Below are 57671 nucleotides of genomic sequence, written 5' to 3'. Positions count from 1 at the left end.
TGTCGGATTCGTCGCTCACCACGACGAGGTGACCGAAGTCGAGCGGGAACGTGCCCGGACGAATGGTCAACCCGTGGTGGGCGGTGACATCACGGTTGTCGTCTGGCTCAGCGGTCCGGAGAACTACACCGGGGGAGCGTTGTTCTTCGAAAGCCCCGCTCTTGAACTCCGCCCACCCCGGGGAGCAGTGGTGGCCTTTCCCGCCACGCCGGACCACATCCACGGGGTGCGGCCCATCGAGTCGGGTGAACGCATCACCGTGATCATGCGGGTCGCCGTCTCTGCGTGACCACGCGCCTCGGATCCCGTCGTCCTCTACTCGGGCCGCGGGATTCGCAGCGCTCGGCCTTCGACAGGGGGTGCGCTCAGCGGCGACGGCGACCCGGATGATGACGATGACGGTCGGGCCGGTGTCCCGGTGGAGGTCTGATCCGACCCGCCGGGCGGTTGCCGTCAACCACTGCCGTCAAGAGCTACGCAGAGGCCCCTTCCCGATCGAGAAGGGGCCTCTGACCTGCTGTGCGCTCGGCAGGATTCGAACCTGCAACCTTCTGATCCGTAGTCAGATGCTCTATCCGTTAAGCTACGAGCGCCGGTCGATCCGGGCGGCGGGGCCGCCGGTCGGCGTTGCGGGAACAACATTACATGACCCGCGCCGTGAGACGAAATCGATTACCCCCACCCGACGCGACCTGCGAAAACGCTGTCGATCAACCACTCGGACGGGTGGATCTGCGGTGGGTCGGCGGCGGAGGGGACGAGCCCCGGGAACGCTCCGGGGCGGCGACGGGAAGTGATGGGGACGGCCGGGAATCCGCCCCCCGGGAACCCATCGACACACCGCCCCCGGTACGACCGTCCCGGGCGCCGGTGGACGTGGCACCCGACGATGCGGCACGCCGCGCCCGGCTGCGTCACGGCGCACCGGCCGGGGCCCGCAACGGGGACCGACCGCGCAAAGCCGGGGACCCCCGGCCGTGTCGGCCGGGGGTCCCCGGGTGCTTCCGCTGCGGAGGCTCCGGGATTTGAACCCGGGATGGGGGGTTACCCCAAACCGCATTAGCAGTGCGGCGCCATAGACCAGACTAGGCGAAGCCTCCACGCACTTCACGCCCGCGTGAGACCGCGAGAGCGGGTGTGTGCGAGCAAATGATGCCACAGCCGTCACTGCCGGAGCCACTCGCGCTCCGCCGGACGAGGGGTATCCGGTCGTGTCACGTTGCGCAACCACTTCGCGTGAGCAGCGTTGAACAGGTGGGGACGATCCGTCGGTTCCGACGACGTACCCCCATGAAACACGCGTACACCGTGTATCGCGCGGTATCCCGCGAAACCCGTGAAGTAGCACGCATCCGACGCTAGGAGCGCAACCCCCATGGACTTCACCTCCCTCACCGCCGCCGCCCTCGCCGCACTGGCCGCCCTCGCCGCCGGACCGCAGGCGGGTGCCCCGGCCGAGCCGGGCGGGGCCGGGACGGCCGCCAGGCCGATCGCCCACGATCTGCGGATCACCGTCTCCGAGGACGGCTCCCGGCACTCCTCCCGCACCCACACCCTGACCTGCGAGCCCACCGGCGGCGACCACCCCGAGGGTGACGCCGCCTGCGACCTGCTGATCGGGGCGCACGCGCGCGGGGCGGACCTGTTCGCACCCGTCCCCGCGAACACGATGTGCACCCAGCAGCACGGTGGTCCGGCCACGGCGAGCATCACCGGGCGGTGGAACGGTGAGCCGGTGCGCGCGACGTTCTCCCGCGCCAACGGCTGCGAGATCGCCCGTTGGGACGCCATGGTGCCGGTTCTGCCGTCTACCGTTCCGCAGCCGTCCTGAGCCGGCGGCCACGGGCGCCCACGTCCCCTCTCCACCTCTCTCCACCCCTTTTCTCTTTCGCTCTTCCCTCCTCTTCCACCCCCGTCGCGCACGCCCCTCACGCACGCCCGCGCGCGCCCGCTCCGGGGGTGGCGTGCGTCACGGACGGGGGCGCCCGCCCGGGGGACAATCCTTGCCCGAAGGCATGACCTCACCGGCGACCGCTGCCCGTAGACTCCCCTGTGAACGACACGCAGGGGCTCCCGGTGGGCCCGTCGTCGGGACCGCCACCGGCTTCGGCCGAGCACATCCGGGTCAAGGGAGGATTCGAGTCGTGAGCAGCAGGCCGGCGAGAGGCGCTGCTCGCCTCGCCGCCATACTCGACGCCCTGCCCGACGCGCTGTTGCTGGTCAACGGCAACGGCACCGTCGTGAAGGCGAACGCCATCGCGGGCGAGACGTTGGAGGCGCCGGGCGCGCCGCTGGTGGGACGTGGGTTGCTGGACATCATTCCGGCGTTCGATCCGCGTCGGATCCCGGGGTCGATGCGTCGCCCCGACGAGGATCCGGGCGTGCGCACCCGTCCCACCCGCATGATCGCCCGTCGCACCGACGGCGCCGAGTTGCCCGTCGAGGTGACCAGCGCCCTCCTCCAGGCCGGACAGACCCCCTACGTCTCGGCCATAGACGCGGCCTTCGGGGACGACCACGCCTCCGAGGAACTGTTGATGCTGGTGGTGCGGGACCTCTCCGGCACCCTGGACACCGAGGCCGAACTGGCCCGGCAGCAGCGGCAGACGGAGATGATCCTGCGGGCGGCGTCCGAGGGCGTCGTGGGTGTGGACACCGCCGGGCGGGTCGTGCTGGTCAACCCGGCCGCCGCCCAACTCCTGGGGCACCGCGCGGGGAAGCTCGGCGGGCAGGAACTGCACCCGCTGGTGCACCACTCGCGTCCCGACGGCTCACCCCTGCCGTTCGAGGAGACCCCGCTGCACGACACCCTGGTCTCCGGACGCAAGCACCGCGTGCGGATGGGACAGGTGCTGTGGACGAAGGACGGCCGCGCCGTCCCGGTGGACATGACCACGGCCCCGGTGCGCGAGGGCGACCAATTGGTGGGCGCGGTGATGACGTTCACCGACCGCCGTCCGCAGGACGCGATGAACTCCCGGTACGAGCAGTTGCTGGCCGTGCTCGGCCACAGCCTGCACGGCCCGTTGGAGGAGCTGCGCGGGGAGTTGACGGCGCTCGCCGCCGACCCGGCGGGACAGCTGTGGCCGGAGGCCAACCAGATCCTGCACCACCTGGCGGCGGGCTACGCGCGGATGGCGACGCTGGTCGACAACGTGTTGGGCTACCAGCGGTTGGACGCCGGCAAGGAGCAGTTGGCCCGCAAGAAGGTGGCGCTGGACGAGGTCATCAACGCCGGGGTGGACGGCGCCACGGAGCTGATCGGCCCGGGTCGGGCGCAATTCGCCGTGCACGCCCCGCCGACCGAGGCGGAGGTGGACCCGGAGCGGTTGGCACAGGCGCTGGCGCACCTGATCGCGGACGTGGCCGGGGTGGACGCCACCGGCCGGTCGGTGAACACCGGGAACGGCGGTCCGTCGGACTCCACGATCGTGGTGGCCGCCGCGCAGCGCGGCGACGTGGTGCGGATCGAGGTGCGCGGCCCGTTCCCCGGCGGGGACCCGGTGCACGGTCCGCTGGTGAGCGGCATCGTGCGGATGCACGGCGGGGTGTTGCAGACCCACGAGGTGCCGGGGGCCTCCGGTGGTACCGCGTACGTGCTCGAGGTGCCGGTGAGCGCGGACGCCGCGCCCGCGCCGGGGCCCGCGCCGGGGCCCGCGCCGCGGCCCCGCGACGCGGCCGGTGAGACGACGGTGATGCCGGTGCCGGTGCAGCCTGCGCGCGGCACGGGCGGGCCGGGCGGCACGGCGCGCGGCATGGCCACGGGCAACGACAGCGGTCACGTGGTGGCCGCTCCCCCGGCCTCGCCGGGGCGGCCGATGCCACGTCCGCGCCGGCCGGAGGGCGGCGACTTCCCGGGCTCCCGGCAGGGGCCCGGGCCCGGACGGGGACAGGGCGGACCCGTGCCCGGTGGGGAGCACCCGGCCGGTGGGCCCGGCGGGCAGCCCGCGCTTCCCGCGCCCCGCCGCGAGCCGGGCGCGCCGGTGCCGCTTCCGGTGGCCGGCCCGCAGCCGGTGCCACAGCACGTCCCGCACCAGCCGCCCCACCGGGCACGGCGTCCGGGGCCGGCGCAGGGGGCTTCGCAGCCGGCGCCGCCGATGGAGATGCCGATCCTGCCGCAACAGCAGGCGCCGCGACAGCAGGTGCCCCGGCCGCCTACGGCCCCCGACGGCCCGGGGGCCGTCGAGGGCGCCGCGACCCCGACGGGTCGGCGCCGCCGCGCGCCCGCCGAGGGGGACACCGGCACGCCGCCGGACGGGGTACCGGTGGGGCCGGAGAACGGTCCGGGTGGTGGCCGCCGCCGTCGGGCCTCCGCGCCCGCCGACGAGGAGGTCGCCGAGAACGGCGAGCAGAGCGAACAGGCCGGGGAGACGCCCACCGGGCGCCGCAGGCGCGCGGCCGAGGTCGCGGCCGCCGCGGCGGCCGGGCAGCAGGGTCCCCGGGAGCCGATCGCGCTGGGCGGTCCGGAGCCGGAACCCGCCGCGGACCCCGCGCCCGACGGCGCGGCGGAGGGGCCCGCAGCCCCGACGGGACCGACCGGCCCCGCCCCCGACGCGGCGCCGGAGCCCGCCGATGACGCCCCCGCCGGAGCCGGGGACGAGCCCGAGGGACCGCCCCCGGTCGAGCACACGGTGGTGGCGGCCAGCCCGATCCTGAGCGGATCGTTGCCGCGCGAGGAGGTGCGCCGGCCTCAGCCGGCGCTGCCGATGCCCGGTGCGGAGCGAGCCGGCCGGCCCGACGGCCGGCCCGGGGTGAACGTGCGCACGCTGGGGCAGGGCATACCGGTCGCCCAGGTGAACCAGCTCGTGGAGCAGCGGGCGGAGGAGCGGTCCGCGCCGGGCGCGCCCGCCGACCCGGCGCACCCGGCGCACCCGGCGCACCCGAACGACCCCAATGGTCCGACCGGCCCGAACGGACAGAGCGGCCCCGACGGACAGGGCGGCCGAAACGGACCGGTCGCGGGACAGTCGATCGCCACGCCGGTGATCGGTCCGGCGCAGAGCAGTGCGCCGGGACGGCGGCGGAAGCTGGCCGCGCCGCCGACCGACAACGGCCGCGCCGAGGGACCCGGCCCGGCCGGCCCCGGCGGACCGACGCGCCCGGGTCCGACCGGCCCCGCTCCGGTGCCGCCCGGTCCGACACCCGGCGGACCGCAGCGGCGTCCGATCACCCCGCCCAACCGGACGGGGGGGCCCGCCGAGTCGGGGGGGCGGCAGTTCGCCATCGGGGCCCCGGCGGCCGGTGCCGAGGAGGGTCCGGAGCCCCTGGACGGCCCCAACGGGGCGATCGAGGTGACCGACAGCCGCGGGATGCCGGCACCGATGCCGATGCCGACCGACGAGGAGTTGCCGCCGGAGCCGCTGGACAATCCGCGCCGGCTGCTGGTGTGGCCGGAGCCGGACGTCTCCACGCAGCAGGCGCTCACCGACCGCGGGTACCGGCCGGTGCTGGTGCAGTCCCGTGAGGAGGTGGACGCGCAGATCGCGGCCTATCCGGCGGCGCTGTTCGTGGATCCGCTGACCGGGCCGATCACCCGCACGGCGTTGCAGTCGCTGCGGCAGGCCGCGGTGGCGGCGGAGGTGCCGGTGCTGGTGACGGCCGGGCTGGGCCAGGCGGGTCGGGAGGCCGCGTACGGGGCGGACCCGGCGGTGCTGCTGAAGGCGTTGGCTCCCCGGGACAGCGAACAGCACCCACCCCGGGTGCTGTTGGTGGAGGAGAGCGCGGAGATCGCGACCGCGCTGACCGCGTCGCTGGAGCGGCGCGGGATGCAGGTCGAGCACGCGGCCACGGACGCGTCGGCGGTGGAGTCGGCGAGCCGGGTGCGGCCGAACCTCGTGGTGATGGACCTGCACCGGATGCGGCGCGGGCGGGCGGGGATCGTGGACTGGCTGCGGGTCAACGGCCTGCTGAACCGCACCCCGTTCGTGGTGTACACCACGGAGGGGCTGGACCCGGCGGGACTGCCGCTGCTGGCCTCGGGCGAGGCGGTGCTGTTCTTGGCGGAGCGCTCCACCAGCGACGAGGTGCAGGAGCGGATCGTCGACCTGTTGGCGCGGATCGGCGCGCAGTGACGCGCGTGCGCCGACGGGCGTGCGCCGACGGGCTCGGTGAGGGACGCGCGCCGACGCCCGCGCCGTGAGTCGACGTGCCGCGACGCCGGTGCCCGGGGTTCGGGCACCGGCGTCGCGGGTGTTCGGGGGCGTGTGATCGGGAACCGTGCGCCCCGGGTGCGTGTGACCGGTGGGTTCGCGCCGGCCGGGAACCGTGCGGCCCGGGTCCGTCGGCGGGCGCGCACCGCCGACGGACCCGGCCCGGGACCCGGCGGTACGCCGGGGAGCCGGTTCGCCTACGCGGGGCTCCCCGCCCCGGTGGTCCCGGTGATGTCGGTGACGGCGAGATCGCCCTGCGCGTAGCGGGCCCGCAGTACCTTCTTGTCGAACTTGCCGACGCTGGTCTTGGGCACCTCGGTGATCACGCTCCAGCGCTCGGGCAACTGCCACTTGGCGACCTGCCCGGCGAGGAACTCCCGCAGTTCGACGAAGTCGGCCGTCGAGCCCTCGCGGAGCACGACGGTGGCCAGGGGCCGTTCGCCCCACCGCTCGTCGGGCACCGCCACCACGGCGGCCTCCAGCACGTCGGGGTGGGCCATGAGCCGGTTCTCCAGCTCCACGGAGGAGATCCACTCGCCACCGGACTTGATGACGTCCTTGGCGCGGTCGGTGAGGTTCAGGTAGCCGTCCGCGGTGATGGTGCCGACGTCGCCGGTGCGCAGCCAGCCGTCGGGGGCGAACTTGTCCTCGGGGCGGACGGGCTCGCTGTCGGGGCCGCCGTAGTAGGCGCCGGCGATCCAGTTGCCGCGCACCTCCAACTCGCCCGCCGAGGTGCCGTCCCACGGCTGCTCGGTGCCGTCGGGGCCGATGAGGCGGGCCTCGACCGAGCAGGGGAAGCGGCCCTGGCTGAGCCGGTAGGGCCAGGCGTCCTCGGGGTCGAGACCGGCCGGCGGGTGGGCGACGGTGCCCAGCGGGGAGGTCTCGGTCATGCCCCAGGCGTGCACGACGCGCACGTCGTGCCTCTCCTCGAAGTCCTTCATCATGGAGGGTGGGCAGGCGGAGCCGCCGATGGTGACGCTCTTGAGGCAGGAGATGTCGCGCGGCTTCTCGGCCAGTTCCAGCAGCAGTCCCTGCCAGATGGTGGGGACGGCGGCGGCGTAGGTGGGGCGCTCGGTCTCGATCATCTCGGCGAGCGGGGCGGGCTGCAGGAAGCGGTCGGGCATCAGGAGGTTGATGCCGGTCATGAACGCCGCGTGCGGCAGGCCCCAGGCGTTGACGTGGAACATGGGGACCACCGGCAGGCAGGTGTCGGCGTCGGTCAGGCCCATCGCCTCGGCGGTGTTGACCTGGAGGCAGTGCAGGTAGACGGAGCGCTGGGAGTAGACCACGCCCTTGGGGTCGCCGGTGGTGCCGGAGGTGTAGCACAGGGCGGCGGGGGCCCGCTCGTCGAGCTCGGGCCAGGCGTAGGCGCCGGGGCGGTCGGCCAGCAGTGCCTCGTACTCGTGCACCTCGGGGCGGCAGCCGTCGAGGAGGGCGGTGTTGCCCGGGCCCACCACGACGACGTGCTCGACGGTGGTGAGGGCGGGCAGCAGGGGCGCGAGCAGCGGCAGCAGGCTGCCGTTGACGAGGATCACGCGGTCCTCGGCGTGATTGATCACCCAGGCCAGCTGTTTCGGGGGCAACCGGAGGTTGAGGGTGTGCAGGACGGCGCCCATCGAGGGGATCGCGAGGTACGCCTCGAGGTGCTCGCCGTTGTTCCACATCAGGGTGCCGACGCGGTCCTCCGCGCGGATACCGAGGGTGTCGCGCAGGGCCCCGGCCAGGCGGGCGGAGCGTTCGCCGATCTCGGCGTAGGTGCGGCGGGTCGGCGGACCGTCACCGGTCCAGGTGGTGACCACGGATTTTCCGTGGATGGTGGAGCCGTGCCGCAGGATGCGACTCACGAGCAGCGGAACGTCCTGCATGGTGCTGTACACCGGGCCTCCCACGGGTGCGCGCCGTTACGCGAGGATGGTTCCCGTGATTGTGCTGGCATACCAAGCGGTATGTCACTACCCCGGGGCGACCTTTTCGGTCGGGCCGGCGTACCGGGGCGGGCCGTGGCCGGCCACCGGTCGGCACACCCCGGCGCCGGGCGGGCCCGGCCACCGGTGGGAGGAGGCGCCGGGCGACGGCTCGGCGGAGACGCCCGGGGTTCGGGGTACCGGGGGCCGTGCTCAGGCCGCCCGGACCACCACCGTGGCGGAGCCCCGGCCGGACGCGCCGGCGAGGGCGTCGCGGCGCGTTCCGCCCGCCCGCGGGCGGCCCACGAGGCCGGTCGGTCCCCCGGTTCCCGGCGTCCCCACCGTTTCCGGCTCCGCGCCCGTCCCGGCGTCCGACGACCCCGCCGCCCTCGCCGACACCCCCTGCGCCTGCGACACCGCTTCCGACACCGCGCTTCCCTCCGGGGCCGCCAGGGCCACCAGGCGGGGATCCATCCGCAACCGGGCCATGGCACGGGAGACGGCGCTCTTGACCGTGCCCACCGACACCCCCAGCACCTCGGCGGTGCGGGCCTCGCTCAGGTCCTCGTAGTAGCGCAGGACCACCATCGCCCGCTGGCGGGGAGGCAACCGCAGCACCGCCCGCCACATCGCCTCGCGCAGCGCCTGCCGCTCGGCCGCGTCGACCTCCGGAACGGGCTCGGGCTCGGGCAGTTCCTCCACCGGGTGCTCGTCGACGCGACGCCTGCGCCACTGCGAGGTCCGGGTGTTGATCAGGGCCCGTCGCACGTAACCGTCCAGGGCCCGGTGGTCCTCGATGCGGTCCCAGGCCACGAACGTCTTGGCCAGGGCCGTCTGCAGGAGGTCCTCCGCGTCGTTCGGATTCGACGTGAGGGAACGAGCCGTACGCAGCAGCACCGGTCCGCGCGCCCTGACGTAGGCCGAGAAGGTGAGCGGCGTCACCGGCGGTGTGCTTCCTGGCGTGGTCATGGTTCCACGCTAGGCGCGACGGGGCGCCCGCGGATCGCCCCGGGGTCGGGATCGATCCTCCGCCCGGGGGAGTAGACCGGGGGTGGGCCCCACCTCCCCCGGGTGGAGACCGTCCCCGACCGTCCCCGATCCGGCTCGGGGAGATCCGGGGGGATGTCCCCCGGGGGACATCCCGGCCCCTGCCCGCCCGACTCCCGGCGGGCCTGTCGTCACCTGCGCGGACCGGCCCCGTCGGCCGGTTCACCGGGCTCCGGGAGGAGGGTGTCGGGGGACGGGTTCCGACGCCCCACCGCCCGACCGCTCCCGACCGCTCCCGACCGGAACAGCCGTACGGCCGCGCCCGGTGCGGACGCGGCCGTACGACGAACCCCTGAGCCATCGCGACCCGCCCTCGCGGGTCCCGCCTCACCAGAGCGGGAACCAGATCGGGAAGAAGTCGGGCAGCAGGTCCCCGGCGAAGTCGATCGAGACGTTGGTGTTGGACTGACCGACGACGACGAAAGCGTCGTCACCGGTGGTGATCGTGGAGGTGTTGCCCTGGTCGGTGATGTTGTCCGCCACGGCCACGCCGGAGAGGGCACCGAGAGCCAGCGGCATCGCCGCGGCGGCCGCGACGAGTCGGGCGGTACGGGTACGGGACATCTTCATTCCTCCGTGCTGTGCGGGCGCGGTACGGTGCTCGCGCTCGAGGAGATGGGACGTGCCGCGGGGTCGGCCGACCCCCGGGGCGACATGATCGACGTCGCGGGAACAGAGTTGCCCGGGCGAAGCCCCCCGGACCCCTCCCCGTCGGCCGGTTCACCGGCACGAATGAAGGGGCGCGGATAAACCCGCCGCGCCACCGCGAACTCCCGCGCACGGTCACCGCGCGGCGGCCGGTCCCACGCCGGGAGCCGCCGCCGGGGCACGCCGGCGCGTACCCCGCCGCCGGGCCCGACGCCCCACCCGACCACCGCGCCGCGCCACCGCGCCACCGCGCCGTCGCCCCGCCGGACCGGTCTCAGCGCCCCGCCGGGGACGGCGCGCGGGTCGCCAACCGCCGGGCGAGCGCCGGATCCGGACGCGGCACGTGACCGAAGTCCCGGTCGTACCGCTCGTACACCCCGGTCAACCCCTCGATGGCCGCCATCACCGCCGGCCGGGTCCCGGCCGGGTCCCCCACCGGCTCCGGTACCGGACCCCGGGTGTACAGGCCGGCGCGGGTGCGCAGCAGCATCGACTCCACCGTCGCGAACCCCCGCTCGTACAACGGGCGGTGGCGCGGCTCCCGGGCGTAGAAGGTACGGCACTGGGGCCTGCCGGTCCCCCGGCGTCCCGCCTCCCCGTATCGCGGAGCCCCCGTGCCCGTCCCCGTGCCCGTCCCCGTGCCCGTGCCCGTGCCCGTGCCCGTGCCCGTCCCGCCCGAGGGGTACCGGTCACCCGGCGCCTCCCGCGCCTCCAGCACCTCCAGTTCGGCGGCCTGGGAGGCCCAGTGTTCGGCGTCGCGCATCTCGCCCCGTTGCAGGTGCAGCAGGTACAGGCACAGGGCCGGTGTGGACTTGCCCGCCCCCGCGCCGAACTGCCACCAGAACTGCGCCCCGTCCACCCGGCCGGCCAGGTGCAGGAGGCAGGCGAAGACCAGCGCGCCGTCCGGCTCTATGCGACGGGAGTTGACCAGGCCCGCGATGTCCCGGGCGGCCCGGGAGTCCCACACCACCAGCTCGCACAGGGCCGACAGGTCACGGGCCGCCTGGCGCAGCAGTGCGGCCGGCAACCGGACCGCCGGGCCCACCGCCGGATCGCCGGGCCCCGGCGCCGGGCAGCCGGGGCGGGCCCGGGGCGACTCGGAGAGCACCCGGTGGGCGTAGGAGTCGCGGTGCAGCGCCTCCCGCCACAGGCTCTCGGCGACCTCGCGTTCCACCCGGCGTCGGGCCGCCGCCACCGCCTCCGGATCGTGGACGCCCGCCGGGACGAGGGCCCCGGCCAGCAGGTCGTCCAGACTCCGGGTGCCCCGGCACCGACGTTCCGCCCCCTGCTCACCGCCGCGCGTCGTCATCGTCGCCGTCCTCTCCCGTGTCCATCTCCAACTCCCGGCCGAGCTTGCGGCGGGCCAGCGTGCAGTGCGTGCGCACCGTCGCGTCGGTCACGCCCATCAGACGCGCCACGTCACCCGTGGGATACCCCAGCACGTAGCGCAGCACGATCACGTCGAACTGCCGCTCGGGGAGCCGGGCTATCGCCGTGTACAGGCCCAGCGCCGACTCCATCGCGGCGAACTCGCCGCGCACACCCTCCAGGACGCGGCGGCTGACGTTGCGGAAGACGGCGGTCTCCGGCATCGCCGGTTCCCGCCCCCGTTCCTCCAGGTGTCGGGCCACGCCCGACTTCAGCAGCGCCCAGGCGCTGGCCATCGGCGCCTCCTCGCGCATCAGCCGCTGCCAGTGCGCGAGGAGGTGCACGAAGACGCGGTGCACGAGTTCGGCGGCCTCCTCGCGGTCGCCCAACTGCAGTTCGGCGTAGGCGAGATAGGCGGAGTAGTACTGCTCGTGGAAGGCGGTCCACGCGGCGGGCAGGTGCACGGCCAGCTCTCGCACGGGACGGTCGATCGGCGATCCGGAACGGTCCTCGTCGGTCACGTCCGACTCCCCGAGGGGGTCGGGGCGCCGACCGGCCCGGAGACCATCCGGTCGCCGGGGGAGACGGGGGCGCCGGATCGACGAGACCCCCGGGGGACGGGGGCGCACGCCCGCTTCCCCCTCCGCCCGCCGGGTTCCCACCGGTCGCGCGACCACCGCGTCCCGACACGCGCCATCCCGTCCGCCGACCACCGGGCCCCCGCCCGGACATCGGGGGTGAACATCCTCGGCGCGACGACCGCCGCCCTCACGCCGTTCACGACTTCGTGACTCAACTCGGAGTCCCTTTCACCTGGCTCGTCATCGGCACGCGAAAGCCCGGGGGCCTCCCGTCCGGAGAGCGAACTCGCTCTCGGCCACCAGCCAAGCGCGCGCGGTGCCCGATCGTTGAGGCCGTGTTCGATTCGTTGCACAACGACACGGGCTCGTCACAGAGGTCACACCCGACCCGGGTCGCGCGGACACGCCCCGGGAGCGCGAGCGGGCGCATCCGCGCCCTCGAAAGGTGCTGGAAAACCCGTCGAACCGCCACCGGGGCCGAAGAACACACTCACCTTCGCAAGGAGTGGCCCCTCGTGGATCGTGACAATCCACGTGTGACCCCGGAGGTCGCACGCCTGCGAAACGATCGTCAACCCGCCCTCTGCCGCAGAGCCGCCCAAGCGTTCACCGAGGTGGGAACCGCCTGCCTCGGGCACTCACATCTCGTGAGGACGCACCCGGCCGGGCTGGACGGGCGGCCCGGTACCGCACCCGACTCCCGAGCGCCGAAGCCACCGGGAAGCGGTCGTTTCACGTACCCATCGCTGCGAAGCGTGGGCACACCGCGCCCACGAACAAAGTGTTCACCGATTCGGCTCACATCTCGCGCCTACCGCCCGACCCGCTCTGGACCGGTCACGCGATCGGGCCCGACACCTCGCCGAACAACTCGATCATTCCTCGGCCGAACGGGTCCGCGCATGGCTCGCCGACGCAGAGGAAGAGGAACGAGCCCTGCCCGGGCGCGTCGTCACACGACGTGGAGTCACCTCTTCATCGACGGGGGCACCCGTTGTCCCCTGCTGATTCCTCCACCGAGGTGACGACCGTCCCCGCGACCGGGCACCTCCGAGGGAAACACATCGAGGCGGGTGAAAACCCGGCGCCGAAAAACTCCCGAAGTTGGCGGGACAAGGTCTCCGCGCTCCCCTTATTCCCCCACTTCCGCCGGGGGTGACGTGTGGCCGAGGACGAGTTCGGCCAGGCGGGGGAGGACCGCGCCGGGGAGGGAGTGGCCCATACCGGGGATCGTCACCAGGCGGGCGTTGCCCAGCGCCCCGGCGAGGGCGTGCGCCCGGGCGCTGCCGGCGAGGGGATCGTTCGGCGAGTCGATCACCAGGGCCGGGGTGGGGACGGCCGCCAGTTCCGGGCCCCGGTCCAAGCCGTCGGTACCGGCGGCGGCGTGGGCCGCGGGGCCGCGATGGTGACCCGCGTGGGCGATGATCCGCTCCTCCAACCGCCGGAACTCCTCCGGGTCGAAGGGGATGCCCGTGCCGTCGGGGTTGTTGTGCAGCAGTTCCCAGTGCCGGACCCGCCAGTCGATCTCGGCCTCGCGGTCGCGGGGCGCGCCCATCTCCTCCCACAGGGCGAGGAGGTCCGGTGGGAACCCCGGTGCCTCGTAGGAGATGCCGCCCAGCGGCGTGGTGCCGATGAACGTGGCGGTGAGCACGCGCTCCGGGTGGTCCAGGAGCAACAGCTGGGCGAGCATCCCGCCCATGGACATCCCGACCACGTGCGCCCGTTCCACGCCCAGCGCGTCGAGGACCGCGACGGCGTCCCCGGCGAGGTCGGTGATGGCGTAGGGCCGCTCCCCGAAGATCTCCGTGGAGCGACCGGTGTCGCGGTGGTCGTAGCGGATCACCCGGTGGTGCCGACCCAGCGCCTCGACGAAGGGCTCGGGCCAGGTGAGGCCGGAGGCGTTGGCACCCATGATCAGGAGGAGCGGGGAAGCGGTCCGATCACCGCTCTCCTCGACCCACAGGCGGATGTCGGGAGCGATGTCGATCAAGCGTTCCATGGTCTCCACCATGACGCACCGCGATCATCCGCGTCCACCGCTTTCCCGGAGAGCTCACGGAGCCTCTCCCTCCCTCAACGGGGCGGCTTACCTGCGGGCTTTCCGAAACGGAGGGGGATTGCGGCCCGGGAGCGACGCCGACGGCCCATCCACCGACGGCGAGCCGGGCGCACACCACCGCCGCGCTCCCCGGGAGCATCGGTTGCAGGATGCCGGGCACACGCCATGTCCGCACGAGAAGAGCGCCGCCCGTGACCAGCGCGCCGCCGCCGAGCCACTTCGCCATCCGCCCGGCCATGTCCGGCGCCTCGGGTGGTTGGCCACCGTTGCGGCTGTCCGGCCCACCCCGTGATCCCATAGCCGTGGAGCAGCCGGACGGTAACCACCGGGTCGATGACGAGTAGGGCCGTGCCCACCCCGACCTGCCCACCGATGGACGACCGAGTGGACCCCCTCGTCCCCGCCCCCGCTCCCTCCCCGCACGGCGTTCCGCCCCGTACACGGTTCGGTGTGCGGGTGGAGCAGCCGTCACGGACAGGGAAGTCGCCTTCTCGGTGGTGTCGTTGACGCTCGTACGGCGGAAAGGGGTCGGCCGCGGGGGACCCGGCGCCGGAATCGCCTCGGGCGAGGGGTTCACGTGCCCCCGCGTGCCCCGCCGGGTGGAGAGCCGGAACGGGGACGGCCCCGGACCGGATGTGCAGGTCAGGGGCCGTGCGGGGCGGAGGCTGTGGGATTTGAACCCACGGTGAGGGGTTACCTCACGACGGTTTTCAAGACCGCTCACCCCAACGGCCTGTCACCCCTGCTGACCTGCCGAAACGCGGAGAACTCGACCGCTCGGTGGCCATCCTGGCCACAGGATGGCCACAGCCACCGCAACGGCCGCTTCTCCTGGAGCCTCGAGCGCTTCGTGGGAAGCTGAGCTGTCGATAGACCTGACCCTCATTTGGTCGAGCACGGCCACCCATCGTTCCGGTCCTCATTTCTGAGGGCCACTCAAGCTTTTTGAGGCAGTATGGGCTGGACGCTGGACACAACGGGCCTCACCGGGCTCCCAGGGCTGTCACTTCCGCAATGCGGGATCTGCCACGAGGCGGCTTGTGAATCCGGCATCGCGCAAGCGCTCATACGCTGCGGTGACGTCCTTGGGTATGGGCTGCTCAATCATGAACCCCTGCTGCGGGTAGATCATGAGTCGCTGCTGTGCACCGGCCAACATGTCGATGACCAAACGCGCGTCTCCGATCGAGTCGACGTAGTCGGTCAGGGTCATGGGTGTGGACACGCTGACCCACTCGACTTCGGGCCACAGCTTGCGGGCGGTTGCATAGGCCCGTCGTTCTTCATACGGCTTGCTGACCAGGAGGACGGATGAGACGGGAGTCCTGTGTTCTTCGAGTAGTTCGCGAGAGAAGCGGATGTTCTCTCCCGTGTTCCGGGCCCGCGCCTCAACAAGGATGACCTCGGCTGGCACCCCCAGTTCCATCGCCCGCTCGCGGTAGTGCTCGGCCTCCCCTCGAGGCATGCGGTCGTGTGTGGTGCGGCTGGTCGCCCCGGTGAAGACAATCAGCGGCATCATGCCCCGGTGGTAGAGATCAGCGGTTGTCTCTGCGACTCCGAGGTCATGACTGCCGAGGCCGATCGCGACAGAGCATGGGCGCGGTTCATGGCCCATCTGCTGGAAGTCCCAGAGTCGCTGGGCATCAGCCCATGTCTGTGCTGAGATCACTTGCTCTCGCCCTCCGCTTTCGCCGAGTCGGGGACCTTGAAGTCGTACGTCCAGGAGAAGCGCGTCGCCGCGTGAACGCCGATCGCGAACTCCACCACGGTCCCGTCGGCCGTGTACGTCGTCCGGTGCAGCTCCACCACCCATTCGCCGGGCGCGAGCTGGAGCAGCTGGACTTCGTCCGCCGTGGGGGTGCGAGCGAACAGGGTCTCCTGCATGTGGTCGATTTCGTATCCCGCGTCGTACAGGACACGGAAGCCACCGCCCCGACCGGCGGGTCCCGGCGTGGGGTCGACGATGCGCGTCCCTTCCACGTGCTCGGGACGGTAGTAGCTGGTCAAGGTGTGTGTTGGCTGTGCGCCTTCCTTGACCACGCGCGCCCGTGCGTAGACCTCCGCGCCTTCCGGTAGGCCGTGTGCCCGGGCGACGGCGGCCGGTGCCGCTACACGGCTGACGGTCTGGGTCTGTTCGTTCCGCTTGTACGTGCGTCCGGACGCCACGCGGTCCGCGATGAAGGCCACCTCATCGCCGTCCCGCCACTTGGCCTTGTCGTACCTCGCGATGCCGAGTCGCTTGAGCGGGGCCCGCTCACGGACGACCGTGCCGTGGCCGCGTGAGGACGTGACCAGCCCTTCGGCTTCCAGCGCCTTGTAGGCCGCGTGGACCGTGGACTTCGAGCCTTCGCCCGCTTCCACCAGGTCCCTGATCTGCGGCAACTGGTCACCGGGCGCGTACTCGCCCTTCCTGATCTGTTCGGCCAGTCGGTCCGCGAGCTCTCGCCACTTGGGCGCCATGCGGCACTCCTTTCGACATCGACCAGTGAAACACAGTCCTAGGACTGTTGACAGTCTCGGGACTGCGGTGCATGGTTATCTCGAGTCGCCCGCAGTCCTAGGACTGCAAGGGAGATTCGCTCGGATGGGCCTTCTTTGAGCTGCCCACCTGACGGTGGGTGGGCTCTCGTCTCGCTAACGAGGGGCCTGCGTTACCGAGCACTCGGTGCCCGGAGGCGTCCCGTGAAACGGCGCTGAAGGAAGCACCCGGACCTTGAGAACTCAACAGAGTGCATCAACGCAGATCAACGAGTGTTTTTGGTCCTCGCCACCGGCCGAACGGGGTCGGTGGCGGGGGTCATGGCCACTCGTGGTCACCCCGGGGATGCGGCGGTCAACCACCACCACAGACGACCCGCCGCCCCCGGATCCCCTTCCGACTACCGAAAGGACCCCACCATGTGGGCGAGCATCATCGCGGTCATCGGCACTCTCGCCGGAGCCACCGTCGCCGGTCTTCTCCAGCACCGGGCGGCCCGTGCCGGTCGCACCGAGGAGCGCGCGGCCGAACTGCGGCGCGACCGCATCACCGCCGTGACCGAGCTGGCGGCGTCCCTCAGCGACCACCGCCGGGCGATGTGGGAGCTGAAGGACGCCGAACTGACCGACGCCTCCCCCGACCGGGTGCGCAAGCTCCTCGACACCTCGCACGAGACCCGCTCGGAGATCACCTCACCGTCCGTTCGCGTCCGGCTGCTGGTCTCCGACGCGACGGTCCGGAACGCGGCCGTTCGTGCCACCCGCGCCACCTACGCCATCCGCGACGCGGCCGACCTTCGGGAGCTGGAGTCGCTGCGCGCCGGTGCCCTGGAAGCTCACGACGCCATGGTCGAGGCCGCCGGAACCTCTCTTCGCTGAGCCCCACCAGTGCTCTTGATCCCCGCCACCGGCCGAACGGGGTCGGTGGCGGGGGTCATGGCCACTCGTGGTCACCCCGGGGATGCGGCGGTCAACCACCACCACAGACGACCCGCCGCCCCCGGTCTTCCTTCAACCGACAGGAGAGACCCGTTGTGAAGAGCTTCATCGGTCGGCACGAGGTACGCGACCAGCACGACTACACCGAACTGTCCCTTGGCACCGACCCGGCCCTGTGGTTGGGAGTCGAGGGAGAGAGCGACACCGAACGGGCGGCCCGGCTGGACGCGGCCCGGGACATCCTGGCCGATGACCCCGGCCTGTACGCCCGTGCGCTGCGGGCCGTCGCCCCGCACCTCCCGGAGACCTCCGAGGTGCCGGTTGCCGTCCTGTTCGTGGCGGGGGTGGCGGCGTGAAGCTGCAAGCGTTGATGGGCAACAGCGGCGGGGTGTGGAAGGTGTTCGTGCCCCTGCTGGGCAGCGTCTCCAACTGGCCCGAGCACCGGTGGCCGCACGGGGTGCCGATCCCGACTCCGGCCGCGCGCCGGGAGGTGCTGGCCGATCTGGGCTATGAGCCGCTGCCGGGTGCCGCGTGGCGGTGGGAGGAGTGTCCGGCCGCTTCGGCGGAACCGGACGACCCGCACGCGCCCGTGGACCTGATCGCCGCCATCGAGCTGCGCGAGCGCGGTGGGGAGGTGGCGGCGTGAACGCGGTGAAGTCGTTCCTGCTGTGGGCGGGGCTGCTGGCCCTGGTGTGGGTCTTCCCCTCGCTGGCCGCCGCCGTCATCGGCGTGGCCGGTGCGCTGGCGGTACTGGCCGCCGGTCACCCGGTCCTGTTGTCCTTCGCTCTCGGGCTGGCCGCCGGTACCCGGTGGAAGCGTCGGATGCGGGGGTGGGCGGCATGAGTGCCACCGAGATGAGCACGGTCATCGGCCGGTCGCTGACCCGGGTGCAGAAGGTCGTGTTGACGGCGGCGTTCGTGCCGATGTTGGCCACCGGTGTCGCGGGTGGGATCGGGACGTACAGCAACATCGAGTCCGCCTACGGCGCGGGTACCGCGATGGGTGCGGTGGCCGCCGGTGAGGGTGCGACGGCGGTGTTGGCGCTGGTGCTGCTGGGGTTGACGCTGTTGGGGCAATCCTCCCCGGCGGTGGTCCGGGCGGGGCTGTGGCTGCTGCCCGCCGCCGCGTCCGCGATGTCGGTGACGGCCGCCGACGATGTGGGGCAGATGGTCGTCTACGCCATCACCCCGATGGGGATGACGGTGGCCGCCGAGGGGATGGCCTTCCTGGCCCGGCGGATCGTGGTGCACCAGAACGGCGGTCGGGATGTGGAGGCCGACGCCCGGGCGGCGGCGGTGGTCCAGGAGTTGGCCTACCACCGGGCCCGCGCCACCTCCCACCCGGATGAGGGCAAGCGCAGGGCCTCCGAGCGGCGGGCCTGGAAGCTCGCCCGCCGGGTCGGTCGGGAGGACCCGGCGTTGGCCGGTCGGCTGCTGACCATCCAACGCGACCGCTTGCAGGCCGGTGCGGACGCCGCCCTGGCCGCCATGTTCGGCGGCACCCCCACCACCCCGACCGATGTCCCGACCGGGGTTCCGGTGCTGCCGGTGGCCACCCCTCTCCCGGCCGTCGTGGCCGCCCCGGTCGACGCGGTGGCGAATGCGGAGGAATCCATACGGACGACTGCAAAGTGGTCGCCCCCTGGCCTGCCCGAACAGCCGTCCGCCCCCGGGGCCGGGTCCGACCCGGTCGCCCCGCCGGTCGGGCCCGAATCCGACTCGGGGAGCGCTTCGGTCGCCCCCGACTCCCCGCCCCGACCGCTGGTGGCCGCCGCCGACCGACCCCGACCGAGTCGGCTCACCACACCGGTGCCACCCTCCGCGACCCGCACAGCCGTGCCGCGCCGATCCTGGGACCAACTCCTGACCGAGGCGCGGTCGGTGACCGACGACTGGGCGGATGAGGCGTTGACCGCCAACGCCATCCGACAGGCGGTGCGCACCTCCGCCGACAACGCCCGCCAACTGCGCGAAGCCCTGCGCGCCGAACGTGCCGAGAGGGTGAGCGCGGCGTGATCCGGCGGCGTGTGCTGGACCTGTGCTGCGGCGCGGGTGGTGCGGGGCGGGGCTACGCCGAGGCCGGGTACGAGGTCACCGGCGTGGACATCCGCCCCCAGCCGAACTATCCCTACCGCTTCGTTCTCGCGGACGCGATCGACCACCTGGCCGACCTGATCGACACCGGCGAGATCGAGCGCTACGACCTGGTGCACACCTCCTGGCCGTGCCAGACCTTCGCCCGGGTCACCGCCTGGCGCGGGAACCGCGACTCCCACCCGGACCTGCTGACCCCCGGCCGGGAGCTGTTGGAGCGGTGCGGGCGGCCGTGGGTGATGGAGAACGTACCCGAGGCCCCGATCCGCCCCGACTACCTGTTGTGCGGCTCGATGTTCGGCCTGAACATCCGCCGCCACCGGGCGTTCGAAACCTCCTGGGGCGGGGGCGGGCAACTCCTCCCGCCGTGCTGGCACCACCCCCGCCTCCTGCCCTTCGCCCACAAGGGCGAACGGGCCTACGCGGACGCCATGGGCTGCACCTGGATGACCAACCGGGAGGCACGTCAGGCCATCCCACCGGCCTACACCCGGTGGATCGGCGAAACCGTGCACTCCCACCTCCCCGAAACGACCCTCCGGTGAGCCGCGCGTACGCGGATGTCTTGGACCCCGAGGGGGTCCGGTACGGCATCCCGACCTATCCGTGGCGGGCCGCTCCGGAGGGGTTGGCGACCCGTCGCCAGTTGCGGGCGGTCGGGTTGCGGCCCGGTGGTCAGGAACCGGTGGCGCAGGTGATGCGCCTGCGTCGCCGGGGCCGGGCCCCGCTGGTCGGCCACCTCTACCGCATCGAGCGCGCCAAGCCGGTCCGGCCGATGACACCGGGCCGGGCCGAAGCGTTGGCCAAGGCGATGCAAGCGCGCCGGACCTGTCCGGCCTGCGGGCGGGTCGCGGACTACTGCATCCCCACCTCGCTCGGCATGTGTGTGCCGTGCGCCTATCCCACCGAGCTGGCCGCGTGAACCGCCGCTGCTGACAGCTGCCCGATCCGCCCGGCCCGGTGCCGGGCGGTGAGGGGAGCCGGGACAGACCCGGCCCGCGCCAGACAAGGGGAATCACCGTGTCCGACTTCACCCACCTGTGCGTTTTGACGATGGAAGCGGCCGGCGGCCGGCGGATGACGTTCTCCACCGAGGTCCACCTTCCGCCCGGCATGACCCGGGGCGAGGTGTTCGTGCAGGCCCGTGACCACCTCGCCGACCAGGAGCCCGCCATGGCCCGGGGCGTCGTGTTGTTCTTCGACGTCCAGCCCCTCGCGCTCTGAGGCATCACCCCCACCGAATCGCCCTGTGGGGCGGCTGGAGGCTTCCCGGCATCGGCCGCCCCACAGGGTCCCACTTCGTTCGAGTCGAGCCCGAAGGAAGGGTTTGTTCATCATGACCGACACGACCACGGCCGTGAACGGGACCGCGCCGCCGGTCCCCCCGGCGGCCATCACCCTGGCCAAACCCACCGATGCCACCGCACCCACCATCCCGATCCCGGTGCCCGCGCCGGTGCCGGGTGTGGTCCCGGAGACGTTCCGCCCCACCGAGGAGACCGCTTCGGTCATCCCGGCCGCCGGAGAGGAGAGCGAGGGGAGCGGTCCGCGTCCGGTGGATCCGCCCGGTCTGGCCGGGTCGGGGGTGCGGGGGGAGGTGCGGCGGCCGATTCTGGCGCCGTGGCTGACCCACCGCGCGGACCTGTTTGCCACCGTGGGGCGGGCGGGGGCGCGGGCGGGGTATGTGTGCGCCTACCACGGCCTGCGCACCGTGGGCGGGATCTATCCGGCCCGGTTGGCCTTCCGCGCGCCGGTGGGGGCGGCCCGGCTGGTGCGCGGGGTCTGGCGCTGGGCCTCCGATGCGGAGAGCGCTCCGTTGCGGGCCCACGCGGTCAGCACGCAGGACAGCGAGGAGTATCTGCGGCTGGATCGCACCCGGATCTCCCGGGTGCGATGGCGCTCCCTGGTGCTGGCCGCCTCGCTGCTGTTCGGCACCACCGGAGCGCTGGCCCTGTATGTGGTGGCGCCCGGTTGGCTGGCCGCCGTCGCGGCCCTGTCGGTGGCGGCGTTGGGGATGGCCGGGCAGGAGCGGGATCGGCCGGTGATCGGCCCGGCGGTGCAGGTCACCGAGGTGCCCAAGCTGACGTCCTCACTCGTGCTGCGGGGGCTGGATGCCATCGGCCATCCCCGGATCGGCGCCGCCATCAAGAAGGGCGGGGAGATGAACGGGATGCGCTTCACCTCCGAGATCACCCGGGATGGGCCCGGCTACCGGGCCGAACTCGATCTGCCCTACGGCGTGACCCCGGACGATGTGATGGACAAGCGCACCGAACTGGCCTCCGGCCTGCGCCGCAAGCTCGGCTGCGTGTGGCCCTCCGGCGACCCTGCCGAGCACGAGGGCCGCTTGGTGCTCTGGGTGGGGGACAAGCCGATGAACGAGACCCGCCGCCCGGCCTGGCCACTGGCCAAGAAGGGCACCGTCGACCTCTTCGCGCCCGTGGCGTTCGGCAACGACCAGCGGATGCGGGAGGTCGAGGTGACGTTGATGTTCGCCTCGGTGGTCGTCGGCTCCATCCCCCGGATGGGCAAGACCTTCCTGATGCGGCTACTGCTCCTCATCGCCGCCCTTGACCCGCGGGCCGAGTTGCACGCCTTCGACTTCAAGGGCACCGGCGACTTCCGGGCCCTTGAGCCGGTCTGTCACCGCTACCGCGCCGGGGAGGAGGACGAGGACATCGAATACGTGCTGGCCTCCCTGCGGGAGCTGCGCGAGGAGCTGCGGCGCCGCGCCAAGGTCATCAAGTCCCTGCCGCTGACCCGCTGCCCCGAATCCAAGGTCACCCCCGAACTCGCGAATGACCGGGAACTCGGGCTGCATCCGGTGGTGGTCGGGTTGGACGAGTGCCAGGTGGCCTTCGAGCACCCCGACCACGGGGCGGAGTTGGAGGCGATCTGCACCGACCTGGTCAAGCGCGGCCCCGCGCTGGGCATGGTCGCGATGTTCGGCACCCAACGCCCGGACGCCAAGTCGCTGCCCAAGGGCATCTCCGACAACGCCGTGCTGCGGTTCTGCCTGAAGGTCATGTCACAGGTGGCCAACGACATGGTGCTCGGGCAGAGCATGTACAAATCCGGCTACCGCGCCACCATGTTCGCCCGCTCCGACAAGGGCATCTGCTGGATGGCCGGTGAAGGCGACGACCCCCGCATCGTCGCCTCCACCTTCATCGACGCCCCCGCCGCCAAGACCATCGCCGCCCGCGCCCGCGCCGCCCGGGAGGCGTACGGCAACATCACCGGCCACGCCGCCGGACACGCCCCCGAGACCCCGGATGAGGGCCCGGACGTGCTGGCCGACGTGCTGACGGTCCTGGAGGCCGGGGAGGACAAGGCGTGGTCGGAGACCATCGCCGCCCGCCTGGCCGCCCTGCGCCCGCAGGTCTACGCCGGATGGGAGGCCGAACAGCTCACCGCCGCGCTCAAGCCGCACGGGGTGCGCACCCGCCAGGTGTGGGGCACCACCAAGGCCGGAAAGGGCGCCAACCGGCGCGGCATCACCCGCTCCGCCATCACCACCGCCATGACCGAACGTGACCAAAACCGCGATCGGGACTGAACCGGAAGCCCGCTAGGACTAGCGGCCCCTCCTGCTAGACCTAGCGTCCCCGCTAGCGCCCCACCACTGCGGTGGCCTGCGACCTAGCTTCTAGCAGGCCACCGCCCCCACACCCGCGTTCTCGCCTAAAACCCGCCCGGGAGGCACCCGTGCCCACCACCCTCGCCTGCCTGTTAGCCATCACTCTCGGTTACATCCTGCTGTGTGCGGTCGCCCCGTTCCGCACCTGCCGCCTGTGCAACGGACTGGGCTTCGCCCTGCGCACCGACCGACACGGACGCCCCACACGCGGCCGGGCCTGCCGCCGCTGCCACGGCAACGGCCGACACCTGCGCACCGGCCGCCGCGCCCACGAACTCGCCGCCCGCATCCACCACCACGCCACCCCCCACCTCAGGAAGGGCCCGCGATGACCGAACCCCGCATCACCCTCATGGCCGCAGGCGAACTGCGCGACGCCCTCACCGCCCACCGCGCCGGGGACACCCCCGCCGCCATCGCCGCACTCATGAGCATCGACCCCGACTCCTGGGCCGCCATCGAACACCGCCTCGCGACCCTCGGCGGCACCCTCACCGAACTGCTCCCCGACACCCACTGAACCCTCGAAACCGCCGGGGCGGCGGTCAACCACCACAGACGACCCACCGCCCCGGCTTCCCCAACCGGCCATACGACCGACAGGAGATACCAGGATGACATCCGACCCCCGTTCCGCGCTGCTGCGCGCCGCTTTGGATGCGGCCGAACGCGGTTGGCCGGTCTTCCCGCTGCGGCCGGGCACCAAGCGCCCGGCCCTGCACCGAGAGGACCGCTGCCCCGGCACCGGCCCGTGTGCGGCCGGGCACCTGAAGTGGGAGCAGCGCGCGACCACCGACCCGGCCCGTATCCGCGCCGCGTGGTCGATCCGCCCGTTCAACGTCGGCATCGCCACCGGCCCGGCCGCCCTGGTCGTCATCGACCTCGACCGGCCGAAGGACGGATCGGACACGCCTTGCGGCGTGACGACCTTTCGGGCGCTCTGCGAGCGCGCCGGGCACGCCGTCCCGGATACCTACCGGGTGCGGACCGCCAGTGGTGGGGAGCACCTGTACTTCACCGCCCCCGAGGGGGCCCGGTTGGGCAACACGGCCGGGACCATCGGCGAGCTGGTGGACTCCCGGGCGTGGGGCGGCTACGTGGTCGCGGCGGGCAGCACCACCGACACCGGCGCGTACGAAGCCGTGAGCGGCGGTGCGGTGGCCCCTCTGCCCGAATGGCTGCACACCATCTTGAAACCCGCCCCCGCACGCCCCGGGGGGCCGCTGGTGCTTCCCGTGGTCGACGGCAGCCGCGCGGCCCTGGCCGCACTCCGAGCCGAGTGCGCCGTGGTGGCCGCCGCGCCGGACAAGCAGCGCAACACCACGCTCAACCGCTGCGCCTTCAAGGTGGGGCGGTTCGTCGCCTGGGGCGACATCTCCCGGCACGTGGTCGAGGAGGCCTTCCAAGGGGTGGGAGAGGGGCGGGGGCTGACCGCTGTTGAGTGCCGCGCCACGATCCGCAGCGCTCTGGACGGCTCCATCCGCAAGGCCCGGCCCCGGGAGGCGGCGTGAACGCCCCCCGATCCTCCCCCTTGGAAGGCCAACCGCCAGCGAGGGGCGGGAAGGTCGCCGAACCCGCCCCGCCCCTACCCACCGTGGGCGGCCGACAGGTCGTCGCCCGAAGGGCGCCCGAAGAAGGCTCGAACCCGCACCGGCCCACCGGGCGGTTCCCGGTGGCGTGGCTGCACATCGTCGCCCCCGGACGCGGCACCACCCCCACCGCGAGCAGCTGGTGCGAGTGCGGGCACCGGGCCCGCGCCGTCGGCCGCCTTCGGGTGCTCGCCCTGATCGACACCCACCGGGCGCACCGGGCTCTCTGCCCCCTGCGCACCACCACGACGAACGAGAGGAGGGGAGCGGCGTGACGGGGAAGGAGGAGTTGCCCGCGCCGTCCAATCCCCTGGCCGTCGCGCGGCGGTTGCTGCCGGACTGGCGGGATGAGGCCGGGCGGCTGGTCTTCCGGCGCTGGCGTTCGTCGTGGATGCGCTGGCACGGCTCGTGCTGGCGGGAGCTGGACGAGCAGCAGGTACGCGCCGGGCTGTACCGGCGCCTGGAGCACGCCGTCTACGACGGCGGGGAGCGGGACGGTCAGCAGGTGATGCGGGAGTGGGCGCCGACCAAGCAGAAGATCGGGAACCTGCTGGACGCGCTGGGCGCCATCACCCTGCTGCCCACCGAGATCGACGCCCCCGCCTGGATTGACCCAGACGCCGAACGGGACCAGGGCCCGATCGTGGCATGCCGAAACGGGCTTCTGCGCATCCGTGATCGGGAGCTGCTGCCTCACACTCCGGGGTTCTTCAACCACGTCTCGGTGCCCTTTCCCTACGACCCCGGCGCCACGGCGCCCACCTGGCTGGAGTTCCTGGGCAAGGTGTGGCCGGACGCCCCCGATGCGGTGGCCGCCTTGCAGGAGTGGTTCGGCTACGTGTTGTCGGGGCGCACCGACCAACAGAAGATCCTGCTGATGGTCGGCCCCTCGCGTTCGGGCAAGGGCACCATCGCCCGGGTGCTCAAGGAGTTGGTCGGCCGGGACAATCTCGCCGGTCCCACCCTCGCCGGGCTGGGGACCAACTTCGGGCTGGCGACTTTGATCGGCAAGCCGCTGGCGGTCATCTCCGACGCTCGGCTCTCGGGCCGGGACAACAGTCAGGTGGTGGAACGGCTGCTGACCATCAGCGGTGAGGACACCATCGACATCGACCGCAAGTACCGCGAACAGTGGACCGGCAAGCTGCCCACCCGAATGATGCTGCTCTCCAACGAGCTGCCGCACTTCGGGGACGCCTCCGGGGTCATCGCCCGCCGCTTCATCGTGCTGAACATGACCGTGAGTTGGCTGGGCAAGGAGGACCCCACGCTGTTCGACCGCCTGGTCGCGGAGATGCCCGGCATCCTCAACTGGGCCCTGGAAGGGCTGGCCCGTCTCCAGCGCACCGGGCGGATCACCGAACCGGTCTCCAGCCGCGAGGCGGTCACCACCATGCAGGACACCGCCTCCCCCACCTCCGCGTTCATCCGCGAACGCTGCACCACCGGCCCGGCCTGCACCATCCCGGTGGACACCCTGTGGGCCGTCTGGCGCGAGTGGGCCGAGGACAACGGGGTGCGCCCGGGCAACAAACAGCTCTTCGGCCGCAACCTGCTCTCCGTCGTCCCCCAGCTCAACCGCACCCGGCCCCGGGCGCCGTCCGGCGAGCGGATCGCCACCTACCACGGGATCACCCTCACCGGTTGACCCCACATTCCCCCGGGTCGCGGCCCATCGCGACCCATCACCCCTGACCTGCCGCTTTCCCAGATCCCCGGCACGGCCCGTCGCGGCCCGGGCACCCATGCCCCGGGCCGCGCCCGGCCGTCCGGGACCGAAACGAAAGCGCAGGTCACAGCCTTGGGCCGCGATGGGCCGCGACCCACAGCAATGTAGGTCCAACTTCACCGAGGAGAAGTGACCATGGCCCCCGAACGCATCATGCTCACCCTTCCCGAAGTCCTCGCCGAGATCCGCATGAGCCGCGCCGCCTTCTACCGCATGAGGGCCCGGAGTCAGGCTCCCGCGCTCATCAAGCTCCCCAACGGACAGCTCCGGTGCCGACGCAGCGACCTGGACGCGTGGTGGAACGCGCAGGGGAGCACCGCCGCCTGACAAATACCGTCCGAGAAATCAGCCCCACCGGGGCGCGCCGTTCGTCGGCGCGCCCCGTTCCTTTGCCGCAAGGAGTGCGTTGCTTACCTACGACGTTCGCATCTGGGGAATCAGGGCCCGGAACAGCAAGTCCGCCCCCTTCCAACTTCGCTGGAGGGTGGGCCCCGAGGTTCACCAGGAGCGCTTCCAGACCAAAACTCAGGCGGACGGCCGCCGATCGGAGTTGATGTCGGCCCTTCGAAAGGGGCAGCAATTCGACACGGATACCGGACTTCCCGCCGATGAGCTTCGGGAAAAGAACTCCCCCACCTGGTACGCCCATACCTGCGAGTACGTGGTGATGAAGTGGCCCGGGGCGGCCGGGAAGCAGCGCGCCAGCATCGCCGAATCGCTGGCGGTCGTCACGGCCGCGCTGACCGATCAGCGCAAGCGTGGGGCTCCCCCGGCGGACGTGCTGCGACGCGCCTTGCAGCAGTGGGCCTACCAGTGCCGACGTGACGGTAATGGGGAGCTGGTGAACCGGCTGGCGCTGGAGGACCCCCCGGAGGAAGAGGCCGGGGCCCTGGACTGGCTGGCCAAGCACTCGATGAAGGTCTCCGAGCTGGCCGATGCGACGAAGACGCGACAGGCCCTCACGGCTCTTTCCCTGCGTCTCGACAGGAAGCCTGCGGCGGAGAACACTTTTCGTCGCAAGCGAGCGGTATTCAGCAACGCCCTTCGCTATGCCGTCGAGCGGGGTGCACTTCCCGGAAATCCTCTGGCTCGCATCGACTGGGACCCTCCACAGACCGATGACGAGGTGGATTTCCAATACGTTCCGAGTCCTCGACAAGCCATGACTCTGGTACGTGGCGTCGCCGAGGACGGCCTGAGAGGCGAGCACCTGGAAGCGTTCTTCGGGTGCCTCTATTTCGCCGCCATGAGGCCATCCGAGGTGGCCGATCTGAAGAAGAGCAACTGTCGTCTCCCGGACTCCGGATGGGGCGAGCTGCTGTTGCGGGGAAGCCGCCCCGAGGTGGGCTCCGGTTGGACCGATGACGGCGAGTCCTACGAGGCACGAGCGCTCAAGCGTCGGGCTCGCAAAACCACCCGGCCCGTCCCCATCCCGCCCGTTCTCGTCGGCCTACTGCGGGAGCACCTGGAACGGCACCGGACAGCACCGGACGGCCGTCTCTTCCGGGCCGTCAACGGCGGTCGGGTGCGCTCGACGGAGTACACCGAGGTGTGGAAACGGGCCCGTGAGCGTGCGCTGACCCCGGAGGAGGTGGCTTCGCCTCTGGCCGAGGTGCCCTACTCCCTGCGGCACGCGGGCGTCTCGCTCTGGATCAGGGCCGGGGTCGACCCCACGGAAGTGGCCCGCCGTGCGGGCCACAGTCCAGCGGTGCTGTGGCGGTTCTACGCGAAGATTCTTCGCGGGCAGGAGCACCAGGCGAACGCCTTGATCGAGGCGCACCTGGGTGACGAGGTGGGCTGACATCCTGGCCACAGGTTGGCCACACGCGCTGGTCAAGAGTGGGACAAGCCGAGACAGGCCCGCACGCTCTGTGAGCGGAAAGAGCGGCCTCCCATTGTGGGGGCCGCTCTGACCTGCTGTTTCGTTGTCCCTGCGGAGGCTGTGGGATTTGAACCCACGGTGAGGGGTTACCCCACGACGGTTTTCAAGACCGTTCCCTTAGGCCGCTCGGGCAAGCCTCCCGTGCCCGTCCCACCAGGGGGCGGAGCGGCTACAGCCTACCGGCCGGAATCACCGGGAGGGATCCGTGGTCCGGACGGGGTCCTCCGGCTCCGGTTGGAGCCGCCCACCGGTCACCACTCTCTCCCGGGCGGAGGGCACCTGTACCAGGGTAGAAGCCTTCTCCTCGGGGCCCAAGACGCTGCGAGCCCGGACCTCGGCACCGGGGCACCGGGCTCGCTCGGTCACTACCGGAGGGACCGGAACGCCCCTTCGAGAGCCAGCGGCCGGTAGAGCTCCCTCGCGTGGCGCCCCGAGGTGGCCACTTCGTCGCAGAGCTTCCGCAGCCGCCGGGGATCGATGATCCCGAAGTCGACCAGGACGGACTCCGGGAGCCACTTCCGGAGCAGAGGCAGGCCATGTCGGAACATCGCCTTCTCGCAAATTCCTGAAAAGTTCTCACGCAAGCGTGGATGAATCACATCTCGCGAGAACCCTTCCACTTCCAGCAATGCTCGCATCAGACGCTTATTCCGACGCCATTCCAAAGGTAGCGACTCGGCGAAACGCAGTACGAGGGGACTGGCCAAAGGACTGATCGGCCACAGCCCGTTGGACATGGCAGTTCTGCTGTGAACCGCCAACGCCGCCAAAGTAGAGGCGTGCAGAACCGAAGCAGGAGCCAAGTCCGCCTTAAGAGAGGGCAAAAGTTTCTTGGCACACGGACCGAGGTGATCGGGGATCGGGTGCACGTTCCATGCGTCACCCGTAATCTCTCGCTCCTCGGGTCGCTGGAAGCACAACTCATCTCCTCCAATTCCGGTGAAGAGCCATCGAACCCCCTCTGCGGACAAGCGTCTGTAAAGCTCGCCCATAGCCTCAACATAGGTTCCATCCGTTGGGCTGGACCGTCGCCCCAAGAACCGGAATCCTGCCGGGTGAAACGGGCCATGGTTCCCAGCACGTAAGGTCACGTCGGAGCCCAATTGCCCGTGCTCGATGATCTGATTCCGTCGCCGGGCCTGCTGAACTCCCACTTCTCCATCAAGAATGAGAGCAGCGGTCCGCATCGGGCCGATGGTTCGGGAAAGAGAGACAGCCGTCACAGTGCTGTCCATTCCGCCGGAAAGCTCGACAGCACTTCGGGAGAGATCCACGGGCCTTGCAGAAACCTCTTTTTGCAGAAGGTCGGCGAACACGGAAACAGGTTCTGCGTCGAGGCGCAGGATCCGGGGACGAGAGTGCAGAGCTGCTTCCGGGTAGTGAATTCTCAGACCTTTTATGGCATCCCATACAGCCGTTGCACGCTCGGTAAGAAGTCGGCTCGCACGAAATGGCGTGGCCGTGCTGTACCTCGTCCTGTACGACAGGGTTGCGGTTACCTCCCTGAACTCCATTTCCTCAACCTCAGGATCCAGATCAAGAAGATCCCAGGAACCGGCCAGAAAATTCCCGAAGGAACGTAGGTAAACCGGAGCGACACCGCGTTCACCTGTTGAGACACGCACCTCCCCATTCGGACTTGTGTGAACCGTTACGGCCTGCAAAGGCCAGCACTCGGGCAACCTGATGCCATCCTGGAAGACGGGATCGGACAAGCGACGCCGAGTCGAAAAAAGCCGCGCTTCCCCAGTGGCAACCTCCCGTACCACGAGACATGAAGCCCTAGATGAGTTCTCCGTCATTTCATGCTCGATGGCGGGATGGTCATACGGCTCAATCCATGAAGACCCGGAAGCCCACCGCCTCCCGTCCCACTCCCACCTCTTGCTTCCATTCGACACGGTCAGCCTCATCCTGAGCATCGCTTTCTCCTCCCCCTCACCTACAAACCGGGGCCGACCCCGCAAGAGGCCGACCCCGGTAAGATGACTCAGATGTCGTCGGTCTCCGTATTGGTGTCGTCGTTACCCTGCTTCTTGGTGTAGAGCAGTTCCAGCGCGGGAACCTCCCTGACCTCCTGGTCAGCGAAGACCCCGTCGAACGGCGAATCCTGCTGCATTCTCACTTTCCTTTCTACTCGTTGACCTTTTTGGTGGTGCAACCGTCGCTCATGGGAACGACGGAGTCTGTGATGACCCCAGCCAACTCGGGCTGAGGCTCGGAAGGACGAGCCATCAGGTATGCCCTATGCCCTTTGCGTTCTGGAGTGTGGACGAGCTGCCAACCCTGCTCGTCTCGGTAATAGACCATGAGTCGATGAGAAAAAGTTCCTCGTCGAACCCAATCAATGCCGTTGTGGGCCGCGCGATCCAGCGCCCATAGCGCCATGATCTGCCCGGGCCGCTCTCTCCGATAAGCAGGGTGGGTGAAAGAAGTTGCGAGAAAGTAGGCGCTTTGCTTCAGTTCTTCATCACTCCATCCCCATGCCGGCGTCTTGTCGTACAAGCTGGTGCAGCCAATGACACGCCCCTCCGGGGAAACCAAAACCCAAACCGGTTTACCTGATCCCGCCTGTGACGCAATCACTTCCACATCCTCATTACTGCGAGGCCAGTCCGGAATTCCCTGCTCACGCATCCATGCCATACGTTCCCGGACCATCTCTGAAATCTGGCCCCGATCCTCATCCAAAGCGAGGCGCATTTCGTACACTGAGCACCCTTCTAGCACTATTCATTCATTCCTTGGGCCGCAGCCGACAACTAGCCCGGATGATTGTCCTGGTGCTTGATCGCCACCGTCACGAAAGAATCAGAAGACTAGACAGCTACATGATTGAGTTCGTTCAATCTCCAGTCGACGACAAAGTCGACCTTGATGGGTCGGGCCGAAACCGAGTAGAAAACTTCCCCATCGTGGCGCCCACATATTCTGTCGATCCCACCGGCGTTGACACTGATTTGCCGACCCTGCACCAAGGCGGAAAGCTGAATTTCTTGATACCGAATGTCACTCCTCCACTCCCGAAAGACATGGCCGGGATCCGGGCTGTGAGGGGTGGAGCGCGTGGAACGGGAAAGCGGAAGATTCTGGCTTCGGGTCCAACGCCTCGGACAGACGGCGTGCTTGTTCCCGCATCCATCTCAATGCCAGACGTGGAGAGGCCGCTCGATATCCCCCGAGTATCCATTCCCCTTCGGCTTCGGGGCTGTGGGCGATCACCTCACACCAGTAACCGTCATGGAACTCCGTCATCGCCAACCCCCGGACACCAGGCGGTATGAGTGTGTCTCCACCAGACGGAACGTGAAGTGCTCACCATGGCCGACCCGGTGCTCCCGCACCCAATCGACCGCGATGCGCCGAGCCGTGTCCCGACCGAGAGGGGATTCATCCCCGGGTAGCTCCACCGCCGGGCCTGCTCGCTCACACACGGCGCACTGCATGGTCACGGTGAAGGGCTCCGCATCCGGTTCCGTGTACACCTCGACGGTGAAGACGCGCATTCGATGAATCTCAGGACCCTCGCCGCCGAGTGACCTGAGGTGTGCCGCAATGCGTGCGCTCAGCTCCGCCTGACGCTCCCGCAGGTCACCCAGAGGGAGTGGCTCGGCCGATCCAACGTGACGTACTTCTTCGATCTCATCGACGGAACGCCGGACCTGGTCGCTCATCCCTCCTCCTTCCCCTGCTCCACTCCGAGGCGTACTGCGGCAGTCAACCTCCGAGCGGTCTCCACGTTGCAACGGCCCAGACCGATCAACGCCAAGGGGACGGGGCTCGTACACGAGGGGATGTCGAGGCCGAGTGACGGCAACCGAACACCGGCCTTCTCCAACGCGGTGGCCAACTCGTCACGGACCAGTTCGGCTTCCTGGATCTTCTCGGCTGCCGCACCATGTCTGCCTACCATCGCCACGTGTCTCGCTCCATGCGTTCGCCTGCCGCTTCGGCGGGGGATCACTAACCTTGCTCACTCCAGCGTGGCCCCGTCCGACCACAATCAGTAGGCATTCATGTCCCCAGTGCCCTTTGGGGAGATGGGAGATGCACCGTGCCCGCACGTCCGCGCGAACTCACCCCCGACCGGAGTAGCAGGCATCTCTTCGGTGCGAAGATGCGTGCTCACAGGGAACGGGCAGGCCTGAGCCTGGAAGCCCTGTCAGAGGTGGTGAACATCAGTCGGAGTCACCTGTCCCGTATCGAGACCGCGGACTCCATGCCTCCTCCCGACCTGGCGGCCCGCCTGGACGCCGCCTTCGGCACGGATGGCATCTTCGAGGAGCTGTACCGACTTGCGAGCAAGGAGATCCACCCCGATCAGTTCCAGCGCCGTATGGACCTTGAGTCGCGAGCCCAGGTCATCGGGGAGTACAGCGGTCAGATTGTGCCGGGTCTCATGCAGACACCGGAGTACGCGCGGGCACAGTTCAGAGAGGCCAACCCATGGGCATCGGAAGATCGGATCGAGGAGCTGGTCACCGCTCGTCTGAGTCACCAAGCTCTACTGGAGTCCACAGCCGCTGCTCTCAAGGACTACTCGGCTGTGCTCGATGAGGCGGTGCTCCGGCGGGGCTTCGGATCGCCGGTCGAGATGCGGGCCCAACTGTCCCGGCTCCTGAAGCTGACGCTCACGCAGAGAACCATGGTGCAAGTTCTCCCATTCTCCTACGGGGGACATGCACTGGTGGGTGGCTCCCTCACCCTGATGACCTTGGGCGATGGCAGGCGAGTGGCCTATGAGGAGAGCATCACGACAGGGACGTTGATGGAGGACCTGGAGAGCGTCACCGATCGCGAGCGGGCATACGATCTGTTGAGGGTATCGGCCCTGTCGCCCCGGGACTCGGCGGCGTTCATCAAGTCCGCGATGGAGGCACTTCCGACATGATCACCCAGCCTGACCTCTCCCTCGCGGAGTGGGTCAAGTCGAGCTACAGCGGCAACGGGGGCGGCAACTGTGTTGAATGGGCACCGGATCACACCAACACGGGTCCCGTCCGGGTTCGCGACAGCAAGAGCCCACACAGCCGTCCGCTCGCCTTCGAGTCGTCGGCGTGGGCGGCGTTCGTCACCGTCATCCGTGGTGATGACCTCGCCGTGTAGCTTCCACATACCCACGTGAAGCCCCGCTCTCCGCGAAGGAGGAGCGGGGCTTCGTCATTCCTGGTCACCCGGTTCAAAGTCTCTCAAACAGTTGCCCGCTACCACACCGACTGTAGCTAATTTTTCCAACTCCATGCCACCAGAGCAGCGAGCCCATTAAACTCCTTAGCACAGTAATCAGTACTACTCCTCGACGGTCAGAGAGAACCGATGGGGACCATCGACTTCAATTGGATAAAACCACGAAGGATGCATTATGGCAAAGTACGGCGCAGACTACCTGAAGCGACTGTTTGCCGCAGTGGAGAGATTCGAGCAAGCCTTCAACCACTGGATGGAAACCCAGGTGGAGAGCGACCATCTCAGCTCCCGCGGCCTGCACCCCACCGTCCGGGTAAAAACTGGACAGGATCAGGCGGTGGAACGAAAGCTTGAGCTTGATGTGGCGGAGACTGCGGGTGCTGCCGCGAGGGCTGTTGCCATTACCGGGGCGAGTATTGGTGTCGCCGGGATCGGCACCGTCGATCCCATTGCCAATTGGTCTCTCATGTCGTCGCCCAAAGCGCTTTTCACTCCCCAAGAAGTTCGCACCACGGCAGCCACGGTTCGGGGGCGGCTGAGCACAATGATCGACGAAGCGGAGGCAGAAACCGAGTTCGCCCTACCGGGATTCGCACCGTCCCAACTGCATCCGATCATCTGGACCGCAGCAGCCGCACACTGGACAACTCATCAGTACAGGGTTGCCGTGCGGGAGGCTTCTGAAGCACTCACATTGCACTGGAAGACAGTTTTGGGTCGCCACGACAGCAATGACACGCCGTTTTGGCAAGAGACGCTCTCACCCGGCGATCCCAAACCTGGCAAGCCCAAGCTCGTATGGCCCGGTGACCCTACTACCAAGACATGCAAGAGCATGCGGGGTGGTTTGGAGCCACTGGGCAAGGCGCTGACCAATCTGGCGACCGGATTGAATCTCACCGTCAGGAATGTTACGACGCACACTCGCGACGAATTGACCGAACAGGAAGGCATGGAAAGGCTCGCAGCATACAGCTATTTTGCCCGCTTGCTCGAAAAATGCGAAATCCATCGCGTCGGCGATGGGCCAAGTAGCGCCTGATTCATTTTTCAAGACCGTTCCCTTAGGCCGCTCGGGCAAGCCTCCCGTGCCCGTCCCACCAGGGGCGGGGCGGCTACAACCTACCGGCCGGGGTCACTTGACGGGATCCGTGGTCCGGACGGGGTCCTCCGGCTCCGGTCGACTCCGCCTCGGCCCGCCCTCCTCCCTCGACGGGGCGCGCTCTCGGAACTCCCGGGTTCGGAGGGTGAATCTCTCCTCTACGGCAAACGTGCCGACTTGCCGCCCCGGGGCCGACTGATCCCTCGCGGTGAAGGCCGGGCGTTCCCACCGGGAGTTGGGCGAGCCGGTCGGAGCGTGACCCGAGGCCGGGGGTTGCCGCCCACCCGGTGAGAGCGGGCGGGCGGCAACCCCGGTCGGGGTGAGGGGGATCAGTCGGGGAGTCGGTCCATGATCCAGGTGCACAGCTCCGCGGTGACGGCCGTGTGCGCGGTGGTGGTGGACGAACAGAGGAAGTCGTCCAACTCGCTGTTCTCGGGGCCGGCTTCATTGATGCTCGCGTACAGGTCGTCCTGCTTCTCAATGTCGCGGATCGCGACGGCGCTGACCGAGGGGACGAAGCACACGTCCTCGTACCGCAGGTCCGCCCTGCCACCGAGCTTCTCCATCGCCCGGGCGAGGATCCCGTAGGTGTGCAGCGTTCCGCCCGGCGCGCCGTCCAGCTCCGGGAAGTCGTCGGTCGTGATGGTCCTCTCGGCCTTCGGAAGCCTCCGGTTCAGGTAGGCGGCCGTCGCGTCGTCGCCCCGGGCCTGGGCGTGGAAGGTGGTGCCCGGGTAGATCCGGTCGATCCGCAGCGCGACCTCGCCGGGCGTCACGTCCGGCAGGCCGACCCCGTCGCCTCGACCGTTCGCCACGCCGATCTTCAGCGGGATCATCGGCCAGTTCCCGACCCGTTCCAGGGCGGTCAGGAACTCCGCGCGTTCGGGGGCCACGCCGATCTTGCCGGTGTCCTTGTCGTGGTGCCGCCACAGCATCTGGCGCGCGGCCGGGCTGTTCATCTGCCTCGCGAAGTCGTTGGGGAAGGGGATGAAGTGCGAGAACGCCTGGACGCCGACCGGGATGGAAGCCCCGCGGTGGGGGCTGTCGTAGGAGAAGTACAGCGCGGTCCGGTGGTCCATCCGTCGCGTCTCCATCCGGGCGAGCGCGTAGCGGGTGACCATACCGCCCATGCTGAAGCCGCCGACGACCAGGCGGGCGTCGCCCCGCTGCTCGGCGACGGTCCGCATGATGGCGGCCTCGACCGCCTGCGCGTTGTCCTGGATCGACGCGCTGCGTTCCTCGAAGCCGAGCAGGATCACGTCCCTGCCGCAGCGGCGCAGCTCGCCGATGAACGGGAAGCCGCTTTCCAGACCCCGGTAGAGCTCGTCGAGCCTGCTCCGGCCGAGGTTGAAGCCGTCCGCCATGATCACGGGCCGCACGAGACCACCGCGGTTGCCCTCGCCGGGGAAGACCCACGCGAAGCCGTTCGGCAGGGTCCACTCCTCGTGCTCCGGCACCTCGATCGCCCCGGCGGACTCGGGGGTCGGCACCCCACCGAGGGTGAACGTACCGACGTTGGGCTCGGCCGTCTCGGCCATGGTCGTACTCCTTCGTGGGAGGGGGAAACGACGTCATCATGCGGGGCGATGCGGACGCGCCACTCCTCTGAGCTGCGGAGTTCACCACATGTGATGGATTGTTGACAGGGAATGTTTGACGTGTCCGGCACGTCTCGTCGCCCTGCACCCACGCGTCCTTTCCCCGCCCCGTCGGGGCCGCGGGGACCGTCGGGCTCCGCCCGCCCCCGAAGCGGGAGGGCGGGGCGGGCGGGAAGGCCATCCGAACTCGATGCCGGAATCATGGCGGTGCGCTATTTTGCTGTCATGACGGATGCGGTGCGGGTGCGGCGGTTGGCGGTGGGCTGGTCGCAGGCGGAGCTGGCGGCGGCGGCCGGGGTGTCGCGGCAGTCGGTGGCGGCGGTGGAGGCCGGGCGCAACGTGCCGTCGGTGTCGGCGGCGCTGCGGCTCGCGGGCGTGCTGGGTTGCTCGGTGGAGGAACTGTTCGCCGATTCCGTCGGCGAGGGGTTCGCGCCGGCCCTGCCCGGTACCCCTGAGCCCGCCGAGGGGACACCGCTGGCGGTGACCCGGGTCGGCGGAACCACGGTGTGGTCGGTGTTGGAGGAACCGGGCGAGGGCGGATTCCGGCTGGCCGACGCGGTCTGGGAGGACGGTGGACCCCGGCTGCTGGAGGGTGCGACGCCCGAGGGATGTGTGGTGGCCGGGTGCGAGCCCGCGCTGGGCACGGCCGCCTCGGCGGGCCCCCCGCGCGGCGCGGGGCGGGTGCTGGTGGTGCACGCCTCCTCCGGCCCGGCGCTGGAGGCGCTGGCGGCCGGGCGGGTGCACGCCGCCGTGGTGCACGGACCGGCCGGCGGTCTGCCGGAGGTGCCCGACGGGGTCGTGCGATGGGAGTTGACGCGGTGGCCGGTGGGTCTGGCGCACCGGGGCGGCGGCCCTGCACCGGCGGATGTGGCGGCGGGGCGGGTGCCGGTGGCCCAGCGCGAGGCCCGGGCCGCCGCGCAGCAGGCGCTGCTGCGCGCACTCGGCGCCGTGGACGGTGCGCCGGGTGGCATGTCGGGCGCACCGGACCGGGACGGGCGGGGCCCCGGCCCGCGTGGACCGCTGGCCGCCGGGCACCTGGCCGCCGCCCGGATGACGGCCGAGGGTCGGGTCGCGGCCGGCGTGACGACGGCGGCGGCGGCCGGGGCGATGGGACTGGGCTTCACCGCCCTGGAGGAGCACGTGGTGCAGCTGTGGACGGACCGACGCTTCGTGGATCACCCGGGGTTGGCGGTGTTGTTGCAACTGTGGTGTTCCCCCCGGGTGGGCGCGCAGTTGCGCAGGCTCGGCGGCTACGACCTGGCCGCCGCCGGAAAGGAGATCCGGTGATGAGCGGACGGGTGGTCGGGCGTGGGACGGCCCCTTGGAGCGGGGCCGGGAACCGGTGCGGAACCGGGGCCGGGAGCGGGAGCGGGAGCGAGGCCGGGGCCGGGGCCGGGAGCGAGGCCGGGGCCGGGGCCGGGGCCGGGAGCGGGAGCGAGGCCGGGGCCGGGGCCGGGTCGGCGAACCGGGCCGGGGCCGGGAGCGGGCACAGGCGTGGCACCGGCACCGGGCGGATGGCCCGGTGGGGGGCGGCCCTGGTCGCGCCGGCACTGGCGGCGCTGCTGGCCGGCTGCGGGACGTTCACCGCCGGCGGCGACGCCGCGAATTCGACGACCGGGACCGGTGCCGGGTCGGTGCGGGTGGCCGCGGCCTCGGACCTGCGGTTCGCGCTGGACGAGCTGCTGGAGGAGTTCGCCGTCGACCATCCCGACATCGACGTCGAGGTCGCCTACGGCTCCTCGGGGAACTTCGCCTCCCAGCTGGCCAACGGCGCGCCGTTCGACGTGTTCCTGTCCGCCGACACCCTTTACACCGGGTACCTGGAGGAGGAGGGGGTCACGCTCCCCGACTCGGCCTTCGAGTACGCGGTGGGACGACTGGTGGTGTGGGCTCCGACGGAGGGGAACCTCCGGATCGCCGAGGACGGGATGGCCGCGCTGACCGATCCGGGCGTGCGGAAGGTCGCGGTGGCCAACCCCGAGCACGCCCCCTACGGCCGGGCGGCGATGGCGGCCCTGGAACACGCGGGGGTCCTCGAGGAGGTCGAGCCCAAGCTGGTCTACGGGGAGAACATCGCGCAGACCGCCGAGTTCGTCGTCTCCGGCGGCGCGGACGCCGGGATCATCGCCCTCTCGCTGGCCGTCGCCCCGGCGATGGAGGGCCGGGGTGAGATGTACGAGATCCCGTTGGACACCTTCCCCCGCCTGAACCAGGGCGGGGTGATCATGGAACGGGCCGAGGACCCGGAGGCGGCCCGCGTCCTCACCGGCTACCTCACCGGCGAGGAAGGCCGTGACCTGCTGGAACGGTACGGCTTTCACCTGCCGGGCCACTGATCGGCGACGGGAACGGACGGGGACGGCGGACTCTTCATGGACTGGCAGGCGATCTGGCTCAGCGCCCGACTGGCGGCCCTGACCACCGCGATCCTGCTGGTGATCGCGGTGCCGTTGGGCGCCTGGTTGGCCTTCCGGCCCCGCCGCTGGTGGCGGAGTTGCGTCGAGGCCGTGGTGGCGCTGCCCCTGGTCCTGCCGCCCTCGGTGCTGGGTTTCTACCTGCTGGTCGCCATGGGGCCCCGGTCGCCGTTCGGCCGGGCCTGGGAGGGGGTGACCGGTCACCGGTTGCCGTTCTCGTTCACCGGTCTGCTGATCGCCTCGGTGCTGTTCAGCCTGCCGTTCGCCGTCCAGCCGGTGACGGCCGCGTTCCGCGCGATCGATCCGCGGCTGCTGGAGGCGTCCCGGACGCTGGGCGAGTCCGGGGCCCGCACCCTGACGCGGGTGGCGGTGCCGCTGGCCGTGCCGGGCATCGTCGCCGCCGCCGTGCTGTCCTTCGCGCACACCGTCGGCGAGTTCGGTGTGGTGCTGATGATCGGCGGCAACCTGCCCGGCGTGACCCGGACGGTGTCCATCTCCGTCTACGACTCGGTGCAGGCCCTGGACCACGCCGCCGCCCACCGCACCAGCGCCGTGCTGCTGGTCTTCTCCTTCGTGGTCCTGGCCGCCACGTACACCCTGCAACGCCGCTTCGTCCCCATCGGAGTCGCCCCGTGACCACCCCTCTCCGCGAACCGCTGCCCGGGCCCCGCGACGAGCCGTGCGACACGCGCCCGGACACGCGCTCCGGGCGCGAGCCGGAGCCGGGGCTGTCCGCCCGGTTCACCACCCGGCACCGCGGCGGCCCCGCCGTCACCGCCCGACTGGAGGTCGCGCCCGGCCGGACCACGGTCCTCTTCGGCCCCTCCGGCGGCGGCAAGACCACCATCCTGCGCACCCTCGCCGGCCTCCTCACCCCCGACCACGGGCGGATCACCTGCGCCGGTACCACCTGGTACGACTCCGTCGGGCGCGTCCTGGTCCCCACCCGGCACCGCCGGGTGGGCCACCTCTTCCAGGACTACGCGCTCTTCCCCCACCTCACCGTCACCGGGAACATCCTCTACGGCCTGCGGCGCGCCTCCCGCTCGCACCGCGCGGCCCGACTGGCCGAACTCACCGGCCTGCTGGGTCTGACCGACCTCCTCGACCGCAGACCCGCCCAGCTCTCCGGGGGGCAGGCCCAGCGCGTCGCCCTCGCCCGGGCCCTGGCCCCCGAACCCCGGCTCCTGCTGCTGGACGAACCGCTCTCCGCGTTGGACACGCCCACCCGCACGGCCATCCGCGCCGATCTGCGGGCCCTGCTGCGCACTCTGGCGATCCCCACCGTGGTGGTCACCCACGAGCGCGCCGAGGCGTACGCGCTGGGTGACGACCTGACCCTCGTCGTGGACGGGGCCACGCCGCAGTCGGGCACGGTGGAGCACGTGATGGACCATCCGGTCTCCCCCGCCGTCGCCCGGGCGCTGGGTTACGAGAACCTGCTGCCGGCCACCACGATCCGGCCGGGCGTCCACCGCCCGGTCGGCGGCGGGTGCCTGCGGGTCCCCTCCCCCACCGCCCCCGGTACCGGGGTACTGCTCGCCGTCCGCGCCGAACACGTCGCCCTGGGGGAACCCGGCACCGGCGACGGCCCGTTCAGCGCTCCCGCCCCCGACGACACCGCCCCCGACGACCGGGTGCCGGGTGCCGTCCTCGGCACGGTCCTGGACACCACCCCCGAGGGCCCGCTGCACCGCACCCGGCTCCGGTTGCCCGACGGTACCGTCCTCACCGCCCTGACGCCGGTCCGCGACCGGCCCCCGCCGCCCCCCGGCCGGTTCGTGACGGCCGTCCCCGACCCCGACCGCGTCGCCGTCCTCACGGCGCCGTCCCGCTGACGGCCGCCCCCACGCCCCGGGCACCTCCGACCCCCCGAACCCCGCCCGGTTTTGACCGGCCGAGGTCTTCGACCTATGCTTCGGGTCGAAAGCGAACCATCAGGTGTCCCGTTAGGTGAGGCTCCTGCGTGCGTACGCGTCTGCTGCCCGGGAAGGTCGAGAGACCCCTACGGGTTGAACAGGCTCTGCCGAATCAAGGCTTGGCTTAACGCAGACCGGGGAGACACGTTCTTCCCTAGGCCCGCAGTGCTGAAGCTCTACGAAGGGAAGCCCGGGCCGTCCGATGCCCGGTGCCCTGCCGTGAGTGACGCAGACCTCCCCTGTGCGGGAGGTCTTTTTTCATGCCCCGGGAGGGGCCGGAGGGCGGGGGAGGTGAGGGCATTGCCACCGAGTGGTCGGGTCTCCGCGGAGACCGCCTCGGGGCCCGGTGACAGTCGCCGGGTCATCGCCACCCATCGGCCCGCCCCGCCCCACCCCGTCCCCCGGTCGTGAGGGCTGTGCGGCGTGCCCCGACCCCGCCGAGGGGAAGAACGCCATGCGCACCACGCACACCGAACTGCTGCACGCCCTGCGGAACCGCGACCTGTCCGGTTCCAAGGATCTCCTGACCGGTCTCACCGCCGACGAGGCCGTGGCGGTCCTGCGGGAGTTGCCCGCCACCGAGCGGGCCCTGACCTACCGTCTGCTGGACAAGCAGACGGCGGTCGAGGTCTTCGACCTGTTCACCGCCCGGGAGGAACTGGACCTCCTGGCGGCCATGACCACCTCCGAGGCCACCGAGGTGCTGGGTTCCCTGGCCCCGGACGACCAGGCCCGTCTGTTGGACGAGGCCCCGGCCACGGTCGCCAAGCGGCTGTTGGCCGCCCTGTCCGAGAGCGACCGCCGGCGCGTCGGCGTGCTGCTGTCCTACCCGGCCGACAGCGCGGGACGACTCGCCAACCCCCGCTACCTGGCCCTGCGCCCCGACACCGAGGCGGCACGGGCGCTGGAGGCGGTGCGCGATTCCCGGCTGGGGCCCGAGGACCTGACCACCGTTTTCGTCATCGACGAGGGGCGTCACCACCTGGGTCTGGTGACCGTCGCCGAGTTGGTCCGGGCCGAGCCCACCGCGTCGATCGGCACCCTGGCCCGGCTGCCGGACATCTCCGTGACCACCACCGCCGACGCGGCCGCCGCCTCCCGACTGCTGCAACTGCGCGACCTCGGCGCCCTGCCCGTGGTCGACTCCGAGCGGCGTCTGGTCGGCGCGCTGACCTACGACGACGCGATGGACGCCCTGGAGGACGACGCCTCGGAGACGATGTACCGCAAGGCGGGGCTCGGAGATCCCGCCCATGCCAAGGAACTGCTGCGCAGCGAGAAACTGACCCGGGGCGGCATCCTCTACCCGGTACGGGTGCGGATCGCCTTCCTCATGGTGACCCTGGTCGGCGGGCTCATGGTCGGCGGTCTGATCGAGCGGTTCGAGGATGTCCTCGCGGCCGTGGTGGCGGTGGCGATCTTCGTTCCGCTGATCATGGACATGGGCGGCAACGTGGGCACCCAGTCCACGACGATCTTCGCCCGCGGGCTGGCCCTGGGGCACATCGATCCCAAGGCGTTCGGCCACCAGCTGTTCCGGGAGGTGCGGGTGGGCGCCACCATGGCCCTGATCCTGGCCTGCCTCGGCGGCGCCATCGCCTACTTCTGGCAGGGCGTGCCCAACGACATCCCCCTGCTGGGCCTGGCCGTCGGGCTGTCCCTGTTCACCTCCGTGACACTCGCCACCTTCCTCGGCTTCGCGTTGCCCTGACTGCTGTTCAAGATGGGGCTGGATCATGCACCGGGAGCGGACCCCTTCATCACCACCATCAAGGATTTCACCGGTCTGGCCGTCTACTTCAGCCTCACCGGCTGGCTGCTGGGAGTGGGATGACATGATCGACACCCTGGATTTCACCCTCCGACTGGCCGCCGCGTTCGGCCTCGGTGCCCTGGTCGGTGTCGAACGCCAGTGGCGTGCCCGGATGGCCGGTCTGCGCACCAACGCCCTGGTCGCCACCGGCTCCGCCCTCTTCGTGCTGCTGGCCGTCAACACCCCCGGCGAGGTCAGCCCCACCCGGATCGCGGCCCAGGTCGTCTCCGGCATCGGTTTCCTCGGCGCCGGGGTGATCATGCGCGACGGCATCAACATCCGGGGCATCAACACCGCCGCCACCATCTGGTGCGCCGCCGCCATCGGCGTGCTGGCCGGCAGCGGCCTGTACCTCGGTGCCCTGCTGGGGGCCATCGCCGTGGTGACCGCCAACCTCCTGCTGCGTCCCATCGCCCGGAAGATCGAATCCGCGCCCGTCGGCGACGGCAGCGAGACCCGGACCTTCTACCGGCTGCGCATCACCTGCCGCGAGGACCAGGAGGCCCACGTCAGGGCCCTGCTCCTGCAATCCCTCTCGGCAGGGGGCTTCGCACTGCGTTCCCTGGAGAGCCAGGACGTGGACCACACCGGCAGGGTCCACGTGCAGGCCGGGATGACCGGCCGGGGGCGGTCCGAGGATCGGCTCGAGGAGGCCGTCAACCGCCTGAGTCTCGAACCCGGCGTCAGCGCCGTCCGCTGGCAGGCGCTCGACGAGGCCGACATCTGACCCCGCGCTCCGGACCCCGCGTCCCTCCGTCGGGAGGGGCGCGGGGTCCGGAGCGCGGGCCGGTGTCAGCCCTGGTCGCCCACCCGGGAGTCGAGGGTGATCTCGACGGTCTCCTCGGTGCCGCCGCGCACGTATGCCAGCTCGACCGTGTCGCCGGGTTCGTAGGTCCAGATCTCGCTGATCAGCGTGGGCCCGCTGTCGATGACCCGGTCGCCGAAGCGGACGATGGTGTCGCCCGGCTCCAGCCCGGCCTCGGCGGCCGGCCCGCCCGGCACGACGGCCGAGTCGGCGGGGGCGTCGGTGACGATCCGGGCACCGGCGGTGCCGCTCTCGGTCATGTCGACGGAGATGCCGATGACCGCGTACACCGGCTCACCGGTCTCGATCAGATCCTGCGCCACCCGCCGGGCCTGGTTGACCGGGATGGCGAAGCCCAGGCCGATGCTCCCGGCGGCCTGGCCCAGGCCGCCGGAGGTGGACTGGATGGCGGAGTTGACGCCGATCACGGCGCCGTTGGAGTCCAGCAGCGGCCCGCCGGAGTTGCCGGGGTTGATGGAGGCGTCGGTCTGCAGCGCGCTCAGGTAGGAGGAGCGGCCACCCATGCCGTCGCTGGAGGCGACGGGCCGGTTCTTGGCGCTGATGATGCCGGTGGTGACGGTGCCGGAGAGCCCGTACGGGGCGCCGATGGCGACGGTGGTGTCCCCGACGATCACCTCGTCGGAGTCGCCCAGCGGCAGCGGGGTCAGGTCGCGGTCCTCGGCTCCGACCAGCCGCAGCAGGGCGATGTCGTAGCCCTGCGCGCCGCCGACCAACTCGGCCTCGTAGGTCTCGCCGTCGGAGAAGGTGGCGGTCAGGGTGCCGTTGCCGCCGGCGGTGGCGACGACGTGGTTGTTGGTCATGATGTGGCCCTCTTCGTCGTAGACGAAGCCGGTGCCGGTGCCGCCCTCGCGGTCGCCCTCGGCCTGGATGGTGACGACGCCGGGCAGCGCGGTCTCGGCGATGGCCGCGACGGAGTCGGGGGCGCGTTCCACCCGCTGGCTGGACTCGGTGACGGCGGGCGCGGTGCCGCGCCCGCCGGTGTCCCCGGTGTTGCGGTCGGCGACCAGGTAGCCCACTCCGCCGCCGATGCCGCCAGCGACGAGCGCGATGGCGAGGACGGCCGCGAGCAGCCCACCGCGTCCCCGGCGGCGCCTCGGGGGCGGGGTCGGGACGGCGAAGGTGTTCCACGGGTCGGTGCCGGCCGGTGGCGGACCGGCGGGTCCGCCGAAGGCCGGGGCCGGGCCGGTGGGGGTGCCGGTGGGGGTGCCGGTGGGGGTGCCGGTGGGGGTGCCGGTGGGGGTGCCGTGGGCGGAGGTCGCGGAGGCGTCCTGTCGACCGACGCCCTCGGCGTCCCATCCGGCGTGGTCATCGGTCCCGGCGGTGCCGGGGTCGCGGGAGGGGTCGCGGCCGGGGTCGCGGGAGGGGTCCGGGCCGCCGTCGGAGCCGGCCGGGCCGGGGGGACCGAAGCCGGACGGGGCGGAGGGCGGGGGGCCGGCGGGCGGAGCCGGGGGCGGACCGGGCGGAACCGCCGGTGGGGGCGGCGGGGTGGACGGGCGCGCCGGTGTCCCGTCCCCGCGCTCGGGACGGTCGGCGCCCTCGTACTCGGTGCTCACGGCTGTCTCCTCAGGGGCACGATGGCGTCCGGGGCCTCCCGTGGGACACGGCACCCCTCGGGCGCCCCGGGTGTGGGGTGTACCGACCAGTGTTGCCCGGGTTGTGTCAGTCACACGTAAGCATCGGTGCCCGGAGGCGTCGCGGGGGCCGGCACGATGGCCGGATGACCGCTTACGGCAACGGTGGGGGCGCCGCTCGGGGCGCCGGGGAACGGGATGGCGGCGACGCCGGCGAGAAGCCGGACGGAGGGGGCTCCCCGGGGAACCCGGAGGTCCCGGGCGGGCGGCGCGGTCCGATCGCGGTGATCGCACACCGGGGTGCGTCCAGGGATGCCCCGGAGCACACCCCGGAGGCGTATCGCCGGGCCATCGAGGAGGGCGCGGACGCGCTGGAGTGCGACGTGCGGATGACGGCCGACGGGCACCTGGTGTGTGTGCACGACCGCCGCGTGAACCGGGTCTCCGACGGGCGCGGGGCGGTCTCCGCGATGGAGTTGTCGGAGCTGTCGGAGCTGGATTTCGTCTCCTGGAAGGCGCCCGGCGACGGTCTGCAGGAGGAGCCGGACCGGGAGGACGACGGGGGCCGGGGGGTGTTGACGCTGGACCGGCTGCTGCGGCTGGTGGCGGAGGCGGACCGGCCGGTGGGGTTGTCGATCGAGACGAAGCAGCCCTCGCGGTGGCGGGGTGAGGTGGAGCGGCGTCTGGTGGAGGCGTTGGGGCGGCGCCCGGTGCCCGGCCCGGTGCGGGTGATGAGCTTCTCGGCACGTTCGTTGCAGCGGATCCGGGCGCTGGCCCCGGGGCTGCCCACGGTCTACCTGATGCGTTTCCTGCTGCCCCGGCACCGGGGCGGACGGCTGCCGACGGGGGCGTCGATCGCGGGGCCGTCGATCCGGGTGCTGCGCCGGGACCCGGGGTACGTGGCGCGGGCGCGGGCGGCCGGTCACCGGGTGCACGTGTGGACGGTGGACGAGCCAGCGGACGTGGAGCTGTGCGCGCGGCTGGGGGTGGACGCGATCATCACCAACCGGCCCGGGGAGGTCCGCGCGCGGTTGGGGTCGCCGGCGGGCCCGGGCGACGACGGGCGGCGTCCGTGAGGGACGCCGACGACGGTCGGGGCCGGGCCGGGCCCGCCGGCGAACCGGAAGGACCCCGGAAGGGCAATGGTGTCCGGACCGAAATGAACAATAGGTGGACGATGGTGTTTTTGTTCGCCTACGCTCCCTCGGGTGACCGATTCGAAGCGATTCTGCTCGATTCAGTCCGTATCGGAACGTAACGATGTCGTCAACAGACCCGGCCCGGCCGGTTTCCCCCGACCGGTGAAAGGGCACGACTCAGGTGGCGTGGGGTAAGGAGGTATCGGGGGTGGCGTTGGTGGTGACACAACACATGCCGGCGTCCGCGTCCGTGTCGGTACCCCATGGTCCCTCGGGCCCGGGGTTGGCACGGCGGAGGATGCGGCGGGAACTGCGCGACAGCGGGGTCCCGGAGACGGTCGTCGACGACGCCGTCCTGGTGCTCACCGAGTTGCTGAGCAACTCCTACCGGCATGCGCGGCCGCTGGAGGGCGAGCGGGTCCGCGCGAGCTGGCACCGCGATCGCGACGGCGAGGTGACGGTCTCCGTCACCGACGGCGGCGGGCCGACCCGACCGCGCGCGGCGTCCCCCTCGGTCTCGGCCCGGGGTGGTCGCGGTCTGACGATCATCGGTTCGCTGACCCGGGACTGGGGCGTCCTGGAGGGCGATCCGTCCGGAGCCGTCACCGTCTGGGCGGTACTTCCCGCGCGCGCCCGTTAGGCTCGGCCGGACTCCGTCCGCACCGAGATCCGGGAGAGCCGCTCCGCATGGCCAAGAAGCGCCGCCCCCAGAAGTCCACCGGCACCGCGCAGCGCACCGGCGGGGAGATCCCCGTCGTCGGCGCGCGGGAGCCCTGCCCCTGCGGCTCCCGCCGCCGCTACAAGGCGTGTCACGGCCGGGAGGACGCCAGGGCCGCGGCCGAACTCGTGCGTCGCCCCTTCGAGGGTCTGCGCGGGGAGTGCGACTGGGTGGCCCTGCGCGAGCTGGTCCCCGCCGCGACCGTGGAACTGCGCCCGCGCGACGGGCTGCCCGGGGACGTGCCCTCGCTGACCCTGGCGACCGTGCTGCCGATGGCCTGGCCGGCCCTGCGCCGCGACGACGGCTCCGTGCTGATCGCCCTGCAGAACGACACCCCGACCGGTGACCTGAGCCGGGATCTGGCCGACGTGCTGCTGCGGGCCCTGGACGGCAAGCCGGGCGAGCCGATCGTCCCCGGCTCCGGCACCTCCGAGGGACCGCGCCTGCAGGACCTGCTGGACCCGGAGGCGCCGTTCGAGCCCCGGGTGCACTCCGGCTTCGAGTTCTGGCTGGACGGCGCGCCGGCGGCCGGTCCGGTGGCCGCCTCCCTGGAGCGGGCGAACGAGGCCGCCGTGCCGACCGCGCGGCTGGCGGGGGTCGAGGCGGCGTACTGGTGCGAGGTGCCGGGCCGCAACCACCTGCGCTGGGTGATGCCGCACGACGAGGACACGCTGCTCGACGCGCTGGCCCGGCTGCACGCCTCCGGGTCCTCGGGGCTCGGCGAGGGCACCCGACTGGTGGGCTCCTTCCGGGCGCACGGTCTGACCGTGCCGGTGTGGGACCTGCCGAGCGCGATGGGTGCCGAGGAGTGCGAGAAGCCCGCCGCCTCCTTCGGCGAACGCCTGTCCGAGGCGCTGGCGCAGACCTCCCCACTCACCCCCGAGGAGCGGCGCGCGCGCAGTGGTCTGACCAACCGTCAGGTCACCCTGAACTAACCCGCTTACCCACCATGAATCCTCAACCACCTTGTAAGAGAAGGGTGTTGATTTACGGATGAGGCGGGTGGAAAGCGCGGGCGAGGCGTCGGGAGGCCGCGAACACACCACCCGACCCCCTGTGATTCAGCTCACGGAGGGCTGGTAACGGTCATCCGGGGGCATCACTTCGGCCGTCGGGCGGCCCGTGGGATTTGCTAATCGCCGAGGAGTTGTTACCTTTCAGTTGGGCCCGGTCGCTGGTGCATCCCCCGTCGCCAGCGGCCGGGTTCCTCGATGTCCGGGGCCGTTCCGGGGCCGGGGGCTCGATCCCCCGGGAGCCCCCTTCCGGCCGGGCCCCGACCGGCCGCCGGCGACGATCACGACCATCGACCCCCGTCAAGGCCGCTTCCGCCCTCCCGCGCGCCGCGCGTCCCCACCTCACGTGCGCCGGTCGTGTCCTCGGCCCACCGCCCCGGTGCGGAGAGCACCCGATCCCGCGGTCGCCGACCCGACGGCTCCGGCCCCCCGACCCGGGTGCCGACCCCCTCCCGACCGGACCGCGGGCCCTCCCCTACGGCTCGTCCGCGCCCCTGGCCCGCAACAGCGGTACCTCCCCGTCCGCCGGCAGCAGTTCCGCCGTGGCCGACCAGCCGCGCCGCACCCCCGTGCCCGCCGAGCCGACCGCGACGTGCGGCTGCGCCGGCGTCTCGCACCATCCCGTGGTGAGTCGGTCCGGGAAAGCGCATACCCGGGTCACCACCCGGCCGTCCGGGCGGGTCAGCGACAACTCCACCCGCAGCGCACGGCCGTCGTCGTTGCGGTGCGAGACGCGGGCCCGGGTGCCCTCCCGGTCGGTCACCACACACGCCCTGGCCTCCAGGCCGACCGGAGCCGTGACGGGCGGCCCGCACCGGACGCCGGCGGAACGGGCGCGCCCGCCCGGCGGAGCGCCGGCGGGCGCGAGGCCCCCGGCGGCTCCCGGCGCGTCCTCGGCGCCGGAGTCGGCGGGCACGGGGGGGTCCACCGAATCGGGGGCGTCGGCGGTATCGGGGGCGTCGGTGTAGGCGCCGACATCCGGGCCGGTCACCGCCTCGGCGGGCACCGCCTCCACGGGCACCGGCTCGGAGACGGAGCCGGGCGGCGGCGGCAGGACGTCGTCCGCCGCCGGGACGGGCACCGGCACGCCGTCGGCCCCGGAGGACCCGACGGGACCGGCGGAGGTGAGCCCGCCCACCCAGATCAACGGCAACGCGATCACCGCCGCGACGGTGGCGGTGACGGCACGGGAGGCCGGCACGGCACGGCCGGCGCGCGCGTCGGGGGGATCGGCCCCGGCCGCTTCGGCCGGGGGAAGGGACGGATCGGGATCGACGGACGGCTCCGGGCCCCGGAGGTCGCGTCCGTGGACGGACGGCTCCGGTTCCGGTACGGACGGCGACGCTGCCGGCACGGGACTCCCCCTGCGTTCGCGGGCGGACCACACCCCGGCGACGATAGGTCGCCGCGCCGGCCGGACCGCACGACGCACCCGAGCGGGAGGGGCGGTGACCGGACCGGAGGACGCGGGTACCACCGGACGGATGAACCCGACCGGGGCGAGGGCGCGAACGCCGGAGTTCCCGGCGCGGCCCGGCGCCGGGCCGGGCTGCCCGGGGCGCACGGCCTTCCGGCGGGCCCCGGAAACCGACGACCGGGGCCGGGCCGGGGCGGGCCCGGGGCGTCGACACGACGGGACGCCCCGGGCCCGTCCCACCGGGCATCGACGCGGCACGGTCCGGGGAGCCGACACGGCGCCGGTCCGATCGGCCCGGCCCGACACACCGCCGAATCCGTCCGGCCACGGCACGGGGCGCAGGCGCGGCACCACGCACGACCGGCCCGGTACGGGACCGCCGCGGCCCGAGGCCCCACACACCGCCGGATCCGTCCGGCCACGGCACGGGGCGCAGGCGCGGGCGCGGGGCGACCCCGGGCGCGGGGGACGACCCGGCGGCGTCAGTGCCGCAGTCGGCTGCCGGTCTCCGGTCCGGTGCGGCCGGCGGCGAGGACCGCGCCCAGCAGGTCGGCGGCCCTCGGCAGCCACACCGGTCCCACGCCGTTACCGTCGCCGGGGGGTCGGACCCAGCGCAGTCCGCCGCCGCGCACCCGGGCGGGGGGCAGGGCGATGTAGCCGCCCTCGCCGTGGAAGCGGATGGAGGTCGGGACCCGGTCGGTGCGGGCGTTCCCGGCGGCGGCCCCGGCCTCGGGGGAGGCGGGCAGCGCGGCGTCCATCATGGAGCACAACAGTTCGCCGAGTTCCGGCAGTTCGTAGGGGGCGACGAGCAGGAGGTACCGGCCGGGACCGGCGATGACGGGGCCGGCCCGCACACCGAGTCGACCGAGGTCCGCCAGTGCCCGGTGCCCGGCCGCCGCCGGGAGGGCGATCGCGCACGGGGCCCGCCCCCCGGTGGGCATCACCACGGGGGCCTCGGGCCGCCGGGACCACCACCAGCGCACCATCCGGGCGTCGGTGGTGGCGGCCAGCGCCTCCGGGTCGAGGGGATGCGCGCCGGGGGCGGCGCATTCGGGCCGGCCGCACTCGCAGCGCCCGTCCGGTCGGATCCCGGCTCCGGGGAGGACGGGCCATCCCCACTGCCGGGCGCAACCGAGCGCCGCGTCCCGGGGCGTCCGGGCCTCTCCGCTCCTGCCATCGAGAATCTCGCGCACCGCGGTGGTTCCTTTCGCTCGTACCCGGGACCGGCGGCCGCGCCGGTCGTTTTCGTCTCCGCCGGACCCCGGGGACGGGCCCCCGGGAGCGGGGACGCGTTCGTCGTGGTCGGCCCTGTCGTGGGCCGGTTCCGGCGTTTCGCCGGACGGCCGTGCCCACTTCTCGCCCTCGTGCCGTCTCGCCGTGTCGTCCCCGATGCCGGTGGCGCCGGCGGTGGCGGCGTTCCGTCCCGCGTGACGCGCGGATTCGGTGCCGTCCTCCCACCTCCGTTCCGTCCGGTGGTCGCCGGACGTTCGCGGCACGCCCGGTGGGCGTACCGGCCGGTGTGCCGGGTGGTGCCCGTACCCCCGGTCACGCTTCCGGTACCGGATCCGGTTCCGGGGCGTCCCCGTGGGGTCGTCGTGCGGTCGTGCGGTCGAGGTGCCGCCCGGATGCCTCGCGGTCCGGGCGGTGCCCCTCGTCCCACCCTGCGGCCGGCCGGGGTGTCCGCGGCAGGGAGCGCGGGGCGGCGCGGACCGACACTCTTCGACACGGTCGCGCCGACACCCGCGGGTGAATCCCACCCGCTGTACTGATGTGCGACACCGTGCCCCGGGGAGCCGGTCCGTCACGGGTCGCGCGCTCCCTCCGCACGGTCCCGTCCGGCGCCCCGCCGTCCGCCCTCCGGACAGTACCGCTTTCAACCGTTGCCGGCGGGCGGGTTTGTTCCGAGAGGGTGGACAATCGACCTCCTCGCCGGCCGCGGAATCCCCGGAACGACGGGGAACCACACGGGGGATGCCGTCCCGGGGGTCGGCGCCAGTGGATCGCACACGCAGCGGGCGACAGGGATCTTTGCGCCACACCGGCGCGCACCCCGCGGCGCGTTCCCCGGACGCGTGCCCCGCCGGCCGGGCGGTATGCGCCGAGCGGGAGGAACCCGCCGCGCGCCGCGCCTCCCCCGGCGACGGCCGAGGGAACAATGCTGGACATCCCACGACAAGCACGTGTAGATGTGGAATGTCTCCATAGGGACGCCCATGACATGGGGGTTTGCGATGCTATTGCGAGAAAAACCCGCGGCGGAAGCCGATGATCATGAATAGCCCCTCCGCTCCGAAAGTGGCCGGAAGCCGGCACTCCGTTCCACTCGTGTCGGACACTGCGGAGGATCCCGAGGGGGCGGTCCCGGTCGTCGCCCCCGGGGCCGATCCCACCGTCGTCGTCCCCTCCGCCGGGCGTCCCGGCGCCGCGCAGGACCGTCTCGCGTCGTGGATCGCCGACCTGACGGGGCTCCACGAACTGCTCGAACGTCTGTGCCGCACCACCACCCCGGAGGCGGCGCTGCGGGAGACCCTGCGCGCCGGCGCGGGTCTCGCCGGCGCGCGGCGCGGCATGCTCGCCCTGCGCCCCACCGATCCCGACGCCCCCGAGCGAACGGTCGGTTTCGGCCTGGCCCCCTGCGACCTGGGGGCCATGGAGACCGTGCCGCGCTCCTCCGACCCCTGCGCACGACTGCTCGACGAGCCCCTCCCGGTCCCCGCCACCGGCGAGGGACCGCCGGGCGATCCCCCCACCGGCGATCCCGACACCGACGCCCCACCCGGCTCCGGGGGGCCGACGGCCGAGATCACACTGCCGGACATCGCCGCCGACCGACATCTGGCCCCCCGATACCGGGAGGTCGCCTCCCGGCTCGGGATCGCCGCCGGCTACGCCCAGCCACTCACCGTGGAGGACGGCCGACGGATCGGGGCCGCCGTGTGGTTCTACGACGAGCCCGGTCTGCCCGACGCCCGGCAGCGCCACCTGCTCGCCCTCTACCTGCGGCAGGCGGGCGCCCACATCGCCAACCGACTCGAGCTCTCCCGGGCCCGCAGCGCGGTACGGGAGGTGCGCGAGGGATTGCTGCCGCGCCGCCTGCCCCACCTGCCCGGGGTCGCGCTGGCCGTCCGCCGGCTCTCCGCCGACGGACCCGGCACCGCCGGCCCGGAGGGGACCGGCGGCGCGGACGGTGCCGGGGAGGGCGACTGCGGTACCTTCCACGAGGCGTTGGTCCTGCCCGAACAGGCCCTCGGGCTGGCCATGGGCTCGGTCACCGGCACCGGCCCCCGGGTCGTGGCCGCGATGGGCCGGCTGCTCGCCGGACTGCGCGCCTACGCCGTGATGGAGGGCGAGGACCCGGTGGCGGTCCTGTCCGATCTGGAGCTGCTGCTGCGCGTCACCGAGTCCGTTCGGTGCGCCACCGCCCTGTTCGGCTATGTGGACCCGACCATCCGGCGGCTGGTGATCGCCTCGGCCGGACACCCGCCCCCGCTGATCATCGGTGACACCCGGGTGCAGTACGCGGAGACCACGCTCTCCGCGCCGCTGGGGATGCTCACCTGCTGGGAGGCCCCCAGCGTGGAGGTGGAGTTGCGTCCCGGTGAGACGGTGCTGCTGTGCAGCGAGGGACTGCTGCGACGGCTGGATGGCGGGGGTGGGGCGGGAACCGGGTCGATGGACCGCGCCTTCGCCCGGTTGCACGCCACGGCGGCCCGCGCGCCGGCGGCCGTGCGTCGGGACCCCGGGGCGTTGGCGGACCACGTGTTGAGGTCCCTGCCGGCCGCCGAACCCCCCGGTTCGCGCCCCGGCGGCGAACCGGGTGACGCGGTGGTGCTCGCGGCCCGCTTCTGATCACGGGCCGGAACCCCGGGCAGCCGGGTCCCGCGCCGGCGACGGGGCCGGGGCGAAGGCGGACCCGCCGCCCCGGGCCCGGTGACCGCGCCCGCCGCCGCCCTGTCGGGCCCGGGGCCCCCGCCATACGATGGGAAACGGTCCCCCCGACCGCCACCCCGTCCGAGGAGGCACCCACGTGGCCGAGGAGCAGAACCCGACCGTCCCCCCGACCCCGGAGACCCCGGCGGTCGCGGAGACGTCGGCACCCCCGACCGATCCGTCCGACGAGCCCGGGACCCCCGAGGAGGGGGACGCCGGAACGGCGACCACCCCCGCGCCCCGCAAGAACGGTCTCTCCCGCGGCGTCTCCGACGAGTTGGCCGCCAACATGCGCGCCGGCTGGGCGGACACCGAGCAGCGCGATCTGGAGCCGATACCCCAGGCCGGGCACACCGCCCGTCGCCGGGCCGAGCTGTCCGCCCGTTTCCCCGGTGAGCGCCTGGTGGTGCCGGCCGGCGTGCTGAAGACCCGCTCGAACGACACCGACTACCCCTTCCGGGCCACGGTCGAGTACGCGTACCTGACCGGTGACCGCACCGAGGCGAGCGTGCTGGTGCTGGAGCCCACCGACACCGGCCACGACGCCACCCTGTACCGGCTGCCGCGCTCGGACCGGGAGAACGGCGAGTTCTGGCTCGGCGGCCACGGAGAGCTGTGGGTCGGCCGACGGCACAGCCTCACCGAGGCCGAGCGGCTGTACGGGATCCCGTGCGCCGACGTGCGCGAGCTGCCGGAGAAGCTGCGGGAGGCGACCGGCCCGGTGCGGGTGGTGCGCGGCCACGACGCCGGCGTCGAGCGGGCCCTGCACGACAAGGTGACCGCCGAGCGGGACGCCGAGCTGACCACCTTCCTGTCCGAGATGCGGCTGGTGAAGGACGAGTTCGAGATCGCGGAGCTGACCTACGCCTGCGAGGCCACCGCGCGCGGTTTCGAGGACGTCGTGCGGGTACTGGACCGGGCCGTGGCCACCTCGGAGCGGTACATCGAGGGGACGTTCTTCCTCCGCGCCCGGGTCGAGGGAAACGACATCGGCTACGGCTCGATCTGCGCCGCCGGCCCGCACGCCACCACCCTGCACTGGGTGCGCAACGACGGCCCGGTCCGCGAGGGCGAGCTGCTGCTGCTGGACGCCGGCGTGGAGACCCGCGAGCTGTACACCGCGGACGTGACGCGCACCCTGCCGATCGGTGGGCGCTTCGACGACCTGCAGCGGAAGGTCTACGACGCGGTGTACGAGGCGCAGGAGGCGGGCATCGCCGCCGTGCGGCCGGGTGCCAAGTACAGCGAGTTCCACGAGGCCGCGCAGCGGGTGCTGGCGACCCGGCTGGTGGAGTGGGGCCTGCTGGAGGGTCCCGTGGAGCGGGCCCTGGAGCTGGGTCTCCAGCGTCGCTGGACCCTGCACGGCACCGGCCACATGCTGGGCCTGGACGTGCACGACTGCGCCACCGCCCGCCGGGAGACCTACGCCGACGGCACCCTCGAGCCGGGCATGTGCCTGACCGTGGAGCCGGGGCTGTACTTCCAGCCGGACGACCTGACGGTGCCCGAGGAGTACCGGGGCATCGGGGTGCGGATCGAGGACGACATCCTGGTGACGGAGGACGGCAACCGGAACCTCTCGGCCATGCTGCCGCGCACCTCCGAGGCGGTCGAGGCGTGGATGGCGGAGCTGTCCGGCACCGGCGGCTCCGCGCCGTGGGACGCCGCGCCGCCCCCCGTGGGTTGAGTGGTCCGGGAACGGACCGTCCGGCGCGGGGCGCACGGGAGAACCCGTGCGCCCCGCCCCGTGTCGTCGCCCCGATCCGGCCGGTCGTGGACCGGGATCGGGCCCGGCGCCCGGGCCGAGGGGCCCCGGGGCCGGGGCCTGCCGCCGGGAGCGGCGGGGCCACCGGAACTCCGGTACAACTGAGAGGAACGGAAGTCCCCGGAACCGGTCGGAAAAACCACCGGAAACCCGGGTGACGCGCCCCGTCCCGGGGAAGGACCCCCGCCACCGGCACCCATCGCCGGCGTCCCCCTCGGCCGACCCGGCCCCACCGGGACCCGGGGCCCGCCTCGGGGAACATGGAACACACGTACCGTTCGGGACGTTTCACCCCTGGTTCCCGGGCTCCCCGGGTCTCCCATGATCCCCGGGGGACCCTCCCGAACCACCGGGGCCGCAGACGCGGTCGCGGCCCATCGAAAGGAGTCACCTTGTCCGTCGGATCGTCGGACCCACCCGATCATCACAGTCCCCAACCACCCCGTTCCCACAGGACGACCCGCGGCACGCGACGGGGTGGTGTTCGATGAGTGCCGCGACGGGTCTGGCGGCCGTCCTGCTGTTGATCCTGGCGAACGGCTGGTTCGTCGCCCAGGAATTCGCCTACGTCGCCGCCGACCGTCTCACCCTCGCCCGGGAGGCCCGGGCCGGTGACAAACGGGCCGCGCGCGCGGTACGCGTGCAGCAACGCCTGTCCTTCATGCTCTCCGGCGCGCAGCTGGGCATCACCATCACCGGTCTGGTGGTCGGCTTCCTGGCGGAGCCCGCCGTGGCGGAGCTGATCTCCCCGCTGCTGACCGCCGCGGGCGTCCCGCAGGCCGCCTCCCTGGGCGTCTCCATCGCGCTGGCCTTCGTGCTCGCCACCCTGATCCAGATGGTGATCGGCGAGCTGGGGCCCAAGAACCTGGCGCTGGCGGTGCCGGAGCGGCTGGCCAAGGGCATGGCCGCGCCGACCCTGGTGTACCTGCGGATCGCCGGTCCGGTGATCCACGTCTTCGACGCGGCGGCCAACCGCCTGTTGCGGCTGGTGGGCATCGAGCCCGTCGCCGAGCTGCACCAGGGCGCCACCGCGGATGAGCTGGGCCGGCTGATCACGGAGTCCACCGAGCACGGCCGGCTGACCCCGGCCACCGCCGAGCTGCTCGACCACGCGCTGGAGTTCTCCGACCGGACGCTGGTGGAGGTGATGGTGCCGCGCGTGGACGTGGACCTGGTGCACTCCGACACCCCGGCCGCCGAGGTGATCGAGCTGATCGGGCGCCGGGGCCACACCCACTACCCGGTGGTCTCGGACCGGGTGGACGACGTGCGCGGCGTGATCGGCGTGCGCGAGCTGATGCGGCTGCCCGGTGACCGGCTGGCGACGACGACGGCCGGTTCGCTGGCGCGTCCCGCGCTGCTGCTGCCGGACTCGCTGCCGCTGCCCGCGGCGGTGGAGCAGATGCACACGGCCCGATCGGAGTTCGCCGTGGCGATCGACGAGTACGGCGGCCTGGCGGGCATCGTGACCCTGGAGGACATCGCCGAGGAGCTGGTGGGCGAGATCGCCGACGAGAGCGACCGGGTGGTCGCGGTGGCCGTCGCGGACGGCGCCGGCGGCTGGCTGGTGGACGCCGGTCGGCGGGTGGACGAGGTGGCGGACGTGATCGGGATGCCGCTGCCGGAGGACGACAGTTACGAGACGGTGGCCGGGCTGATCGTGGACCGGCTGGGCCGGTTCCCGGGCGTCGGCGACCGGTTGACGCTGGAACTGGCGGACCCGAAGCGGACCACCGTCGAGGTGGAGGTCCTGGAGTTGGACCGGCACGTTCCGGAGCGGATCCGGATCGGCCCGGCGGCGGACGCGTCCGGGGGCGGGAGGACGGTCGACGACCGTGCCGGCCGCTCCGGGGAGCGCGCGGCGGACGACGCGGGCGCGGGCGGGCACGATGCCGGGGTCCGGGACGCGGACGACCGTGCCGCCCGCCGGGGCCCGGGGCCCGCCCGGAACGCCGGCGGTGCCGGCTCCGGGGCCCCCGGCACCATCGGTAACGCCCGGAGGGAGCGTGCGTCGTGGATCCGTTGACCGCCGTCCTCCTGACGATCCTGCTGCTGCTGGCCAGTGGACTGTTCGTGGCGGCCGAGTTCGCGCTGGTCGCGGCCCGGCACCACCGCATGGAACAGGCCGTGGCCGAGGGCAAACGAGGTGCCCGATCGGCACTGGCCGGGATGCGGGAGCTGTCGCTGATGCTGGCCGGTTCCCAGCTGGGCATCACCGCCTGCACCCTGCTGCTGGGCTACATCTCCAAGCCCGCCGTCTCCGACGCGGTGGAGCCGCTGCTGCTGGCGGTGGGCCTGCCGGCCTCGCTGTCGTACGGGATCGCCTTCGTCATCGCGATGGCGGTGGTGGTGTTCCTGCACATGGTGGTCGGCGAGATGGCCCCGAAGTCCTGGGCGATCTCCCACCCGGAGCGGTCGGCGATGCTGATGGCGCCGCCGTTCATGGCGATGGTGCGGGTGGTCCGTCCGCTGCTGTGGGTGCTGAACAAGATCAGCAACGGCCTGGTGCGGCTGTGCCGGGTCACCCCGGTCGAGGAGCTCTCCTCGGTCCACAGCCGTGAGCAGCTGACCCACCTGGTGGCGGAGTCCACCCGGATGGGGCTGCTGACCGAGGGCGAGTCGGGACTGCTGACCCGTTCGCTCACCGAGCCTCAGACCCCGGTGGGGTCGCTGAGGATGGTGCCGACGGAGGAGATCGTCTCGGTGCGGCCGGGCGCGGACCTCGACGAGGTCCTGGCGACGGCGGCGGAGAGCGACCACACCCGCCTGGTGGTGCGCGACGGCGACCGGGTCCTGGGGTCGGTGCACGCCCGGGACGCCATGGTGGCCCGGGCCCGCGGCCGGTCGGTGACGGCGGCCGCGCTGGCCCGGCCGGTGCCGAGACTGCGCGCGGAGGACACCATCGCGCAGGCCGTGGAACAGCTGCGGCAGCACCGGGCCTCGCTGGCCGTGGTGCACGCGGCGGAGGACGGCCGGCTGGTCGGTCTGATCAGCCTGGACGACCTGCTGGGCCGGCTGCTCGCCGGACGGCTCCCGACGGGTGCCACCGCCGCCGGGGTCTGAGACCCGGCCGGGCCGACCGGGGGCCCGGGGAGGGCTCCGGAGCCGGCGCGCCGCCTTCCCGACCCGGGCGACGAAGGCCGCCCGGGTCGGGAA

At 72.0% G+C, this 57671-nt stretch carries 51 protein-coding genes, 4 tRNA genes, 2 pseudogenes and 1 riboswitch (1 of these 58 running past the window's edge); of the genes and pseudogenes, 36 read left to right on the top strand and 21 right to left on the bottom strand.

What is annotated here, in order from left to right; translation table 11 throughout:
- A protein-coding gene (locus tag LZF96_RS26980; protein ID WP_233868907.1) for a 2OG-Fe(II) oxygenase crosses the window boundary here: on the top strand, nt 1-289 show its final stretch. 296 nt of this gene lie to the left of the window's left edge; only the last 289 of its 585 coding nucleotides appear in the window; its start codon lies off the left edge, out of view; it ends in the stop codon at nt 287-289.
- A gap of 231 nt (nt 290-520) precedes the next feature.
- On the opposite strand, the gene LZF96_RS09855 is transcribed toward LZF96_RS26980, so the two are convergent.
- Nucleotides 521-593 (bottom strand) — tRNA-Arg (locus tag LZF96_RS09855).
- A 417-nt stretch (nt 594-1010) separates the two neighbouring features.
- Nucleotides 1011-1100 (bottom strand) — tRNA-Ser (locus tag LZF96_RS09850).
- Between the two features lie 275 nt (nt 1101-1375).
- Here LZF96_RS09850 and LZF96_RS09845 point away from each other — a divergent pair.
- Both LZF96_RS09845 and LZF96_RS09840 read left to right on the top strand, forming a co-directional pair.
- Entirely contained in the window at nt 1376-1831 is a 456-nt protein-coding gene (locus tag LZF96_RS09845) for an SSI family serine proteinase inhibitor (RefSeq protein ID WP_267940684.1), read from the top strand.
- 313 nt (nt 1832-2144) lie between these two features.
- Nucleotides 2145-6071, top strand: coding sequence for a hybrid sensor histidine kinase/response regulator (locus tag LZF96_RS09840; protein ID WP_233868893.1), 3927 nt, complete (start codon nt 2145-2147; stop codon nt 6069-6071).
- Between the two features lie 275 nt (nt 6072-6346).
- Here LZF96_RS09840 and LZF96_RS09835 read toward each other — a convergent pair whose 3' ends face one another.
- The 6 genes and pseudogenes from LZF96_RS09835 to LZF96_RS09810 form a co-directional block, all read right to left on the bottom strand.
- Nucleotides 6347-8026 (bottom strand): long-chain fatty acid--CoA ligase, encoded by a 1680-nt coding sequence (locus LZF96_RS09835; RefSeq protein WP_233868889.1) that lies wholly within the window; start codon nt 8024-8026, stop codon nt 6347-6349.
- A 480-nt stretch (nt 8027-8506) separates the two neighbouring features.
- Nucleotides 8507-9022 (bottom strand): annotated as a pseudogene (locus LZF96_RS09830) (SigE family RNA polymerase sigma factor); the annotation flags it as partial.
- Nucleotides 9023-9427: 405 nt separating this feature from the next.
- On the bottom strand, nt 9428-9664 hold the full coding sequence (locus tag LZF96_RS09825; protein WP_233868884.1) for a hypothetical protein: 237 nt from the start codon (nt 9662-9664) through the stop codon (nt 9428-9430).
- Between the two features lie 358 nt (nt 9665-10022).
- A complete protein-coding gene (locus tag LZF96_RS09820; RefSeq protein WP_233868878.1) occupies nt 10023-11057 on the bottom strand; it encodes a hypothetical protein in 1035 nt (344 codons plus the stop codon).
- Nucleotides 11038-11637, bottom strand: coding sequence for an RNA polymerase sigma factor (locus tag LZF96_RS09815; protein WP_233868872.1), 600 nt, complete (start codon nt 11635-11637; stop codon nt 11038-11040). The genes LZF96_RS09820 and LZF96_RS09815 overlap by 20 nt, the downstream gene beginning before the upstream one ends.
- A gap of 1192 nt (nt 11638-12829) precedes the next feature.
- Entirely contained in the window at nt 12830-13696 is an 867-nt protein-coding gene (locus LZF96_RS09810; RefSeq protein WP_233869119.1) for an alpha/beta fold hydrolase, read from the bottom strand.
- A 251-nt stretch (nt 13697-13947) separates the two neighbouring features.
- Between LZF96_RS09810 and LZF96_RS09805 the strand changes: the two genes are divergently transcribed.
- Complete coding sequence (locus tag LZF96_RS09805; RefSeq protein WP_233868868.1) at nt 13948-14100, top strand: hypothetical protein; 153 nt, start codon at nt 13948-13950, stop codon at nt 14098-14100.
- 315 nt (nt 14101-14415) lie between these two features.
- Here LZF96_RS09805 and LZF96_RS09800 read toward each other — a convergent pair.
- From LZF96_RS09800 to LZF96_RS09790, 3 genes are all read right to left on the bottom strand, one after another.
- A tRNA-OTHER gene (locus tag LZF96_RS09800) sits at nt 14416-14491 on the bottom strand.
- Nucleotides 14492-14759: 268 nt separating this feature from the next.
- Nucleotides 14760-15425, bottom strand: a complete 666-nt coding sequence (locus tag LZF96_RS09795) for a YdcF family protein (protein WP_233868866.1) — start codon at nt 15423-15425, stop codon at nt 14760-14762.
- A complete protein-coding gene (locus LZF96_RS09790) occupies nt 15422-16216 on the bottom strand; it encodes a GntR family transcriptional regulator (protein WP_233868864.1) in 795 nt (264 codons plus the stop codon). Before LZF96_RS09790 ends, LZF96_RS09795 begins: the two co-directional genes overlap by 4 nt.
- Before the next feature lie 438 nt (nt 16217-16654).
- Here LZF96_RS09790 and LZF96_RS09785 point away from each other — a divergent pair, with 438 nt between their 5' ends.
- The 16 genes from LZF96_RS09785 (at nt 16655) to LZF96_RS09710 (ending at nt 28025) form a co-directional block, all read left to right on the top strand.
- A complete protein-coding gene (locus LZF96_RS09785; protein ID WP_233868861.1) occupies nt 16655-17113 on the top strand; it encodes a pRL2-23 in 459 nt (152 codons plus the stop codon).
- A 155-nt stretch (nt 17114-17268) separates the two neighbouring features.
- On the top strand, nt 17269-17529 hold the full coding sequence (locus LZF96_RS09780; protein WP_233868859.1) for a hypothetical protein: 261 nt from the start codon (nt 17269-17271) through the stop codon (nt 17527-17529).
- Entirely contained in the window at nt 17526-17819 is a 294-nt protein-coding gene (locus tag LZF96_RS09775) for a DUF6303 family protein (protein ID WP_233868856.1), read from the top strand. The genes LZF96_RS09780 and LZF96_RS09775 overlap by 4 nt, the downstream gene beginning before the upstream one ends.
- A complete protein-coding gene (locus LZF96_RS09770; protein ID WP_233868853.1) occupies nt 17816-18016 on the top strand; it encodes a hypothetical protein in 201 nt (66 codons plus the stop codon). The genes LZF96_RS09775 and LZF96_RS09770 overlap by 4 nt, the downstream gene beginning before the upstream one ends.
- Nucleotides 18013-19188: a conjugal transfer protein gene (locus tag LZF96_RS09765; RefSeq protein WP_233868851.1), complete on the top strand. Its 1176-nt coding sequence runs from the start codon at nt 18013-18015 to the stop codon at nt 19186-19188. The genes LZF96_RS09770 and LZF96_RS09765 overlap by 4 nt, the downstream gene beginning before the upstream one ends.
- Nucleotides 19185-19811, top strand: coding sequence for a DNA cytosine methyltransferase (locus LZF96_RS09760; protein ID WP_233868848.1), 627 nt, complete (start codon nt 19185-19187; stop codon nt 19809-19811). Before LZF96_RS09765 ends, LZF96_RS09760 begins: the two co-directional genes overlap by 4 nt.
- On the top strand, nt 19808-20188 hold the full coding sequence (locus tag LZF96_RS09755) for an RRQRL motif-containing zinc-binding protein (protein WP_233868845.1): 381 nt from the start codon (nt 19808-19810) through the stop codon (nt 20186-20188). Before LZF96_RS09760 ends, LZF96_RS09755 begins: the two co-directional genes overlap by 4 nt.
- Nucleotides 20189-20286: 98 nt before the next feature.
- Complete coding sequence (locus LZF96_RS09750) at nt 20287-20490, top strand: hypothetical protein (protein WP_233868842.1); 204 nt, start codon at nt 20287-20289, stop codon at nt 20488-20490.
- 112 nt (nt 20491-20602) lie between these two features.
- Nucleotides 20603-22825, top strand: coding sequence for an FtsK/SpoIIIE domain-containing protein (locus LZF96_RS09745; protein WP_233868839.1), 2223 nt, complete (start codon nt 20603-20605; stop codon nt 22823-22825).
- Between the two features lie 149 nt (nt 22826-22974).
- Nucleotides 22975-23238, top strand: coding sequence for a hypothetical protein (locus tag LZF96_RS09740; RefSeq protein WP_233868835.1), 264 nt, complete (start codon nt 22975-22977; stop codon nt 23236-23238).
- Nucleotides 23235-23426, top strand: coding sequence for a hypothetical protein (locus tag LZF96_RS09735; RefSeq protein WP_233868830.1), 192 nt, complete (start codon nt 23235-23237; stop codon nt 23424-23426). The genes LZF96_RS09740 and LZF96_RS09735 overlap by 4 nt, the downstream gene beginning before the upstream one ends.
- 94 nt (nt 23427-23520) lie before the next feature.
- On the top strand, nt 23521-24417 hold the full coding sequence (locus LZF96_RS09730) for a bifunctional DNA primase/polymerase (protein ID WP_233868825.1): 897 nt from the start codon (nt 23521-23523) through the stop codon (nt 24415-24417).
- A gap of 161 nt (nt 24418-24578) precedes the next feature.
- Nucleotides 24579-24770 (top strand): hypothetical protein, encoded by a 192-nt coding sequence (locus tag LZF96_RS09725; RefSeq protein WP_233868820.1) that lies wholly within the window; start codon nt 24579-24581, stop codon nt 24768-24770.
- Complete coding sequence (locus LZF96_RS09720; RefSeq protein ID WP_233868815.1) at nt 24767-26143, top strand: phage/plasmid primase, P4 family; 1377 nt, start codon at nt 24767-24769, stop codon at nt 26141-26143. The genes LZF96_RS09725 and LZF96_RS09720 overlap by 4 nt, the downstream gene beginning before the upstream one ends.
- 216 nt (nt 26144-26359) lie before the next feature.
- Entirely contained in the window at nt 26360-26551 is a 192-nt protein-coding gene (locus tag LZF96_RS09715) for an AlpA family transcriptional regulator (RefSeq protein ID WP_233868811.1), read from the top strand.
- A gap of 79 nt (nt 26552-26630) precedes the next feature.
- Complete coding sequence (locus LZF96_RS09710; protein WP_233868797.1) at nt 26631-28025, top strand: site-specific integrase; 1395 nt, start codon at nt 26631-26633, stop codon at nt 28023-28025.
- A gap of 133 nt (nt 28026-28158) precedes the next feature.
- Here LZF96_RS09710 and LZF96_RS09705 read toward each other — a convergent pair.
- The 6 genes from LZF96_RS09705 to LZF96_RS09685 all read right to left on the bottom strand — a co-directional run bounded on the left by LZF96_RS09705 (nt 28159) and on the right by LZF96_RS09685 (nt 32019).
- Nucleotides 28159-28246, bottom strand: a tRNA-Ser gene (locus LZF96_RS09705).
- A gap of 225 nt (nt 28247-28471) precedes the next feature.
- Nucleotides 28472-30028, bottom strand: coding sequence for an asparagine synthase-related protein (locus LZF96_RS09700; RefSeq protein ID WP_233868795.1), 1557 nt, complete (start codon nt 30026-30028; stop codon nt 28472-28474).
- 68 nt (nt 30029-30096) lie between these two features.
- Nucleotides 30097-30225, bottom strand: coding sequence for a hypothetical protein (locus tag LZF96_RS26505; RefSeq protein ID WP_267940683.1), 129 nt, complete (start codon nt 30223-30225; stop codon nt 30097-30099).
- 14 nt (nt 30226-30239) lie between these two features.
- Nucleotides 30240-30809 (bottom strand): GNAT family N-acetyltransferase, encoded by a 570-nt coding sequence (locus tag LZF96_RS09695; RefSeq protein ID WP_374203186.1) that lies wholly within the window; start codon nt 30807-30809, stop codon nt 30240-30242.
- Between the two features lie 548 nt (nt 30810-31357).
- Entirely contained in the window at nt 31358-31780 is a 423-nt protein-coding gene (locus LZF96_RS09690) for a hypothetical protein (RefSeq protein WP_233868791.1), read from the bottom strand.
- Nucleotides 31777-32019 carry a hypothetical protein gene (locus LZF96_RS09685; protein WP_233868788.1) on the bottom strand — a complete coding sequence of 81 codons (243 nt, stop codon included), beginning with the start codon at nt 32017-32019 and terminating at the stop codon, nt 31777-31779. The genes LZF96_RS09690 and LZF96_RS09685 overlap by 4 nt, the downstream gene beginning before the upstream one ends.
- A 141-nt stretch (nt 32020-32160) precedes the next feature.
- On the opposite strand from LZF96_RS09685, the gene LZF96_RS09680 reads away from it, so the two are divergent.
- From LZF96_RS09680 to LZF96_RS09670, 3 genes are all read left to right on the top strand, one after another.
- Complete coding sequence (locus LZF96_RS09680) at nt 32161-32997, top strand: helix-turn-helix transcriptional regulator (RefSeq protein ID WP_233868785.1); 837 nt, start codon at nt 32161-32163, stop codon at nt 32995-32997.
- Nucleotides 32994-33212 (top strand): DUF397 domain-containing protein, encoded by a 219-nt coding sequence (locus tag LZF96_RS09675; RefSeq protein ID WP_233868783.1) that lies wholly within the window; start codon nt 32994-32996, stop codon nt 33210-33212. The genes LZF96_RS09680 and LZF96_RS09675 overlap by 4 nt, the downstream gene beginning before the upstream one ends.
- Before the next feature lie 256 nt (nt 33213-33468).
- Nucleotides 33469-34335, top strand: a complete 867-nt coding sequence (locus tag LZF96_RS09670; protein ID WP_233868780.1) for a TIGR02391 family protein — start codon at nt 33469-33471, stop codon at nt 34333-34335.
- 389 nt (nt 34336-34724) lie between these two features.
- On the opposite strand, the gene LZF96_RS09665 is transcribed toward LZF96_RS09670, so the two are convergent.
- A complete protein-coding gene (locus tag LZF96_RS09665) occupies nt 34725-35930 on the bottom strand; it encodes a triacylglycerol lipase (RefSeq protein WP_233868777.1) in 1206 nt (401 codons plus the stop codon).
- 285 nt (nt 35931-36215) lie between these two features.
- Here LZF96_RS09665 and LZF96_RS09660 point away from each other — a divergent pair, with 285 nt between their 5' ends.
- From LZF96_RS09660 to LZF96_RS09635, 6 genes and pseudogenes are all read left to right on the top strand, one after another.
- On the top strand, nt 36216-37277 hold the full coding sequence (locus LZF96_RS09660; protein WP_233868775.1) for a helix-turn-helix transcriptional regulator: 1062 nt from the start codon (nt 36216-36218) through the stop codon (nt 37275-37277).
- 227 nt (nt 37278-37504) lie between these two features.
- Entirely contained in the window at nt 37505-38326 is an 822-nt protein-coding gene (modA, locus tag LZF96_RS09655) for a molybdate ABC transporter substrate-binding protein (protein WP_233868773.1), read from the top strand.
- Nucleotides 38327-38362: 36 nt separating this feature from the next.
- On the top strand, nt 38363-39040 hold the full coding sequence (gene modB, locus LZF96_RS09650) for a molybdate ABC transporter permease subunit (RefSeq protein ID WP_233868771.1): 678 nt from the start codon (nt 38363-38365) through the stop codon (nt 39038-39040).
- Nucleotides 39037-40242 carry an ABC transporter ATP-binding protein gene (locus tag LZF96_RS09645; protein WP_233868769.1) on the top strand — a complete coding sequence of 402 codons (1206 nt, stop codon included), beginning with the start codon at nt 39037-39039 and terminating at the stop codon, nt 40240-40242. Before modB ends, LZF96_RS09645 begins: the two co-directional genes overlap by 4 nt.
- A 100-nt stretch (nt 40243-40342) precedes the next feature.
- A riboswitch (M-box (ykoK) riboswitch) is annotated at nt 40343-40516 on the top strand.
- Between the two features lie 261 nt (nt 40517-40777).
- Nucleotides 40778-42157, top strand: a pseudogene (mgtE, locus tag LZF96_RS09640) (magnesium transporter).
- Nucleotide 42158: 1 nt separating this feature from the next.
- Entirely contained in the window at nt 42159-42863 is a 705-nt protein-coding gene (locus LZF96_RS09635; protein ID WP_233868765.1) for an MgtC/SapB family protein, read from the top strand.
- A 65-nt stretch (nt 42864-42928) separates the two neighbouring features.
- Here LZF96_RS09635 and LZF96_RS09630 read toward each other — a convergent pair whose 3' ends face one another.
- Nucleotides 42929-44515, bottom strand: coding sequence for a S1C family serine protease (locus LZF96_RS09630; protein ID WP_233868762.1), 1587 nt, complete (start codon nt 44513-44515; stop codon nt 42929-42931).
- A 305-nt stretch (nt 44516-44820) separates the two neighbouring features.
- On the opposite strand from LZF96_RS09630, the gene LZF96_RS09625 reads away from it, so the two are divergent.
- The 3 genes from LZF96_RS09625 (at nt 44821) to LZF96_RS09615 (ending at nt 47325) form a co-directional block, all read left to right on the top strand.
- Nucleotides 44821-45609 carry a glycerophosphodiester phosphodiesterase gene (locus LZF96_RS09625; protein WP_233869117.1) on the top strand — a complete coding sequence of 263 codons (789 nt, stop codon included), beginning with the start codon at nt 44821-44823 and terminating at the stop codon, nt 45607-45609.
- Nucleotides 45610-45955: 346 nt separating this feature from the next.
- Entirely contained in the window at nt 45956-46312 is a 357-nt protein-coding gene (locus LZF96_RS09620) for an ATP-binding protein (RefSeq protein WP_308294177.1), read from the top strand.
- Nucleotides 46313-46359: 47 nt separating this feature from the next.
- Nucleotides 46360-47325 carry a DUF5926 family protein gene (locus tag LZF96_RS09615; protein ID WP_233868758.1) on the top strand — a complete coding sequence of 322 codons (966 nt, stop codon included), beginning with the start codon at nt 46360-46362 and terminating at the stop codon, nt 47323-47325.
- A gap of 553 nt (nt 47326-47878) precedes the next feature.
- On the opposite strand, the gene LZF96_RS09610 is transcribed toward LZF96_RS09615, so the two are convergent.
- Together LZF96_RS09610 and LZF96_RS09605 are read right to left on the bottom strand one after the other, a co-directional pair.
- Entirely contained in the window at nt 47879-48604 is a 726-nt protein-coding gene (locus tag LZF96_RS09610) for a hypothetical protein (RefSeq protein WP_233868754.1), read from the bottom strand.
- A 698-nt stretch (nt 48605-49302) separates the two neighbouring features.
- Nucleotides 49303-50013, bottom strand: coding sequence for a bifunctional DNA primase/polymerase (locus LZF96_RS09605; protein WP_233868751.1), 711 nt, complete (start codon nt 50011-50013; stop codon nt 49303-49305).
- Between the two features lie 1132 nt (nt 50014-51145).
- Here LZF96_RS09605 and LZF96_RS09600 point away from each other — a divergent pair.
- The 4 genes from LZF96_RS09600 (at nt 51146) to LZF96_RS09585 (ending at nt 57578) form a co-directional block, all read left to right on the top strand.
- Entirely contained in the window at nt 51146-52669 is a 1524-nt protein-coding gene (locus tag LZF96_RS09600) for a PP2C family protein-serine/threonine phosphatase (protein WP_233868746.1), read from the top strand.
- 178 nt (nt 52670-52847) lie between these two features.
- Nucleotides 52848-54437, top strand: coding sequence for an aminopeptidase P family protein (locus tag LZF96_RS09595; RefSeq protein WP_233868743.1), 1590 nt, complete (start codon nt 52848-52850; stop codon nt 54435-54437).
- 565 nt (nt 54438-55002) lie between these two features.
- Nucleotides 55003-56541, top strand: coding sequence for a hemolysin family protein (locus tag LZF96_RS09590; RefSeq protein WP_233868740.1), 1539 nt, complete (start codon nt 55003-55005; stop codon nt 56539-56541).
- Nucleotides 56529-57578, top strand: a complete 1050-nt coding sequence (locus LZF96_RS09585) for a hemolysin family protein (protein WP_233868737.1) — start codon at nt 56529-56531, stop codon at nt 57576-57578. Before LZF96_RS09590 ends, LZF96_RS09585 begins: the two co-directional genes overlap by 13 nt.
- Nucleotides 57579-57671 lie beyond the last annotated feature (93 nt).

The sequence above is a fragment of the Streptomyces sp. ST2-7A genome (assembly GCF_021390475.1).
Lineage (GTDB): Bacteria > Actinomycetota > Actinomycetes > Streptomycetales > Streptomycetaceae > Streptomyces.
This window is presented reverse-complemented; position numbering and strand designations above follow the sequence as displayed.

Excerpts from the sequence above, each read along its gene's own strand:
- LZF96_RS09590 (WP_233868740.1), top strand. The coding sequence starts at position 55,003 with ATGAGTGCCGCGACGGGTCTGGCGGCCGTCCTGCTGTTGATCCTGGCG.
- LZF96_RS09670 (WP_233868780.1), top strand. The coding sequence starts at position 33,469 with ATGGCAAAGTACGGCGCAGACTACCTGAAGCGACTGTTTGCCGCAGTG.
- LZF96_RS09785 (WP_233868861.1), top strand. The coding sequence starts at position 16,655 with ATGTGGGCGAGCATCATCGCGGTCATCGGCACTCTCGCCGGAGCCACC.
- LZF96_RS09735 (WP_233868830.1), top strand. The coding sequence starts at position 23,235 with ATGACCGAACCCCGCATCACCCTCATGGCCGCAGGCGAACTGCGCGAC.
- LZF96_RS26505 (WP_267940683.1), bottom strand. The coding sequence starts at position 30,225 with ATGCAGCAGGATTCGCCGTTCGACGGGGTCTTCGCTGACCAGGAGGTC.
- LZF96_RS09700 (WP_233868795.1), bottom strand. The coding sequence starts at position 30,028 with ATGCTCAGGATGAGGCTGACCGTGTCGAATGGAAGCAAGAGGTGGGAG.
- LZF96_RS09745 (WP_233868839.1), top strand. The coding sequence starts at position 20,603 with ATGACCGACACGACCACGGCCGTGAACGGGACCGCGCCGCCGGTCCCC.
- LZF96_RS09730 (WP_233868825.1), top strand. The coding sequence starts at position 23,521 with ATGACATCCGACCCCCGTTCCGCGCTGCTGCGCGCCGCTTTGGATGCG.
- LZF96_RS09845 (WP_267940684.1), top strand. The coding sequence starts at position 1,376 with ATGGACTTCACCTCCCTCACCGCCGCCGCCCTCGCCGCACTGGCCGCC.
- LZF96_RS09790 (WP_233868864.1), bottom strand. The coding sequence starts at position 16,216 with ATGGCGCCCAAGTGGCGAGAGCTCGCGGACCGACTGGCCGAACAGATC.
- LZF96_RS09810 (WP_233869119.1), bottom strand. The coding sequence starts at position 13,696 with ATGGAACGCTTGATCGACATCGCTCCCGACATCCGCCTGTGGGTCGAG.
- LZF96_RS09695 (WP_374203186.1), bottom strand. The coding sequence starts at position 30,809 with ATGCGCCTCGCTTTGGATGAGGATCGGGGCCAGATTTCAGAGATGGTC.
- modB (WP_233868771.1), top strand. The coding sequence starts at position 38,363 with ATGGACTGGCAGGCGATCTGGCTCAGCGCCCGACTGGCGGCCCTGACC.
- LZF96_RS09690 (WP_233868791.1), bottom strand. The coding sequence starts at position 31,780 with ATGAGCGACCAGGTCCGGCGTTCCGTCGATGAGATCGAAGAAGTACGT.
- LZF96_RS09665 (WP_233868777.1), bottom strand. The coding sequence starts at position 35,930 with ATGGCCGAGACGGCCGAGCCCAACGTCGGTACGTTCACCCTCGGTGGG.
- LZF96_RS09820 (WP_233868878.1), bottom strand. The coding sequence starts at position 11,057 with ATGACGACGCGCGGCGGTGAGCAGGGGGCGGAACGTCGGTGCCGGGGC.
- modA (WP_233868773.1), top strand. The coding sequence starts at position 37,505 with ATGGCCCGGTGGGGGGCGGCCCTGGTCGCGCCGGCACTGGCGGCGCTG.
- LZF96_RS09675 (WP_233868783.1), top strand. The coding sequence starts at position 32,994 with ATGATCACCCAGCCTGACCTCTCCCTCGCGGAGTGGGTCAAGTCGAGC.
- LZF96_RS09715 (WP_233868811.1), top strand. The coding sequence starts at position 26,360 with ATGGCCCCCGAACGCATCATGCTCACCCTTCCCGAAGTCCTCGCCGAG.
- LZF96_RS09615 (WP_233868758.1), top strand. The coding sequence starts at position 46,360 with ATGGCCAAGAAGCGCCGCCCCCAGAAGTCCACCGGCACCGCGCAGCGC.
- LZF96_RS09685 (WP_233868788.1), bottom strand. The coding sequence starts at position 32,019 with ATGGTAGGCAGACATGGTGCGGCAGCCGAGAAGATCCAGGAAGCCGAA.
- LZF96_RS09825 (WP_233868884.1), bottom strand. The coding sequence starts at position 9,664 with ATGTCCCGTACCCGTACCGCCCGACTCGTCGCGGCCGCCGCGGCGATG.
- LZF96_RS09660 (WP_233868775.1), top strand. The coding sequence starts at position 36,216 with ATGACGGATGCGGTGCGGGTGCGGCGGTTGGCGGTGGGCTGGTCGCAG.
- LZF96_RS09765 (WP_233868851.1), top strand. The coding sequence starts at position 18,013 with ATGAGTGCCACCGAGATGAGCACGGTCATCGGCCGGTCGCTGACCCGG.
- LZF96_RS09635 (WP_233868765.1), top strand. The coding sequence starts at position 42,159 with ATGATCGACACCCTGGATTTCACCCTCCGACTGGCCGCCGCGTTCGGC.